This is a genomic window from Actinomycetota bacterium (genome assembly GCA_040754375.1).
Lineage (GTDB): Bacteria > Actinomycetota > Acidimicrobiia > Acidimicrobiales > AC-14 > JBFMCT01.
In genome coordinates, this window is the sequence record JBFMCT010000022.1 from 1 (window position 1) to 52,262 (window position 52,262).

Annotated in this window: 51 protein-coding genes; 39 read left to right on the forward strand and 12 right to left on the reverse strand. The window is 72.6% G+C overall.

The features are described from left to right. The first annotated feature begins 171 nt into the window (after positions 1-171). The 16 genes from AB1673_10510 to AB1673_10585 all read left to right on the forward strand — a co-directional run bounded on the left by AB1673_10510 (position 172) and on the right by AB1673_10585 (position 13,293). Complete coding sequence (locus AB1673_10510; GenBank protein MEW6154403.1) at positions 172-567, forward strand: AtpZ/AtpI family protein; 396 nt, start codon at positions 172-174, stop codon at positions 565-567. Continuing rightward, the gene (locus tag AB1673_10515; GenBank protein ID MEW6154404.1) at positions 564-1,022 is read left to right on the forward strand and encodes an ATP synthase subunit I; all 459 of its coding nucleotides are present in this window, start codon (positions 564-566) and stop codon (positions 1,020-1,022) included. Before AB1673_10510 ends, AB1673_10515 begins: the two co-directional genes overlap by 4 nt. Before the next feature lie 5 nt (positions 1,023-1,027). After that, positions 1,028-1,792 (forward strand): F0F1 ATP synthase subunit A, encoded by a 765-nt coding sequence (gene atpB / locus AB1673_10520; GenBank protein MEW6154405.1) that lies wholly within the window; start codon positions 1,028-1,030, stop codon positions 1,790-1,792. Between the two features lie 112 nt (positions 1,793-1,904). After that, positions 1,905-2,156, forward strand: a complete 252-nt coding sequence (gene atpE / locus AB1673_10525) for an ATP synthase F0 subunit C (protein ID MEW6154406.1) — start codon at positions 1,905-1,907, stop codon at positions 2,154-2,156. 10 nt (positions 2,157-2,166) lie between these two features. After that, positions 2,167-2,703, forward strand: a complete 537-nt coding sequence (gene atpF, locus AB1673_10530) for a F0F1 ATP synthase subunit B (protein ID MEW6154407.1) — start codon at positions 2,167-2,169, stop codon at positions 2,701-2,703. A gap of 2 nt (positions 2,704-2,705) precedes the next feature. Next, entirely contained in the window at positions 2,706-3,245 is a 540-nt protein-coding gene (atpH, locus tag AB1673_10535; protein ID MEW6154408.1) for an ATP synthase F1 subunit delta, read from the forward strand. Between the two features lie 46 nt (positions 3,246-3,291). After that, positions 3,292-4,932 carry a F0F1 ATP synthase subunit alpha gene (atpA, locus tag AB1673_10540; GenBank protein MEW6154409.1) on the forward strand — a complete coding sequence of 547 codons (1,641 nt, stop codon included), beginning with the start codon at positions 3,292-3,294 and terminating at the stop codon, positions 4,930-4,932. A gap of 3 nt (positions 4,933-4,935) precedes the next feature. Beyond that, positions 4,936-5,871 (forward strand): F0F1 ATP synthase subunit gamma, encoded by a 936-nt coding sequence (locus AB1673_10545; GenBank protein MEW6154410.1) that lies wholly within the window; start codon positions 4,936-4,938, stop codon positions 5,869-5,871. Beyond that, positions 5,868-7,313 carry a F0F1 ATP synthase subunit beta gene (atpD, locus tag AB1673_10550; GenBank protein MEW6154411.1) on the forward strand — a complete coding sequence of 482 codons (1,446 nt, stop codon included), beginning with the start codon at positions 5,868-5,870 and terminating at the stop codon, positions 7,311-7,313. Before AB1673_10545 ends, atpD begins: the two co-directional genes overlap by 4 nt. Positions 7,314-7,315: 2 nt before the next feature. Next, positions 7,316-7,708 (forward strand): ATP synthase F1 subunit epsilon, encoded by a 393-nt coding sequence (gene atpC / locus AB1673_10555; protein MEW6154412.1) that lies wholly within the window; start codon positions 7,316-7,318, stop codon positions 7,706-7,708. A gap of 57 nt (positions 7,709-7,765) precedes the next feature. Further along, a complete protein-coding gene (locus AB1673_10560) occupies positions 7,766-8,719 on the forward strand; it encodes an ABC transporter ATP-binding protein (protein MEW6154413.1) in 954 nt (317 codons plus the stop codon). Further along, on the forward strand, positions 8,716-9,618 hold the full coding sequence (locus AB1673_10565) for a hypothetical protein (protein ID MEW6154414.1): 903 nt from the start codon (positions 8,716-8,718) through the stop codon (positions 9,616-9,618). The genes AB1673_10560 and AB1673_10565 overlap by 4 nt, the downstream gene beginning before the upstream one ends. A 3-nt stretch (positions 9,619-9,621) precedes the next feature. Beyond that, positions 9,622-10,596 (forward strand): ABC transporter ATP-binding protein, encoded by a 975-nt coding sequence (locus tag AB1673_10570; GenBank protein ID MEW6154415.1) that lies wholly within the window; start codon positions 9,622-9,624, stop codon positions 10,594-10,596. Further along, positions 10,593-11,414 carry an ABC transporter permease subunit gene (locus AB1673_10575; GenBank protein ID MEW6154416.1) on the forward strand — a complete coding sequence of 274 codons (822 nt, stop codon included), beginning with the start codon at positions 10,593-10,595 and terminating at the stop codon, positions 11,412-11,414. The genes AB1673_10570 and AB1673_10575 overlap by 4 nt, the downstream gene beginning before the upstream one ends. A gap of 212 nt (positions 11,415-11,626) precedes the next feature. After that, positions 11,627-12,610 carry a GNAT family N-acetyltransferase gene (locus AB1673_10580; protein ID MEW6154417.1) on the forward strand — a complete coding sequence of 328 codons (984 nt, stop codon included), beginning with the start codon at positions 11,627-11,629 and terminating at the stop codon, positions 12,608-12,610. A 197-nt stretch (positions 12,611-12,807) separates the two neighbouring features. Continuing rightward, positions 12,808-13,293: a sigma factor-like helix-turn-helix DNA-binding protein gene (locus tag AB1673_10585; GenBank protein ID MEW6154418.1), complete on the forward strand. Its 486-nt coding sequence runs from the start codon at positions 12,808-12,810 to the stop codon at positions 13,291-13,293. Between the two features lie 1,230 nt (positions 13,294-14,523). On the opposite strand, the gene glpX is transcribed toward AB1673_10585, so the two are convergent. After that, on the reverse strand, positions 14,524-15,519 hold the full coding sequence (gene glpX, locus AB1673_10590; protein MEW6154419.1) for a class II fructose-bisphosphatase: 996 nt from the start codon (positions 15,517-15,519) through the stop codon (positions 14,524-14,526). Positions 15,520-15,608: 89 nt separating this feature from the next. Here glpX and AB1673_10595 point away from each other — a divergent pair, with 89 nt between their 5' ends. The 4 genes from AB1673_10595 to AB1673_10610 are packed head-to-tail and all read left to right on the forward strand — an operon-like array spanning position 15,609 to position 19,295. Then, a complete protein-coding gene (locus AB1673_10595) occupies positions 15,609-17,240 on the forward strand; it encodes a methylmalonyl-CoA mutase family protein (GenBank protein ID MEW6154420.1) in 1,632 nt (543 codons plus the stop codon). Further along, on the forward strand, positions 17,240-17,980 hold the full coding sequence (locus tag AB1673_10600) for a hypothetical protein (GenBank protein MEW6154421.1): 741 nt from the start codon (positions 17,240-17,242) through the stop codon (positions 17,978-17,980). The genes AB1673_10595 and AB1673_10600 overlap by 1 nt, the downstream gene beginning before the upstream one ends. Before the next feature lie 47 nt (positions 17,981-18,027). Then, positions 18,028-18,726 (forward strand): hypothetical protein, encoded by a 699-nt coding sequence (locus tag AB1673_10605; GenBank protein MEW6154422.1) that lies wholly within the window; start codon positions 18,028-18,030, stop codon positions 18,724-18,726. Then, on the forward strand, positions 18,723-19,295 hold the full coding sequence (locus AB1673_10610) for an alpha/beta family hydrolase (protein ID MEW6154423.1): 573 nt from the start codon (positions 18,723-18,725) through the stop codon (positions 19,293-19,295). The genes AB1673_10605 and AB1673_10610 overlap by 4 nt, the downstream gene beginning before the upstream one ends. Before the next feature lie 72 nt (positions 19,296-19,367). On the opposite strand, the gene AB1673_10615 is transcribed toward AB1673_10610, so the two are convergent. Then, positions 19,368-20,867 (reverse strand): MFS transporter, encoded by a 1,500-nt coding sequence (locus AB1673_10615; protein MEW6154424.1) that lies wholly within the window; start codon positions 20,865-20,867, stop codon positions 19,368-19,370. Positions 20,868-21,048: 181 nt separating this feature from the next. Between AB1673_10615 and AB1673_10620 the strand changes: the two genes are divergently transcribed. Together AB1673_10620 and meaB are read left to right on the forward strand one after the other, a co-directional pair. After that, entirely contained in the window at positions 21,049-21,297 is a 249-nt protein-coding gene (locus AB1673_10620) for a NifU family protein (GenBank protein MEW6154425.1), read from the forward strand. 1 nt (position 21,298) lies between these two features. Further along, positions 21,299-22,231 carry a methylmalonyl Co-A mutase-associated GTPase MeaB gene (meaB, locus tag AB1673_10625; protein MEW6154426.1) on the forward strand — a complete coding sequence of 311 codons (933 nt, stop codon included), beginning with the start codon at positions 21,299-21,301 and terminating at the stop codon, positions 22,229-22,231. A gap of 6 nt (positions 22,232-22,237) precedes the next feature. On the opposite strand, the gene glgP is transcribed toward meaB, so the two are convergent. After that, positions 22,238-24,763 carry an alpha-glucan family phosphorylase gene (gene glgP / locus AB1673_10630; protein MEW6154427.1) on the reverse strand — a complete coding sequence of 842 codons (2,526 nt, stop codon included), beginning with the start codon at positions 24,761-24,763 and terminating at the stop codon, positions 22,238-22,240. Positions 24,764-24,843: 80 nt separating this feature from the next. After that, positions 24,844-25,512 carry a hypothetical protein gene (locus tag AB1673_10635; protein ID MEW6154428.1) on the reverse strand — a complete coding sequence of 223 codons (669 nt, stop codon included), beginning with the start codon at positions 25,510-25,512 and terminating at the stop codon, positions 24,844-24,846. Between the two features lie 200 nt (positions 25,513-25,712). Between AB1673_10635 and AB1673_10640 the strand changes: the two genes are divergently transcribed. From AB1673_10640 to AB1673_10665, 6 genes are all read left to right on the forward strand, one after another. Beyond that, entirely contained in the window at positions 25,713-27,647 is a 1,935-nt protein-coding gene (locus tag AB1673_10640; protein MEW6154429.1) for an alpha-1,4-glucan--maltose-1-phosphate maltosyltransferase, read from the forward strand. Positions 27,648-27,652: 5 nt separating this feature from the next. Next, positions 27,653-29,335, forward strand: coding sequence for a maltose alpha-D-glucosyltransferase (treS, locus tag AB1673_10645; protein ID MEW6154430.1), 1,683 nt, complete (start codon positions 27,653-27,655; stop codon positions 29,333-29,335). Beyond that, positions 29,332-30,705 (forward strand): aminoglycoside phosphotransferase, encoded by a 1,374-nt coding sequence (locus AB1673_10650; GenBank protein MEW6154431.1) that lies wholly within the window; start codon positions 29,332-29,334, stop codon positions 30,703-30,705. Before treS ends, AB1673_10650 begins: the two co-directional genes overlap by 4 nt. After that, entirely contained in the window at positions 30,705-32,966 is a 2,262-nt protein-coding gene (gene glgB, locus AB1673_10655; GenBank protein MEW6154432.1) for a 1,4-alpha-glucan branching protein GlgB, read from the forward strand. Before AB1673_10650 ends, glgB begins: the two co-directional genes overlap by 1 nt. A gap of 148 nt (positions 32,967-33,114) precedes the next feature. Continuing rightward, a complete protein-coding gene (locus tag AB1673_10660; protein MEW6154433.1) occupies positions 33,115-33,660 on the forward strand; it encodes a hypothetical protein in 546 nt (181 codons plus the stop codon). A gap of 94 nt (positions 33,661-33,754) precedes the next feature. Beyond that, a complete protein-coding gene (locus tag AB1673_10665; GenBank protein ID MEW6154434.1) occupies positions 33,755-34,000 on the forward strand; it encodes a hypothetical protein in 246 nt (81 codons plus the stop codon). A gap of 8 nt (positions 34,001-34,008) precedes the next feature. Here the strand turns inward: AB1673_10665 and AB1673_10670 are convergent, their stop codons facing one another. The 4 genes from AB1673_10670 to AB1673_10685 form a co-directional block, all read right to left on the reverse strand. Next, complete coding sequence (locus AB1673_10670) at positions 34,009-34,497, reverse strand: SRPBCC family protein (protein ID MEW6154435.1); 489 nt, start codon at positions 34,495-34,497, stop codon at positions 34,009-34,011. Further along, entirely contained in the window at positions 34,494-35,228 is a 735-nt protein-coding gene (locus AB1673_10675; protein MEW6154436.1) for a class I SAM-dependent methyltransferase, read from the reverse strand. The genes AB1673_10670 and AB1673_10675 overlap by 4 nt, the downstream gene beginning before the upstream one ends. Before the next feature lie 18 nt (positions 35,229-35,246). Continuing rightward, on the reverse strand, positions 35,247-35,966 hold the full coding sequence (locus tag AB1673_10680) for a hypothetical protein (protein ID MEW6154437.1): 720 nt from the start codon (positions 35,964-35,966) through the stop codon (positions 35,247-35,249). A gap of 85 nt (positions 35,967-36,051) precedes the next feature. Continuing rightward, positions 36,052-37,515: an aminotransferase class V-fold PLP-dependent enzyme gene (locus tag AB1673_10685; protein MEW6154438.1), complete on the reverse strand. Its 1,464-nt coding sequence runs from the start codon at positions 37,513-37,515 to the stop codon at positions 36,052-36,054. A gap of 117 nt (positions 37,516-37,632) precedes the next feature. Between AB1673_10685 and AB1673_10690 the strand changes: the two genes are divergently transcribed. Both AB1673_10690 and mnmA read left to right on the forward strand, forming a co-directional pair. After that, a complete protein-coding gene (locus tag AB1673_10690; protein MEW6154439.1) occupies positions 37,633-38,766 on the forward strand; it encodes a cysteine desulfurase family protein in 1,134 nt (377 codons plus the stop codon). A gap of 7 nt (positions 38,767-38,773) precedes the next feature. Beyond that, a complete protein-coding gene (gene mnmA, locus AB1673_10695; protein MEW6154440.1) occupies positions 38,774-39,823 on the forward strand; it encodes a tRNA 2-thiouridine(34) synthase MnmA in 1,050 nt (349 codons plus the stop codon). Positions 39,824-39,878: 55 nt separating this feature from the next. On the opposite strand, the gene AB1673_10700 is transcribed toward mnmA, so the two are convergent. Beyond that, a complete protein-coding gene (locus tag AB1673_10700; protein ID MEW6154441.1) occupies positions 39,879-40,793 on the reverse strand; it encodes a hypothetical protein in 915 nt (304 codons plus the stop codon). A 204-nt stretch (positions 40,794-40,997) separates the two neighbouring features. Here AB1673_10700 and ligA point away from each other — a divergent pair, with 204 nt between their 5' ends. Beyond that, a complete protein-coding gene (gene ligA / locus AB1673_10705; GenBank protein MEW6154442.1) occupies positions 40,998-43,058 on the forward strand; it encodes an NAD-dependent DNA ligase LigA in 2,061 nt (686 codons plus the stop codon). Next, positions 43,055-43,750, forward strand: coding sequence for an MOSC domain-containing protein (locus AB1673_10710; GenBank protein ID MEW6154443.1), 696 nt, complete (start codon positions 43,055-43,057; stop codon positions 43,748-43,750). The genes ligA and AB1673_10710 overlap by 4 nt, the downstream gene beginning before the upstream one ends. On the opposite strand, the gene AB1673_10715 is transcribed toward AB1673_10710, so the two are convergent. Both AB1673_10715 and AB1673_10720 read right to left on the reverse strand, forming a co-directional pair. After that, positions 43,737-44,144, reverse strand: coding sequence for an HIT family protein (locus tag AB1673_10715; GenBank protein ID MEW6154444.1), 408 nt, complete (start codon positions 44,142-44,144; stop codon positions 43,737-43,739). The genes AB1673_10710 and AB1673_10715 overlap by 14 nt on opposite strands. Before the next feature lie 72 nt (positions 44,145-44,216). Further along, positions 44,217-44,624, reverse strand: a complete 408-nt coding sequence (locus AB1673_10720) for a hypothetical protein (GenBank protein MEW6154445.1) — start codon at positions 44,622-44,624, stop codon at positions 44,217-44,219. Positions 44,625-44,710: 86 nt separating this feature from the next. Between AB1673_10720 and AB1673_10725 the strand changes: the two genes are divergently transcribed. Continuing rightward, positions 44,711-46,678, forward strand: coding sequence for a PASTA domain-containing protein (locus AB1673_10725; protein MEW6154446.1), 1,968 nt, complete (start codon positions 44,711-44,713; stop codon positions 46,676-46,678). On the opposite strand, the gene AB1673_10730 is transcribed toward AB1673_10725, so the two are convergent. Next, positions 46,666-47,193: an SCP2 sterol-binding domain-containing protein gene (locus AB1673_10730; GenBank protein MEW6154447.1), complete on the reverse strand. Its 528-nt coding sequence runs from the start codon at positions 47,191-47,193 to the stop codon at positions 46,666-46,668. The genes AB1673_10725 and AB1673_10730 overlap by 13 nt on opposite strands. Positions 47,194-47,275: 82 nt before the next feature. Between AB1673_10730 and AB1673_10735 the strand changes: the two genes are divergently transcribed. Genes AB1673_10735 through gatB form a run of 6 tightly spaced genes read left to right on the forward strand, consistent with a single transcriptional unit; the run spans position 47,276 to position 52,050 of the window. After that, complete coding sequence (locus tag AB1673_10735; protein ID MEW6154448.1) at positions 47,276-47,605, forward strand: hypothetical protein; 330 nt, start codon at positions 47,276-47,278, stop codon at positions 47,603-47,605. A gap of 25 nt (positions 47,606-47,630) precedes the next feature. Continuing rightward, a complete protein-coding gene (locus tag AB1673_10740; protein MEW6154449.1) occupies positions 47,631-48,107 on the forward strand; it encodes a hypothetical protein in 477 nt (158 codons plus the stop codon). Continuing rightward, a complete protein-coding gene (locus AB1673_10745) occupies positions 48,100-48,813 on the forward strand; it encodes an alpha/beta fold hydrolase (protein ID MEW6154450.1) in 714 nt (237 codons plus the stop codon). The genes AB1673_10740 and AB1673_10745 overlap by 8 nt, the downstream gene beginning before the upstream one ends. Before the next feature lie 38 nt (positions 48,814-48,851). Beyond that, positions 48,852-49,154, forward strand: a complete 303-nt coding sequence (gene gatC / locus AB1673_10750) for an Asp-tRNA(Asn)/Glu-tRNA(Gln) amidotransferase subunit GatC (protein MEW6154451.1) — start codon at positions 48,852-48,854, stop codon at positions 49,152-49,154. Positions 49,155-49,207: 53 nt separating this feature from the next. Continuing rightward, on the forward strand, positions 49,208-50,575 hold the full coding sequence (gatA, locus tag AB1673_10755) for an Asp-tRNA(Asn)/Glu-tRNA(Gln) amidotransferase subunit GatA (protein MEW6154452.1): 1,368 nt from the start codon (positions 49,208-49,210) through the stop codon (positions 50,573-50,575). Next, the gene (gatB, locus tag AB1673_10760; GenBank protein ID MEW6154453.1) at positions 50,572-52,050 is read left to right on the forward strand and encodes an Asp-tRNA(Asn)/Glu-tRNA(Gln) amidotransferase subunit GatB; all 1,479 of its coding nucleotides are present in this window, start codon (positions 50,572-50,574) and stop codon (positions 52,048-52,050) included. The genes gatA and gatB overlap by 4 nt, the downstream gene beginning before the upstream one ends. Positions 52,051-52,262: the final 212 nt, after the last annotated feature.

The window sequence follows — 52,262 nt, forward strand, 5'->3', positions numbered from 1 at the left end:
GCCCCGCCAACCGGCCCCCGCCCCGTGCGCGCCGTGCCCCCACCCGACGAGGACGACCACCGGCGAACGGCCAACTGAGGAGGCATTTGCCGGCCAGGGAGGGTTTCGCGTAGATTGCGCGAGATTTCACAATCTGTCTTGGGACGGCTTTCGGGGCCAGGGGAAGGGCCAGTGGAGCAGCGGGATGACGGCGCCGGGAGCGGCATGCGACGCGACGCCGAGGAGCAGGCCGTCCCCGCGGGGCCCGGCAAGCTGCGCTCGGTGATCGCCCGCCAGGTGGCCGTCGCCAACCTCCAGGCCAACGGCCCCCAGAGCGACGTCTACCGCAACTTCAGCGACGGTTTCACCCGGGCGGTGGAGCTGGCCGTGACCCCGGTGATCTTCGGCGGCCTGGGCCACCTGGTCGACCGCTGGCTGGGAACGGGCCCCCTCTTCCTCGCACTTTTCTTCCTGGTGGCAGTGGTCGGTATGCTCCTGCGCACCTGGTACGGCTACGCCTACCGGATGGCGGCCATGGAGCGGTCCGCCCCGTGGTCGTCGGCTGCGACAGAAGAGGTCCATCAGTGAGCAACCTGCGGCCCGCCCAACTGCCCATGCCTCCCAGCGCGGGGCCGGCGGTCGAGCGCGAGGTGGCCCTCGACATGGCCAAGCGGGCCGTGCCCCTGTTGCCCGTGCTGGCCCTGGCCGCCGGGATCTTCTGGGGGGTCAACGGGGCGCTCTCGGCCGCCTTCGCCATCGGGCTGGTGCTCGTCAACTTCCTGATCGCGGCCAGCCTCATGGCCTGGTCGGCCCGCATCTCGCTGGTCATGGTGGCGGTCGCGGCCATGGGCGGTTTCGTCGTCCGGCTGGCCCTCATCACGGCCGCCGTCCTGGCCGTCAAGGGCCAGTCCTGGGTCGAGATCGTGCCCCTGGGCCTCACGCTGGTCGTGACCCACCTCGGCCTGCTGTTCTGGGAGACCCGGCACCTGTCCATCTCCCTGGCCTTTCCCACCTTCAAGCCACCTGTGACGGAGAGGGCTTAACACCCATGCATTTCCCTCCCATCGAGCACCTGCTCGAGTGGCCCGGCATCTTCCTCAAGGGCACCCCCTTCGAGGTCAACAAGATCGTGCTGCTCATGTGGGCCAGCGTGCTGGTCGTCTTTCTGTTGTTCCGGGCGGCCGGCAAGCGGTCCGAGGCCGGCCAGCTCGTGCCCAGTGGGGTGCAGACGATCGTCGAGTCGGGTGTCGAGTTCGTGCGGCGGGACATCATCCTCCAGACGATGGGCCCGGCCGGCATGCCGTGGGCGCCCTTTCTGGTCACGATGTTCTTCTTCATCTTCATCACCAACATCTGGGAGGTCGTGCCCGGCATCCAGATGCCCGTGAACGCCCGGATGGCCCTGCCCGCGTTCCTGGCCCTGCTGGTGTGGGCCATCTTCAACTACGTGGGCGTCAAGACCCAGGGCTTCGGCGGTTACTTCAAGTCGATCCTGTTCCCGCCGGGTGTGCCCAAGGCCCTGATGCCCCTGGTCGCGCTGATCGAGTTCATCTCCACGATCTTCGTGCGGCCCTTCTCGCTGGCCGTGCGGCTCTTCGCCAACATGCTGGCCGGCCACCTGCTCCTCGTCACCTTCGCCGTGCTGTGCGCCGCCGTGTGGTCGAAGAGCCTGCTCGTCGTCATCCTCCCGCTGCCGTTCGCCATGCTCATCCTGCTGACCGCCTTCGAGATCCTGGTGGCCATCCTGCAGGCCTTCATCTTCACCATCCTGACCGCCGTCTACATCGGCGGCGCCATGCACCCCGAGCACTGATGTCAGCCGCTCGATCGGTCCCGATCTCGTACTACCGGTTCATGTCAACAGTTGTCGTTCGCCCGTCCGGGGCCGCCCGGGCGAGCACCTAAGGAGGGCATCCTTGCTCGAAATCCTGGCTCAGACCCCCCCCGGCGAGTTCCTCGACGGGCTCAGCGCCATCGGCGCCGGTATCGGTTACGGCGCCGCCGCCATCGGCCCCGGCATCGGCATCGGCCTGGTGGTGGGCAACGCCATCACCGCCATGGCCCGCCAGCCCGAGGCGGCCGGCATGGTGCGCACGACGATGTTCCTGGGCATCGCCTTCACCGAGGCCCTGGCCCTCATCGGTTTCGTCGTGTTCATCCTCATCAAGTTCGCGTAGGGAGGCCGACATGGTCGGACTGTTCCTGGCCGCCGCCGAGGGCGAAGGTGGTTCCAACCCCATCCTTCCGGAGGTCAACGAGATCATCTGGGGCGGTCTCTCGTTCCTGATCCTGCTCGTCCTGATCATCAAGAAGGGCTTCCCGGCCATCAAGAAGGGCATCGACGCCCGGGCCGAGAGGATCGCCGCCTCGCTGGCCGAGGCCGACAAGGCGCGCGACGAGGCCCAAGCCGTGCTGGCCGACTACAAGCGCCAGGTGGCCGACGCCAAGAACGAGGCGGCCCGCATCATCGAGGAAGCCCGCCAGTCGGCCGACAAGCTCCGCCAGGACATGCGGGCCAAGGCCGAGGCCGAGGTGGCCGAGATCAAGCAACGGGCCGTCGAGGACAACACGGCCCAGGTGACCCGCACCATGGCCGAGCTCCAGGCCCGGGTCTCGCTGCTGGCCATCGAGCTGGCCGAGAAGGTCGTGCAGGAGAACCTCGACCGCGAGGCCAACATGCGGCTGGTCGAGCGGTTCATCAGGGAGATGGAGTCCACCTCTTGAGCATGCAGGCGGGCGCCCCCGACGAACGGGTCGACGGCTATGCCGCCGCCCTGGTCGAGGTGGCCCGGGCCGAGGGCCAACTGGCGCGCGTGGCCGACGAGCTGTTCGGGTTCGCCCGGGAGTTCGAGCGCAACGACGCCCTGCGCCTGGCCCTGACCGACCAGCAGCTCCCCCCCGACCGCCGCCAGGCCATCGCCGAGGAGGTGCTCGGCCAGAAGGCTTCGCACCTGAGCGCCAGCCTCGTGTCGTTCGTCATCGGCGCCGGCCGGGCCCGCCACATGGTGGCCATCGCCGACCGGTTGGTGGAGCGAGCCGCCCAGGAGCGCCAGCGGGAGGTGGCCGAGGTCCGTTCGGCCATCCCCCTCGACGCCGAGGTCCAGGCCCGCCTGGAGCGCGCCCTGTCCAAGGCCCTCGACCGCAACGTCGACGTAAAGGTGGTCGTCGACCCGGCCGTGCTCGGCGGGGTCGTGGCCCGGGTGGGGGACACCGTCATCGACGGCTCGGTCCGTCACCGTCTCGAGAAGCTGCGCGAGGTCCTGTGAGGGGCTTCGCCGCGCAGGGAGAGCTGAGGAGCGCCCGTCCATGACCATGGCTGACTTCACCTACGACCCCGACGAGATCGCCGCCGTCCTGCGGCGCCACTTGGCCGACTTCGAGCCCGGGCTGGCCCGCCAGCAGGTGGGCCGCATCACCGAGGTGGGCGACGGCATCGCCCGTGTCTCGGGCCTGCCCAACACGGCCGTCAACGAGTTGCTGGAGTTCGAGGGGGGCACCCTGGGCCTGGCCCTGAACCTCGACGAGGAGACCATCGGGGCCGTCGTTCTGGGTCTCACCGAGCACATCGAGGAGGGCCAGGCGGTCACGGCCACCGGCCGCATCCTGTCGGTCCCCGTGGGCGACGGCCTCCTGGGCCGGGTAGTCAACCCCCTGGGCGAGCCCATCGACGGGCGGGGCCCGATCAATGCCCGCGAGACCCGCCGCCTGGAGATCCAGGCCCCCGGAGTGGTCGACCGCCAGCCCGTGAAGGAGCCCCTCCAGACGGGGATCAAGTCGATCGACGCCATGACCCCGGTGGGCCGGGGCCAGCGCGAGCTGATCATCGGCGACCGCAAGACGGGCAAGACCTCGGTCGCCATCGACACGATCATCAACCAGCGGGGCCAGGGCGTTAAGTGCATCTACGTGGCCATCGGCCAGAAGGGCTCCAGCGTGGCCGAGGTGGTGGCCACCCTCGAGCAGTACGGCGCCATGAGCTACACGGTGGTCGTCACCGCCCCGGCGTCGGACCCGGCCCCCTTCAAGTACCTGGCTCCTTACGCGGGTGCGGCCATGGGCATGCACTGGATGGAGAGCGGTGACGCCGCCCTCATCGTCTACGACGACCTGTCCAAGCAGGCCGAGGCCTACCGCCAGCTCTCGCTCCTGCTGCGCCGGCCCCCGGGCCGCGAGGCCTACCCGGGTGACGTCTTCTACCTTCACAGCCGCCTGCTGGAACGGGCGGCCAAGCTGTCCGACGCCCGCGGCGCCGGTTCGATGACGGCCCTGCCCATCATCGAGACCAAAGAGGGCGACGTCTCGGCCTACATCCCCACCAACGTGATCTCCATCACCGACGGCCAGATCTACCTGCAGACCGACCTGTTCCGCTCGGGCGTGCGGCCCGCCGTCGACGTGGGCATCTCGGTCTCCAGGGTGGGTGGCAGCGCCCAGATCAAGGCCATGAAGGCGGTGGCCGGCACCCTCAAGCTCGACCTGGCCCAGTTCCGCGAGCTGGAGGCGTTCGCCAGCTTCGGGTCCGAGCTCGACAAGATCTCCCAGGCCCAGCTCAACCGCGGCTACCGGCTGACCGAGCTGCTCAAGCAGGGCCTGCGGTCCCCGATGCCCGTCGAGGAGCAGGTCGTGTCGCTCTACGTTGGCACCAAGGGCCACCTCGACGAAATCCCCCTCGAGGACGTGGCCCGCTTCGAGGCCGAGGTGCTCGACTGGTTCCGCAGCCGCCACAGCGACCTGCTCGACCAGATCCGGTCCCAGGGCACGCTGCCGGCGGCCGACGTCATGGAGAAGGCGGTCAAGGCCTTCGCCGACCAGTTCGTGCCCACGGCCACCGAAGGTGCGGCGCCCGAGGCCCACGAGCAGGGCGAGGAGCAGCGCCGCCGGGCCGGAGGCCGCCGCGAGGGCATCCTCCCCGAAGAGGAGATCACCCGCGAAGACACTGCTGCCGGGGGCTGACAGATGGCGAGTGGCCAGGAACGGATCCTCCGCCGGCGGATCCGCAGCGTTCAGTCGACGAAGAAGATCACCCGGGCCATGGAGCTCATCGCGGCCACGCGCGTCGTCAAGGCCCAGCACCGGGCCAGCGCGGCCCGCCCCTACAGCGAGCAGATCACGGCCGTCATCGAGCACCTGGCCGACCGGGGGGCAGGGGGCAGCTACGCCCTGCTGCGCCAGCCCGAGGCCGTGCGCAAGGTGGCCCTGGTGGTCATCACCTCCGACCGGGGTCTGGCCGGGGCCTACAACGCGTCGGTGATCCGGGCGGCCGAGCGCGAGCTCATGGCCCTGCAGACCGAGGGCAAGGACTACTCCCTCGTCCTCGTCGGCAAGAAGGCCCTGGGTTACTTCACGTTCCGCAACTACCGGATCGACGCCTCGTTCCTGGGCATGAGCGACACCCCCACGTACAACGACGCCGTCAAGGTGGCCTCGGTCGTGCGGGAGGCCTTCGAGGAGGGCGACGTCGACCAGGTCAACCTCGTCTACACCCGCTTCATCTCCCTCGGGTCCCAGCGGGTGGTCGTGCGGCGCTTCATGCCCCTGCAGACCCGGGAGGGCAACGGCGACGCCGGCGGGCTGACGGCCGACTACGAGTACGAGCCCGGCACCGGCGAGATCCTCGACCACCTGCTGCCCCGGTACGTCGAGGCCCGCATCCTCGCCGCCCTACTGGACGCCTCGGCCAGTGAGCACGCGGCCCGCCAGCGGGCCATGAAGGCGGCCACCGACAACGCCGAGGAGCTCATCAAGAACCTGTCGATCGTGGCCAACAAGGTCCGCCAGGCCGGGATCACCACCGAGATCATGGAGATCGTCGGTGGGGCCGAGGCCCTGCGCCAGGCCGGGGCCACCCAGTCCAACTCCGAACCCCTCGAGAGCTCAGGAGCTCGCTCATGACCGCCACCAATGGCCACCTGAAGGACGGGCGTGTCGTCGCCATCGCCGGACCGGTCGTCGACGTCGAGTTCCCACCCGCGTCGCTGCCCGAGATCAACACCGCGGTCGTCATGACCGTCGAGCTCGAAGGCGCCTCGGTCGACATCACCGCCGAGGTGGCCCAGCACATCGGCGGGAGCCGCATCCGGGCCGTCTGCATGAAGCCCACCGACGGCCTCAAGCGGGGCATGCCGGTGCGCAACACGGGCAAGGCCATCAGCGTGCCCGTCGGCCCCGGCGTGCTGGGCCACGTGTGGAACGTGATCGGCGAGCCCCTCGACACCGGCGGCCAGCCCGTCACCGAGGGCATCTTGGACTACTGGAACATCCACCGCCCGGCCCCCCCGTTCGCCGACCTCGAACCCAAGTCGGAGATGTTCGAGACGGGCATCAAGGTCATCGACCTGCTGGCCCCCTACGTGCGAGGCGGCAAGATCGGCCTGTTCGGCGGGGCGGGCGTGGGCAAGACGGTCGTCATCTTGGAGATGATCCGCCGGGTGGCCGAGCAGCACGGTGGCACGTCGGTGTTCGCGGGCGTGGGCGAGCGCACCCGTGAGGGCAACGACCTGTGGCTGGAGATGCAGGAGTCGGGCGTCATCGAGAAGGCCGCCCTGGTCTACGGCCAGATGGACGAGCCCCCGGGCGTGCGCCTGCGGGTCGCCCTGTCGGCCCTCACGATGGCCGAGTACTTCCGCGACGAGCAGGGCCAGGACGTGCTGCTGTTCATCGACAACATCTTCCGCTTCGTCCAGGCCGGGTCCGAGGTCTCGACCCTGCTGGGCCGCATGCCCTCGGCCGTGGGTTACCAGCCCACGCTGGCCGACGAGATGGGCGAGCTCCAGGAGCGCATCACCTCGACCAAGGGGCGTTCGATCACCTCGCTCCAGGCCGTGTACGTGCCCGCCGACGACTACACCGACCCGGCGCCGTTCACCACCTTCACCCACCTCGACGCCACCACCGAGCTGAGCCGCCAGATCGCCTCGCTGGGCATCTACCCGGCCGTCGACCCGCTGGCCTCGACGTCGCGGATCCTGAGCCCCGAGGTGGTGGGGGAGCGCCACTACAACTGCGCCCGCCGGGTGCAGGAAACGCTCCAGCGCTACAAGGAGCTCCAGGACATCATCGCCATCTTGGGCCTCGACGAGCTGTCCGAGGAGGACAAGGTCATCGTCCAGCGGGCCCGCAAGGTGCAGAAGTTCCTGTCCCAGCCCTTCTTCGTGGGCGAGCAGTTCACCGGTGTGCCCGGGGTGAACGTGCCCGTGGCCGAGACGGTGGAGTCGTTCGAGCGCCTGGTCGACGGCGAGCTCGACGACGTGCCCGAGCAGGCCTTCTTCAACGTGGGGGGCGTGGACAGCGTCTTGGCCAAGGCCAAGGAGATGGGCAAGGCGGAGGCGGCCTGACCATGGCCCTCCAGGTCGAGCTCGTCTCGCCCGAACGCATCCTGTTCCAGGGCGATGCCGAGATGGTCATATGCCGGACGCTGGGCGGCGGCGAGATCGCCTTCCTGACCGGTCACGCTCCTTTCCTGGGGGCACTGGCCATCGCCCCCGTGAAGATCCTGACCGTCGACGGCAAGACCGAGGTGGCCGCCGTCCACGGCGGGTTCGTCGAGGTGCAGGACAACCTGGTCACCATCCTCTCGGACGTGGCCGAACTGGCCAGCCAGGTCGACGTCGAGCGCGCCCGCAAGGCCAAGGACGCGGCCGAGCGCCACGGCCACACCCTCGAGGACACCGAAGGCGAGGCCGCCCTGCGCCGCGCCCACGTCCGCCTCGAGGTCGCGGGCCACGCCTAACCGCGACGCCGGCCCGGGACGCGTGGAGCGCCAGCCGGGCCGGTAGGTTGGCGGGCCATGGCCGAGACCCTCCTGCGCGCTGTCGGGCTGACCAAGCGCTACGGCGGGGTGACGGCCGTGGACAGGCTGTCGGTCGAGGTGCCGCCCGGTCGCACCGGCCTGGTGGGGGCCAACGGGGCGGGCAAGACCACGTTCTTCCGGCTGCTGCTGGGCCTGACCCGGCCCACGGCCGGGAGCGTGGAGGTGGCGGGGGTGGACGCCTCCGTCGACCCCGCGGGCGCTCGCGCCCGGCTCGGTTACATGCCCGAGCACGACTGCCTGCCTACCGACCAGAGCGCGGCCGAGGTGGTGGCCACCCTGGGCGAGATGTCGGGCCTGCCCCGGGCCGCGGCCCGCCAGCGCACGTCCGAGGTGCTCGACCTGGTGGGCATGGACGAGGCCCGCTTCCGGCCCATCGACGGGTACTCGACGGGGATGCGCCAGCGCACCAAGCTGGCCCAGGCCCTGGTGGCCGACCCCGAACTGCTCCTGCTCGACGAGCCCACGGCCGGGCTCGACCCCATCGGGCGCGACGCCATGCTCGACCTGGTGGCCCGCCTGGGCGGTTTCGGCATCTCCGTGCTGATGGCCACACACCTGCTCGACGACGTCCAGCAGGTGTGCGACCACGTGGTCATGCTCGACGGCGGGCGCCTGGTGGTGGCCGGCCCCACCCAGGACCTGCTGGAGCGCTCCGGGGTGGTGGTCGTCGACGTGGACGACCACGGGCCCCGGCTGGCCAAGGCCCTGGCCGCTCGCAAGCTGGCGGCCCACGTGAACGAGACGGGGGTCGTCGAGGTGGCCGTCGGCGGCGACGACGACCTCGACGTGGTGCGGGACGTGATCGCCGACCTGGGCCTGCCCCTGCACAAGCTGTCGACCCGGGTGGGGACCCTCGACGACGTGTTCCTGCACCGGGCGTCGGGGCCGGCCTCGGGGCCCGGGCCGGGGCCGGCCTCGGGGCCCGGGTGAGCGCCCCCGCGGCCCCGGCCGCGGCCGGGGCCGTGTACGACCGCGGCTACCGCCCCTACGACGGGCCCCGGGGCGGCCGGCGGGCGGCCGTGGTGGCCGTCTACTGGTCGACGGTCCGCCGGGCGCTGGGGCTGCGGCGGTCGTGGCGCCACAAGTTCCTGCCGTGGATGCTGCTGGGCATCGTGACCGTGCCTGCGGCCGTCAACGTGGGGATCGCCTACATCACCCGCGACTCCTCGGTGCCCCAGATCGAGATCATCACCTACCGGGGATATGTGGGGGTGTCCAGCTCCCTTCTCCTGTTCGTGGCCCTGGTGGCCCCCGACGTGCTGTGCCCCGACCGGCGCCAACGGGTCCTGTCGCTGATCTTCGCCCGGCCCCTCACGGGCACCGACTATGCGCTGGCCAAGCTGGCCGCCATCGCCAGCATCCTGTTCGCCTTCTCGTTCCTCCCCCAGGTCGTGCTGTTCGTGGGCCAGATGCTGGTCAGCCGCGACGGCGCCTTGGACTACTTGACGGGCCACGCCTCGGTGCTGTGGCAGGTGCCCGTGGCCGTGGTGCTGCTGGCGATCTACTACGCCGTGCTGGGCCTGGCCTTCGCCTCGCTCACGACCCGGCGGATCGTGGCCGGGGCCAGCCTGCTGGGCGTGCTGTTCGTGAGCTCGTCGGTGTCGGCCATCCTGCGGGCCAGCTCGGGCCGCACCGAGGCGGCCGAACTGCTCAACCTGCTGGCCCTGCCCCTGCACGTGCGCGACCTGGTCTTCCTGGGCAACATCGACCCGTTCGTGGACCTTTCCCGAGTCGACGGCGGTGGGGCCATGGCCGCGGCCGTCTACGTGCTGGTGGTGGCGGCCGCCCTGGCCACCCTGGTGTGGCGCTACCGCTGGTCGGAGGCCTGATCGGTGGCCAACCGCCCCAACCGCCCCAACCGTCCCAAGGAGCCCGACCGGCGAGACGCGGCGTTCGCCCCCCGGCCCACCGTCGAGGTCGAGGAGGTCTCGGCCTGGTTCGGCCAGAAGGTGGCCCTGTCCGAGCTGTCGTGCTCGTTCGGCGCCGGGGTCACCGGGCTGTTGGGGCCCAACGGGGCCGGCAAGACGACCCTGCTGCGGGTCGTGACCGGGCTGCTGCCGGCCAGCACGGGCCGTGTCCGGGTCGCGGGGGGTGACCCCCGGGCCGACGCCCGCGTGCGGGCCGCGCTGGCCCTCGTGCCCGAGGACGAGGCCGTCCCCGGCCCCCTCACGCCCCGCCAGCTCGTCGAGTACCGCGCCCGGCTGTTCGGCGTGGGCCAGCGCGACGCCCCCGAGCAGGCGCTGGCCGAGGTCGGCCTCACCGACGTGGCCGACCGCCGCCTGGAGGGGTTCAGCAAGGGCATGCGCCAGCGGGCCAAGGTGGCGGCCGCCCTGGTCACGAGCCCGAGCGTCCTGGTGCTCGACGAACCCCTCAACGGGGCCGACCCGGTCCAGCGGGTCAGCCTCATCAACCTGTTCAGGAGCCTGGGCGACCAGGGCCGGACGGTCATCGTCAGCAGCCACGTCCTGCACGAGGTCGAGCGGCTGGGCGAGCGCATCGTGGTGCTCGTCAACGGACGCCTGGCTGCGGCCGGCGACCGCCGGGCGATCCGCGAGGCCATGGTCGACCGGCCCCGCCGGGTGCTGGTGCGGGCCTCGGCCGCGCGCTCGCTGGGCGCCGCCCTGGTGGGCCACGAGGCGGTGACCGGCGTGAGCTTGGAGGGCGACGTGCTGACGGTCGCCACCAGCCGGGCCGGCGAGTTGGCCGTGGCCCTGCCCCCGATGGCCCGGGCCGCGGGGTCGCGCCTGCGCGAGGTCCGCCCCCTCGACGAGTCGCTCGAAGCCATCTTCCGGGACCTGGTCCGGTGAGCCCGCCCGATCGCCGCCCCCGCCCCTCCGGGCCCGCCCGGCCCGCCCGGCCCGCCCGGGGAGCGGCTGCCTACTCGCCCCCGGCCGCCGCCGGGGCGGTGGCCGCCTCGTTCACCTACGCCCTGCGGGCCTGCCTGCCCCGGCGCCGCCGGTTGGGCCTGTTGCTGCCCGCGCTGGGCGCGTTGATGTTCGGCCTGCTGGCCCGGGCGGTGGTGGCCGACACCGCCGAGGAGGCGTTCGCCACGGTGGCCGCGGCCGGGCTGTTCTCGATCATCCTGCCCATCGGCTGCCTGGTCATCGGCGACGCCGTGCTCGGGGCCGAGGTGCGCAGCGGGACGCTCCACTTCAGTTGGCTGTCGCCCGTGGCCCGGTGGACGATCGTGGCCGGTCGGTGGCTGGCGGGCACGGTGGCCGCGGCCGCCGTGCTGGGGACGGCGTGCGCCCTGGCCGCCGTCCTGGCCGGGGCGTCGTCGATGGCCGGGCCCATGTTCGTGGCCGCGGTGACCGCCAGCGGGGCCTACGTGGCCCTGTTCGTCATGTTCGGGGCGTTGGCCCGGCGGGCCGTCGTGTGGTCGCTGGCGGCCGTCGTGCTGGGGGAGCGCCTGCTGGGGGCAGCCCTCGACGGCATCGCCCAGCTCTCGCCCGGGTGGCTGGGCCGGGCCGCGTTCGCGGGCCTGGCCGGGGCCGAGGACCTGGTGCGGGCGGGCGTGCCCGAAGGGGGCGCGGCCGTGTGGCGGCTGGTGGTGCTCACGGCCGTCTGGCTGGGGGTGGCGGCCTGGCGCCTGGGGACGCTGCGCCTGGCCGGCCGCTCCGACTGATGAATGGGGACGGCCGGTAGCGTGGGCCGCGTGCCCCTACTTGGAGGCTGGTGTGACCGAGCCTCGGCGGGGCGGGCCTTGCCAGCCGTCCGGTCCCCGACGAGCCCCTGTGCTGGGCTTGCCCGCCGACCGGGCCGCCAGCCGGGGGGCCGGCTGCCGGGGACGGGCTGGGACCACCGCCACGTCGTCCCGTGCGCCCGGCCTGGGGCTTGATGGCCACGGCCACCGCCAGGGCCCGCCTGGGTGTGGTGCTGCTCATCCCCCGGCCGCTGCGGCGAGAGATCGACGCCCTGCGCCGGGCGGTGGGCGACGGCACCTACGGCCGGGTCCCGGCCCACCTCACGCTCGTGCCCCCCGTCAACGTGGCCGGTGACCACCTGGTCGACGCCCTGCGGGTGCTGCGGGAGGCGGCCGCCGCCACCCGCCCGTTCTCGGTCCACCTGGGCCCGCCCTCCACCTTCCTGCCCGCCAACCCGGTGCTCTACCTGCCCCTGGTCGGGGAAGGGCGGGCGTCGGTGTTCGCGCTGCGCGAGCGGGTGTTCCGGGAGCCGTTGGCCCGCACGTTGACGTGGCCCTTCGTGCCCCACGTGACCATCGCCGACGAGGCCTCTCCCGAGCGGGTGCGGGCCGCCGAACTGGCCCTGTGCGACTTCGCGGCCGAGGTCTTCTTCGACCGCCTGCACCTGCTCCAGGAGCGGGAGGGCCGGGTGTGGGAGCCCGTCGCCGACGCCCCCTTCCGGGCCCCGGCGGTGGTGGGGCGGGGCGGTCTGCCAGTGGAGATGACGGTGTCCGAACAGCTCGACCCCGAGGCCCGGGCCTTCTCCGACGCCGAGTGGGAGCGCCTGTGGGAGGCCCAGGGCGTGGCCGGGGGCGACCCCGAGCGCGCCAACCTGGCCGTGGTGGCCCGCCGCCACGGCCGCCTGGTGGCGACGGCCGAGGGGTGGGCCTACGCGGGAGTGGCCTTCCTCGACAACCTGCTGGTGGCCGAGGACCTGCGGGGCCAGGGGATCGGCTCCCACGTGCTGGCCGCCTTCGAGTCCGTGGCCGTGGAGCGCGGCTGCCCCCGTCTGGCCACCGACGTGTGGGCCGGCAGCGGGGCCGAGGCGTTCTACCTGAGCCGGGGCTGGATCGAGGAGGGCCGCCGAACAGACTGGTGGGGCGGCCGCCAACGCATTCACCTCCGCCGCGACCGCTAGTCGATGACTGCCCCCCTGTTACTGGGTGGGCCAGTCGATGCGGGCTACGAGCCGGCGGACTTCCAACGGCGGAGGCTCCCAGGACGACGGTCCGCATGCCCCCACGGACTGGCCCGAGTGCGATGGGCGCGAGCTTGTGGACACATCGGTGGTCTTGTTGTTCTGTATGCGTGGATGGTCCGGCACCGCGTTCCGTCATGGTTAGGGCGCTGACCAGGGCGTCCGGCGACGGCGCCCGGCGGGAGTTCGAGGCCTTCTTCGTCGACGTCGAGCCCCGTCTTCGTCGCGCCCTCGTGGCTCGCTACGGGCCAGAGGATGCGGCGGACGCCGTTGCCGAGGCGTTGACGTGGGCGTGGGCGCATTGGCACCGAATGAGGGTGATGGAGAACGCCGTGGGATACCTGTACCGCGTGGCCCAGAGCGCGCATCGCGAGAGGCGCCAGGGGTTCCTTGCCCTGCTGGCGGCCGAGGACGGCCCCCATGTGGAACCAGGTCTGCTGCCTGCCTTGATTGCGCTGCCGGACCGGCAACGCACGGCCGTCTGGCTAGTCGTCGCGTCGCACTTCACGCAGAAGGAGGCTGCCGAAGCAATGGGAGTGTCTCGGTCTGCTGTCGCAACACACGTGGAGCGCGGGCTGAACGCACTTCGGTCCGGGCTGCACGCTGCCGCGGCCGAGGGGTGATGATGAACGAGGAACGCATCCGCAGGGCGTTGGTCCGGCTCGGCGACGAGGCGGCTGCCATGGTGGGCGAAACGGAGGTCGAGGACGTGGTCGCGTCTCTCCGCGCCCAACCCGCAAGGAACAGGTCAGGGCGTTGGTTGACGCCTATCGCCAGCGTGGCGGTGGGCGCCATGGCCCTCCTCTTCATCGTGGTCCTGCGCCCCGGACAGGGCCCAGGGCTCTCACTGTCCCTGAGCGACCCGCCCGGCGAGACAGGGGCGACGGGAACAGCCGGCGGTCCGAACGAGGACGGCTGGACGATCCTCGATGACGGCCCGCTGTCGGCCCGATCGGGGGCATCGCTGACTTGGACCGGGACCGAGGTCGTCGTCTTGGGCGGCGAGCACCACTCGGATGGGGCCGCGTTCAACCCTGCGAAGCGATCCTGGCGGCCGATCGCCCAGTCGCCATTGCCCCCAGGGGTTCCGCAGACGGTGTGGACCGGCAACCTGCTTCTGGCCGTGGGCGGGTCGGCCGGCAGCCGCTCAGCAGCGGCCTACGATCCCGTCGGTGACAACTGGCGAGAGGTTGCCGTCCCACCGGCGCTGAGGTTCTCCCACCTCGGTGGAGTAGGACGACCGTCCTTCCACTGGGCCGACAGCGAGGCCGTGCTAGTCGACTCCTGGGCCGCGTACGACCCAGCCTCGGGCCGCTGGAGGGAACTACCGGCACCGCCGGAAGGTTTCGGGCCGGTAGGTGAGGCCCAGGCCGTCGCCGTCTGGGGTCGTGACCTTTGGCTGATCGGCCCCCGGGCTGTGGTTCGCCTCGACCTCGGCACGGGGGCATCGGCCCAGTTCCCTGCGCCCCGCAACGGAGCGCGGGACCAGTTCGCGGACGGCGCCGTAGTCGGGGACGACCTGTACTTCGCAGGTGAATCCGGTGTCGTCTCGCGCTTGGAGAACGGGCGGTGGACGACTGAGCACCTGGCGCCGGGAGGGGCCATGTGCGTGCCGGAGATCGTCGAGCTCGCGGGCCAACCCGTGGTGAGGACGTGCGCAGGGATCGTGTCGAGAGGCTCCGGCGGCTGGGAGCAGATTTCGTCCGACAGCGCATGCTGCTACCGAACGCTCGTGTCGTCAGGCCGCGAACTGTTCCTTTGGGACAGCAACGACGATGTCAGGAACGATCCCTCGGCGCCTCGGAAATCATTCCGGTCCTGGCGGCCCTCGTAGCGCCGCTTACGTTCGGTCGTTAGCCGTAGGCTTCGGTGAAGTCCCGCAGCTTGGCGATCTGGTGGCGGGCCTCGACGCGCCGGACGGTGCCCGACTTGGAGCGCATGACCAGCGACGAGGTGGTGGCCGACCCGCCCCGGGTGTAGTGGACGCCCCGGAGCAGCTCACCGTCGGTGACCCCGGTGGCCGCGAAGAAGCAGTTGTCACCGGCCACGAGGTCGTCGGTGCCCAGGACTTGGTCGAGGGAGCGGCCGGCGGCTAGCACGGCGTCGCGCTCGGCGTCGCTCTGGGGGCACAGGCGGCCCTGGATCTCCCCGCCCAGGCACTTGAGGGCGGCTGCGCTGATCACGCCTTCGGGGGTGCCGCCGATGCCGAAGAGGATGTCGGCCCCCGTCTCGGGCCAGCCCGTGGAGATGGCGCCGGCCACGTCGCCATCCTGGATCAGCCGGATGCGGGCGCCCGCCTGGCGGATCTCGGCGATGAGGGCGGCGTGGCGGGGCCGGTCGAGCACGACGGCCGTAACCTCGGACACCTCGCGGCCCAGCGCCTTGGCCACCGCGTGGAGGTTGTCGGTGGGGGTGGCGGTGATGTCGATCGAGCCCGCGGCCTCGGCCCCGACGGCGATCTTGTCCATGTAGAAGCAGGGCCCGGGGTCGAACATGCTGCCCCGCTCGCTCAGGGCGATCACGGCCAGGGCGTTGCCCCGGCCCAGCGAGGTCAGCGTGGTGCCCTCCAGGGGGTCGACGGCGATGTCGACCTGGGGCGGCGACCCGTCACCGAGCTGCTCGCCGTTGAAGAGCATGGGGGCGTCGTCCTTCTCGCCCTCGCCGATGACGACGATGCCGTCCATGGCGATGTTGCCGAGGACGGCCCGCATGGCGTTGGTGGCGGCGCCGTCGGCCTTGTTCTTGTCGCCCCGGCCCATCCAGCGGGCGGCGGCCATGGCGGCCGCCTCGGTGACCCGCACCAGTTCGAGGGCCAGGTTGCGGTCGGGGGCCTGCTTGCTCGCTGTCATAGGGCCGAACCCTAGTGCGTCCCCTCGGGGCCGAGCCTGCCCGGCAGGCCCCCGGGCTGCGATACTCACTCTGTGCGTGCGAGGACTGCGTGACGGCCAGGCAACAGTGGCGCCAGGCCTACGAACAGGCGGCCGCTGACCAGCAGCCGTCCCACGTCACGCCCTCGGGTATCACTTTGGAGCCCTGCTACGGCACCGACGAGGGGGAGTGGCCCGGCCTCTACCCCTACACCCGGGGCCTGCACCCGGGCATGTACCTGACCAAGCCCTGGACTGTGCGCATGTTCGCCGGCTACGGAAGCCCCGAGGACACCAACACCCGGTTCCGCGACATCCTCGACCACGGTGGCCACGGGCTGTCGGTGGCCTTCGACCTGCCGACGCTCATGGGCCGCGACTCGGACGACCCCCTGGCCCTGGGGGAGGTCGGGCGGTGCGGGGTGGCCGTCGACACGCTGGCCGATGTCGAGGACCTCTTCGCGGGCATCGACCTGGGCGACGTCACCACCTCGATGACCATCAACGGGCCGGCCGCCATCCTGCTGGCCATGTACGTGGCCGTGGCCGACCGGGCGGGGGTGGCCAGGGCCCGGCTGGGGGGCACGACCCAGGCCGACATCCTCAAGGAGTACCAGGCCCAGAAGGAGTTCATCTTCCCGCCCCGGCCCTCCATGCGGCTGGTGACCGACATGATCGCCTTCTGCTCGGCCGAGATGCCCCGCTGGCACCCGCTGTCGGTGTCGGGCTACCACATACGCGAGGCGGGGGCCACGGCCGCCCAGGAGCTGGCTTTCACACTGGCCAACGGCTTCGCCTACGTGGAGGCGGGGGTGGCCAGCGGCCTCGACGTCGACCGGTTCGCCCCCCGGCTCAGCTTCTTCTTCAACGCCCAGATCGACTTCTTCGAAGAGATCGCCAAGTTCCGCGCCGCCCGCCGCCTCTGGGCCCGGTGGATGCGGGAGCGCTACGGCGCCGAGGACCCGCGGTCGTGGCATTGCCGGTTCCACGTGCAGACCTCGGGGGCGTCGCTTACCGCCCAGCAGCCCGAGGTCAACGTCGTGCGCACGGCCATCGAGGCCCTGGCGGGCGTGCTGGGCGGCACCCAGAGCCTGCACACCAACGCCATGGACGAGGTGCTTGCCCTGCCCAGCGAGCTCAGTGCCCGCCTGGCCGTGCGCACCCAGCAGGTGATCGCCCACGAGACGGGCGTGGCCGCCGTGGCCGACCCCCTGGGCGGGTCGTGGTACGTCGAGTCGCTCACCGACGACATGGAGCGGCGGGCCGAGGAGGTGCTGGCCGGCCTGGACGACATGGGCGGCGGCTCGATGCTCGAGGGGGTGTACGCCGGTATCGAGCGGGGCTGGTTCCAGCGCCGGATCAGCGAGTCGGCCTACGAGCTGTCCCGCCGCCTGGAGTCGGGCGAGCGGGCATGGGTGGGGGTCAACTGCTTCGTCGACGACCGCGGCCCCGTCCCCGACCTGCACGAGGTCGACGCGGCCGTCGAGGACCGCCAGCACAAGCGGGTGTCCGAGGTGCGGGCCAGCCGGTCACCGGCGGCCGTGGCCGCCGCCCTCGCCCAGGTGGCGGCCGACGCCCGGGTGGGCGACCGCAACCTCATGCCCGCCGTCCTGGCGGCAGTCAACGCCTACGCCACCGTGGGTGAGATCGTCGGCGCCCTCGCGGGCGTGTTCGGGCGCTGGACCGAGGACCCGGTGCTGTAATGCTCTGTTCGCACTGCGGGGCCACCTACACGGTGGGGGTCAACGCCGCCTGCCGCGACTGCCGGCTGGCCCTGGGCGACGTCAAGCCCCCGACCCTGCCCGAGACCGAGGACGGCGGCCTCTACGAGGTGGCCTTCGACATGTCGGAGTGGCTGCCCGAGGAGCGCATCGAGGCCGGCCTCACCCTGACCTCCGAGCGGGTGCCGTGGCGCTGGGAGGAGGGCCCGGTGCTGGTCGTGCGCGAGGACGACGAGGTCCTCGTCGACGACCTGCTGGGCAAGGAGGAGGGCGAGGGCGATGTCTGGGAGGAGGAGGCGGCTGACCTCGAGGACGGGGGCGAGGAGGCCCAGGTGGCCATGAGCGACCTGTTCGACGTGGCCGACCGGCTCATGAGGGCCCCCTGGAACGACGAGCTGGTGGCCGAGGTCGGTGCCCTGGCCGAGCTGGTGGCCTCCCTGCCGCCCCCCTTTGGGGTCAGCCGGCCCGTGTGGGACACGATCGCCTCCCGGGCCGCAGCCGTGACCGCGGCGGCGGCCCTGACCGACGGCGACGACACCGGCGACGGCACCGGCGAAGACGGCACCGGCGAGGGCGACGGCGACGGCACCGGCGACGACGAAGACGGCACCGGCGAGGGCACCGGCGACGACACCGAGGGCGACGGCGACGACGATGACGTGGAGCTGCCGGTGGAGGGGGCCGCCCGTGAGCTGCGGGCCTACCTCCGAGACCTGATCTGACATCGGCGCCGGGCCCCACGACCGGCGACTCCGTATACCTTTCCGAGATGCTCCTGGCCGAGTTGGAGGTCCGCCACTCGCGGGCGGTGGCCCCGACTCGGCGGGTCGCGCTCGGGCCCCTGTGGCTGCCCACCGACCCGGCCCCCGGTTACGGGGGGATCCTGCTGGGGGGCATCGTGGCCGCCCACATGGCCGACGTGCCCGACGAGGTACGCGACGGCCTGCTGGCCCTCGTCGACGACCTCGAGAAGGGCAAGAGCATCGCCCAGCCCCGCCTCCGCCACCGGTTCCAGAACGACGTGGTGGGCCTCGAACGCAGCCGCCACGCCCTGGTGGGCGACGCCCAGGACATGCGCTTCGAGATCGACGGCCACGGCAAGCCCGTCCCCCAGCTCCTGGGCGCGGTCTACGCCGCCGGCCGGGCGCACGCCGACGCCCGGCCCGCGGTCTTCGCGGCCATCCGCAAGGGAGCCCGGTGGGAGGGAGAGCTGGGCCCGAGCCTGGTGGCCCACCTGGCCGACCCCACCAGTGCCCCGCCCACCTCGTGGCGGAGGTTCCCCACCGACGAGCGCTGGGCCCTGAAGGTGCTGGGCTTCGGGCCCGACCTGCGGCCCGACCGCGACGAGGTGCAGAAGCGGTTCCGCTCGCTGATCAGGGCGGCCCACCCCGACCACGGGGCCGAGAACCTGGGGGCGGGCCAGCGCATCTTGGAGCTCACCGAAGCCCGCCGCATCCTGATGGCGTGAGCGCCGCCGCCCCCGACCGGGCGGTGCTGCTGGCCCCCGGGGCCAGCGCGGGCCGCGACCAGCCCGCCCTGGTGGCCATGGAGGCCGCCCTCGACGGGGCCCCCGTCGAGCGCATGGACTTCCCCTACCGCCGGGAGGGCCGCAAGGCCCCGGACCGGTCGCCCGTCCTGGTGGCCGCCGTGCGGGCCGAGGCCGCCGCCCTGGCCGCCCGGACGGGCCTGGCCCCCGACCGGCTGGTCCTGGGGGGCCGCTCGATGGGCGGGCGCATGTGCTCCATGGCGGTGGCCGAGGGCCTCGACGCCATGGCCCTGGTCCTCGTCAGCTACCCCCTGCACCCCCCGGGCCGGCCCGACAAGCTGCGCACCGAGCACTTCGGGGCCCTGGCCGTCCCCTGCCTGTTCGTCTCGGGCACCAGGGACGCCTTCGGTTCGCCGGCCGAGCTGGAGGCGGCCACGGCCGCCATCGCCGGCCCCGTGACCCATGTGTGGGTCGAAGGCGGCGACCACGGCCTGCGCCGCCGCGACGCCGAGGTGGCGGCCGTCGTGGCCGGTTTCGTGCGCTCGCTCTGAGCCTCAGCCCGCGGTCTTTGTAGATTTGTTGCCGATCAGCGGACGAAGATCGACCCAGACTTCCGGGCGGCGTCAGGCCGGGAAGGCGGGCGGGGGGACGTCCTCGGGGTTGAGGTCCTCGAGCTCGCGCCCGGCGGTCTCGGGGTAAGCGAGGGCGATGAGGGCGGCCACCAGCACCGGCCCGGTGGCCAGGATGGCCATAGCTGGGCCCAGCCGCCCGAAGTAGTCCCCCAGGAACCCGGCCAGGGCCAGGCCGGCGGCGCTGCCCACGAGGGCGCACATGCCGATCAGGCCGTTGGCCCGGCCCCGCAGCGAGGTGGGGAACAGCTCGGGCCCGTAGACGCCCAGGGCGGGCACGGTGGCCGCGTTGAGCATGGTGCCCACCAGCGGGAAGGCCCAGATGGCCCAGCCGTTGGCGAAGAAGAAACCCACCGTGCAGGCGCTGCCCCCCAGCAAGGCGACGGTGGCCACCTGGCGGCGGCCCCGCAGGTCGGCCAGGCGACCGCCCACCACGATGCCGATGGCCCCGGGGGCGCCGGTGACCAGGGCCAGGAGCGAGATGCGCCCTGCGCTGAAGTTGTGCTCGGTGCGCAGGTAACGGCCCAGGAACTGTGACTGGGGGGCCACGAAGATGTTGCTGAGGAACCCCGAGACGGCCAGCAGGGCCAGCCGCCCGCCGTGGCCGGCGATCTTGACGTTGCGGTGCGGGGCCAGGAAGCGGCGGCTCTCCCGCAGCCGCTTGCGCACCGTGGCCACGATGGGGATCCCGAGCACGGGAACGAGGTAGATGAGCCTCCAGCCCCGTTCGCCCAGGTCAGCGAGGTTGAGGGCCACCAGGGCCATCCCTGCCCCCAGGCCGCCGGCCATGGCCAGCAGGCTCACCGCATAGGCCCGGCACCGGGCCGGCACCTCCTCGGCGGCTAGGATGCCGACCAGCAGCAGCAGGGCGGTGGCGCACCCCCGGGCGGCCGTCTGGCTGGCCGTCAGCCAGGCCAGGGAGGGGGCCAGCGCGCCCGAGACGGCCAGCGTGCAGCCCAGCAGGCTGACCGTGAGCAGGATGCGGCGCCGCCCCCGGCGGTCGGCCACGGCCACGATCATCAGCGCCAGCAGGCCGCCTAGGCGCACGATGCTGCCGGCCACCCCCTGGGCGCTGGACCCGGCCCCGAACTCCTCGCCCGCAAAGGCGATGGTCTGGGTGAACAGCGTGTTGAGGTAACCGAGCACCACGGCGATGGCGGCCAGGCTGTCGAGGGCCCCAGCGGCCCGGGCGTCGAGCGGTTCGGGGGGTGCCCACCACGGCACGTCCTTGCGGGGGGCGCCTGCCACCCTGCGGCGGAAGGCGGCCGAGAACAGCCACCAGAAGTACGGGAGGTTCAGCGTGTACTCGACGGTCTGGGTGGCCGAACCGTCCTCGGCCACCTCCACCCGCCGCTCGTAGCCCTGCACCGGCCCCCGGCAGGCCGTGAACCGCCCGTTCCCGGCGTCCTCCTCGAAGACCACGTCGGCTCGGGGCTGGAGCAGGGCCGCGCCCTGCCCCGGGGGGAACGACGAGGTCACGACCGTGCGCGGCACCGGCGGACCCTAACCGGGTGGCTGGGGAAGCGATTGTCAGCGGCTAGCGTTGAGCACAGACGTGGACGAGCCCGTGACCTTCATCGACAAGCCCGGCCCGGCGGCGACCGCTCCCGGTACCGACCCCGCGGCCGGTGCTCCGGCGTCCGACGGCGCGCCGGCCAGCGCGAGCGGCGACGGTATGCGGGCCGAGCTGGAGGCGGCCATCGAGGCCATCCGCCCCGCCCTGCAGATGGACGGCGGCGACGTCAGCCTGGTCGGGGTCGACGAGGCCACTGGCGTCGTCGAGATCGAGCTGGTGGGGGCGTGCGTGGGCTGCCCGGCCTCGACCATGACCCTCAAGGCGGGCATCGAGCGCATCCTCAAGGACCGGGTCGAGGGCGTCACCGAGGTCAACGCCGTGGGCCTGGAGCCCGCCTTCGACTACTGAGCTGCCCGCCGCCGCCCTCCTCGACGCCGCGTCGAGGGGTGAGGCGCGGGCCGCGGGCCGCTTGATCTCGCTGGTCGAGCGGGGCGGCCCGGCCGAGACGGCCGTGGCCGCGGCCACCTTCGGGCCCTCGGGCCGGGCCTGGGTGGTGGGGGTGACCGGGCCGCCGGGCGCCGGCAAGTCGAGCCTGGTCGACAGGGTCGTGGCCCTCGTGCGGGCCTCGGGCCAGACGGTAGCCGTGGTGGCCGTCGACCCGTCGTCCCCGCTCTCGGGCGGCGCCATCTTGGGCGACCGGCTGCGCATGCAAGCCCACGCCACCGACCCCGGCGTGTTCATCCGGTCGATGGCCACCCGGGGGCAGTCGGGCGGGCTGGCCCGGGCCACCCTGGGGGCCGTCCGGGTGCTCGACGCCGCCGGCTGGCCCTGGGTGGTCGTCGAGACCGTCGGGGCCGGCCAGGTGGAGGTCGATGTCGCCCAGGCGGCCGATACCACCGTGGTCGTGGTCAACCCTGGCTGGGGCGACGCCGTGCAGGCCGTCAAGGCGGGCCTGTTGGAGGTCGCCGACGTGCTGGTGGTGAACAAGGCGGACCGCCCCGGGGCCGACGAGACGGTGCGCGACCTCGAGCTGGCCCTCGACCTGGCCCCTGAGCCGCCGCCGTGGCGCCCCCCGGTGGTGCGCACCGTGGCCACCACCGGCCAAGGCACCGACGAGCTGTGGGACGCTCTGGCCCGCCACCGGGCCTACCTGGCGGCCGACGGCCGGTTGGCCGCTCGCCGGCGGTCGCGGCTGGAGGCCGAGGTCCGCCGCCTCGTCGAACAGGACGGTGCCCGGGCTGCCTGGGAGCGGTGCGAGGGCCGGCCGTTCACGGAGGTCATGGACGAGGTCGCGGCCCGCCGGCTCGACCCGCTGTCGGCCGCCGCCCGCCTGTTCCCGTGAACGGGGTCAGGCCCAGGTGACGCGGCCCACTTCGGCGGGGTTGGCCAGGTCGGGGTGGGAAGGGACGACCCGGACGGTGAACCCGTAGCGGCCGGCCCGCTCGCACACGAACGTGCCCGTGTACGTCGATGTCCCTTCGCCGATGCCGTTCGAGCCCGCGACCATGGTGACGACCCCGGCGGGCGCCAGCTCGTCGTTGAGGCCCACGGGGCCGTGCACCAGCTCGACGGTCACGTCGAACGGTGACAGGGGCCCCAGTTCGAGAGAGGCCGTTACCGTGCGCTCCCGGCCGAGGTCGGTCACACCGTCGTCGGGTTCGCCGACAGTCAGCTTGACCTCGTCCCAGCCGGCCGTCACCCGCTGCTTCCAGGCGGCCAGGGCCTTGGCCCGGTCGTGGTTGCCGTCGTTGAGGGCCGCGGCCCGCGCCCCGGCCGGCTCGTAGAGCTGTTCGACGTAGTCCTTGACCATGCGGCTGGCAGGCACGAAGGGTCCCAGGGCCTTGAGCGAGGTCCGCACCCGCTGGAGCCAGCCACTGGGCGGGCGGCCCGGTGGGCGGTCGTAGAACAGGGGGACGATCTGGCGTTCGAGCAGGTCGAACAGGCTGTTGGCCTCGATCTGGTCTCGCAGGTGGAGGTCGGGCTGGTGCTCGGCCGACCCGATGGCCCAGCCGATCTCGGGGTTGTAGCACTCGTCCCACCAGCCGTCGAGGACCGAGCAGTTGAGGGCGCCGTTGAGGGCTGCCTTCTCGCCCGAGGTCCCGCATGCCTCCAGCGGCCGGCGGGGCGTGTTCAGCCACACGTCGCTGCCCTGGTAGAGGGTGCGGGCCACGTCGATGTCGTAGTCCTCCAAGAAGGCCACCCGGTGGCGCAGGTGGGGTTGGCGGGCGAACTGCACTATCTGGCGGATGATCTCCTTGCCCAGGTCGTCGGCCGGGTGGGCCTTGCCCGCGAAGACGATCTGGATGGGCCGGTCGGCCGACAGCAGGAGCTCGGTGAGCCGCTCGGGCTGCGACAGCAGGAGAGTGGCCCGCTTGTAGGAGGCGAACCTTCGCGAGAACCCGATGGTGAGGTGCTCGGGGTCGAACACCTCGTCGGTCCAGGCCAGGTCGCCTTCGGTGAGCCCCTTGCCCAGCCCCGACTCCCTCAGGCGGCGCCGCACGAACTCCACCAGGCGTTCCCGTCCCCGAGCGCGGGCCTGCCACAGCTCCACGTCGCTGACCCGCTCGATGCGCGCCCAGCGGTCGACTCCGGCCTCGTACCACTCGGGCAGGACGTTGCGGTTGAACAGGTCCTGCATCTCGGCCGAGACCCAGGTGCGAGGGTGGACGCCGTTGGTGATCGAGGTGATCGGCACCTCCCCCTCGGGCACCCCGGGCCACAGGCTGGAGAAGATGCGCCGGCTGACCTGCCCGTGCAGCTTGGACACACCGTTGGACCAGGCGGCCAGGCGGAAGCCCATCATGGCCATGTTGAACGACGCGTCGCTCGGCTCGTGGGGGGCCTGGCCCAGCGCCATCAGGTCGTCGAAGGCGATGCCGTGCTCGGCCGCCCACCCGCCGAAGTAGCGCTCCATGAGGTGGCGGGGGAAGCGGTCGATGCCAGCCGACACCGGGGTGTGGGTGGTGAACACCGTCCCCGCCCGGACGGCCTCGATGGCCTCGGGGAACGTGAGCCCGTCGTCGCGCATGGCCTGGCCGATGCGCTCGAGCCCGAGGAAGCCGGCGTGGCCCTCGTTGGTGTGAAAGACGTGGGGGTCGTGGCCCAGTGCCCGCAGGGCGCGCACCCCCCCCATGCCCAGGAGGACCTCCTGGCGCAGGCGGTGCTCGGCGTCGCCGCCGTAGAGGCGGTCGGTGACCCGCCGCCCGCCATCGTCGTTGTGCTCGACGTCGGTGTCGAGCAGGTAGAGGGGCACGCGCCCGATGGTGGCCCGCCACACCCGGGCGGCCAGCGGAGTGCCGGCCAGGTCGACCACCACCTCGACGGGCTCGGGCGCCAGCGCCATGGCGTGAGGGTCGAGGCCGACGTAGCGCTCCTGCTGCCAGCCGTCGGTGGTCAGCTCCTGGCGGAAGTAGCCCTCGCGGTAGAACAGGCCCACGCCGAGGATGGGCACCCCGAGGCCGCTGGCTGCCTTGAGATGGTCACCGGCCAGGACGCCCAGGCCCCCGGAGTACTGGGGCAGGGCCCGGGCGATCCCGAACTCGGGCGAGAAGTAGGCCACCGACCGCAGGTCGCTGTTGCGGCGGTGGAACCACATGTCGCTGCCGAGCTGGCGAGCGAGGTCGTCCTCGACCTCCCGCAGGAACGTCAAGAAGGGCGGGTCGGCGGCCAGTTGCTCCAGCCGCGCCCGCGAGGCGGTGTTGAGCACGGCCACCGGGTCGTGGCCCGTGGCTTCCCAGGCGTCGGGGTCGACCCAGCGGAACAAGTCACGCGTGGGCTCGTCCCACGACCAGCGCAGGTTGAGGGCCAGATGGGCGAGCGCGGCGATGGCCTCCGGCAGCCGGGGGCGGACGGTGAACGTCTTGAGGGCACGCATGGCGGCACGCACCGTACCCCCACCACCGGCCCGGCACCCAGGCCGGGCCCCACCGCCGTTCAGCGATGGTTAAGGCCGGGTCAGCGCAGCCGCAGGGTGTCGGCGATCGTCTGGGCCAGCTCGGCCGAGCCGTTGATGACAGTGATGACCACCGAGTTGCCCTTGTGCAGCACGTAGTACTGCACCTCGTCGGCGATCTCCACCGTGTCCCCCCGGGCCGGGAGGGGATAGTTGAAGGTCAGCTTGAGAGCGGGCCCGGCCCCCGTCGTCCCCGGTTCCTGGCGGACGTTGGTTGCCCCGCCCTCCTCGAGCAGGGGTACGGCCAGCCGGGCGATCTCCTCCAGGTCCTTCTCCTGGGCCTTGTCGATGGTGAGGTTGACCCGAGACCGGCCGTCGGCGCTGACGGCCATGAGCTTGCCGCCGTACTGGAGGACCTGGCGGGCCTGGTTGATGGCCGGGAGCAGGTCGGTGTTGACGGCCAGCAGCTTGCGGGACTCCTCGTTGAAGACATCGAGGTTGCGGGGGAGCGGGATCTGGAGCCACTCGGCGGGCACGCCCATGGCGAACCCGGCATCGGCATCGCGGACGGCCACGAAGCCGGCGGGCACGACGGTGTCGGGGGCCGACTTGTCGCGGCAGCCGGTGAGGACGAGCGCCGCGACTGCGAGCGCTAGGGCGACGCGGAGGGTGGCCGAGGGGTTGGTGCCGGGCAGCGACGAAGGGTTCGGCGCTTCAGGGCGGGCGGACATCGCGCGGAGCCTCCTAGTCAAAGATGGCCGTAACACTGGCACAGGCCGGCCGGTTGTGCCCGGTCGGGCCCCCGACGGTTGGGGAGGCGAGCGGCGCGGGTAGGGTGTTCTGTCGTGTCCGGCTGCCTCCGACGGCGAACCGGTGTACGAAGCGCCCCGGTCCTGGCGCGTTTGGTACACGAGTTGGGTGGTGCGTACCGATGATCGGGCGCATCGTGATCGACGACTTCAGGCCCCGCACGCCCGAGGCCGCCCATCCGGCCAAGGCTGTGATCGGCGAGGCCGTGCGGGTCTCGGCCGACATCTTTCGCGACGGCCATGACCGCCTAGCCGGCCGTTGCCGGTGGAGGCCGGCCGGCGACCCCAAGTGGCGAGACGTGGCAATGGAGGAATCGGTCAACGATCGCTGGGAGGCGGTGATCGAACCGTCCCAGCTCGGCGCCCACGAGATGGTGGTCGAGGCGTGGACCGACCGGGTCGCCACTTGGCAGCACGACGTCGAGGTCAAGCACGAGGCCGGCCAAGCTGTCGAGCTCGAGCTCGAGGAGGGCCGGCTGCTGCTCCTCGAGCGGGCCGGCCACCTGCCCGAGCCCGACCGGGCCGCCTTCGAGGAGGCGGCCGCCGCCGTGGGCGACGAGGCACGGTCCCTCGACGAGCGGCTGGTCGCGGCCCTCGACCCCGCCCTGACCGCGGCCCTGTCCCTCGTCCCCGACCCCCTCGACTTCACGGCCAGCCGTGTGTACGGCCTGTGGGTGGACCGGGAGCGCGCCCTGTTCGGCGCGTGGTACGAGATGTTCCCCCGTTCCGAGGGCGGCCTGCGGGCGGCCGCCGACCAGCGCCTCCCGGCCATCGCCGAGATGGGCTTCGACGTCGTCTACCTGCCACCCGTCCACCCCATCGGGCGCAGCTTCCGCAAGGGCCCCAACAACACCCTGGAGGCCGGCCCCGACGACCCCGGCAGCCCTTGGGCCATCGGCGGCCCCGAGGGGGGCCACACCGCCCTGCACCCCGACCTGGGGACCTTCGAGGACTTCGACGCCTTCGTGGCCGCCGCTCGCGACCTGGGTATGGAGGTGGCCCTCGACTACGCCCTTCAGTGCTCGCCCGACCACCCGTGGGTGGCCGCGCACCCCGAGTGGTTCCACCGCCGGCCCGACGGCTCCGTGCGCTACGCCGAGAACCCGCCCAAGAAGTACCAGGACATCTACCCGATCAACTTCTGGCCGGCTGCCGAGGCCGACCGGGCCGCCCTGTGGCAGGCGTGCAAGGAGGTCGTCGAGTTCTGGGTGGGCCACGGGGTCAGGATCTTCCGGGTCGACAACCCCCACACCAAACCGCTCGCCTTCTGGGAGTGGATGATCCCCGCCCTCCAGGCCGACCACCCCGACCTGGTGTTCCTGGCCGAGGCGTTCACCCGGCCCAAGATGATGGCCAAGCTGGCCGAGGTGGGCTTCAGCCAGAGCTACACCTACTTCACGTGGCGCACCGACAAGTGGGAGCTCCAGGAGTACCTGGAGGAGATCTGCACCGGCCCCAAGGCGGACTACATGCGGCCCAACTTCTGGCCCAACACCCCCGACATCCTCTCGGGGCCGCTGCGCAACGGGCCACCGTCGGCCTTCGCCCTGCGCCTCGTGCTGGCGGCCACGATGGTCCCGTCCTACGGGATCTACGGCGGCTACGAGCTCTACGAGAACGAGCCCGCGTCGGAGGCGAACGAGGAGTACCTCAACTCCGAGAAGTACCAGCTCCGCTCCCGCGACTGGGGCCAGCCAGGCTCGCTCGCCCCCCTGGTGGGCCGGCTCAACGACATCCGCCGTCGCCACCCGGCGTTCGCCCAGCTACGCACCATCTGGTTCCACCACTCGTCCAACGACCAGGTGCTGGCCTACTCCAAGCGCACCTCCGACCGCAGCGACGTCGTGCTGGTGGTGGTGAACCTCGACCCTTACAACCCGCAGTCCGACACGCTGTGGCTCGACTTGGACGAGCTGGGCATGCCGGCCGACAAGCCGTTCTTCGCCTACGACGAGCTGACAGGCGCGACCTACACGTGGCAGGGCCGCTCGCCCTACGTGTTCCTGCACCCGACCCGCCAGCCGGCCCATGTCCTGCACCTGCGCTCCGCCCCGTGAGCACGATGGAGGTGCCGACCGGAGGTACCACCGGCCACCCGATCCTCGACCAGTCGCCCGAGGCCCACTGGTACAAGAAGGCCGTCTTCTACGAGGTACTGGTACGGGGGTTCTACGACGCCAACAACGACGGCACCGGCGACCTGCGGGGCATCACCGAGAAGCTCGACTACCTGAGCTGGCTGGGCATCGACTGCATCTGGCTGCTGCCCTTCTACCGCTCGCCGCTGCGCGACGGCGGCTACGACATCAGCGACTTCTACTCGGTGCTGCCCGAGTACGGCGACTTGGCCGACGCCGTGGAGCTGGTCGAGCAGGCCCACCGCCGGGGCATCCGGGTCATCTCCGACCTCGTGATGAACCACACCAGCGACCAGCACCCCTGGTTCTTGGAGTCCCGCCAGGACCGCACCAACCCCAAGGCCGACTGGTACGTGTGGGACGACGACGACCAGCGCTACTCCGACGCCCGGATCATCTTCGTGGACACCGAGAGGTCGAACTGGGCCTGGGACCCCCAGCGCCAGCAGTACTACTGGCACCGGTTCTTCAGCCACCAGCCCGACCTCAACTACGACAACCCCGACGTGCGCCAGGCCATGCTCGACGTGGTGCGGTTCTGGCTCGACATCGGGCTCGACGGCTTCCGCCTCGACGCCGTCCCCTACCTGATCGAGCGCGACGGCACCAATGGCGAGAACCTGCCCGAGACCCACGATTACCTCAAGCGCCTGCGCAAGGAGGTCGACGCCACCCACCCCGGCAAGGTGCTACTGGCCGAAGCCAACCAGTGGCCGGCGGACGTCGTCGACTACTTCGGCGACGACGACGAGTGCCACATGGCGTTCCACTTCCCGCTCATGCCCCGCATGTACATGGCGGTGCGGCGGGAGCAGCGCTACCCGATCACCGAGATCCTGGCCCGCACGCCCGAGATCCCCCCCGGGTGCCAGTGGGGCATCTTCCTGCGCAACCACGACGAGCTGACCCTGGAGATGGTCACCGACGAGGAGCGCGACTACATGTACGCCGAGTACGCCAAGGACCCGCTGATGAAGCGCAACATAGGCATCAGCCGGCGCTTGGCCCCCCTCGTAGACGGCAACCGCAACCTGGCCGAACTGCTCCACGGGCTGCTGTTCAGCCTGCCCGGCAGCCCGATCCTCTACTACGGGGACGAGATCGGCATGGGCGACAACATCTACCTTCACGACCGCGACGGCGTGCGTACGCCGATGCAATGGACTCCCGACCGCAATGCCGGGTTCAGCAAGGCCGACTTCGCCCGGCTCTACCTGCCGCCCCTCATGGACCCGGTCTACGGGTTCCAGGCCGTCAACGTGGAGGCCCAGATGCGAAACCCCAGTTCGTTCCTGCAATGGATACAACGGGCCATGCAGGTGCGAAAACGCCACAACGACACCTTCGGGTTGGGCAGCTTCGAGATGCTCGAAGCCGAGAACCCGTCGATCCTTGCATTCATTCGCCAGCACGGGGAAGAAACCATCCTGTGCGTCAACAACCTGAGCCGCTTCGCGCAGCCGGTCGAGCTGTTCCTGAGCCGGTTCGAGGGCCGGACGCCGGTGGAGCTGGTGGGCCGGGTCCCCTTTCCCCGGATCGGGGAGCTGCCTTACCTGCTCACCCTGGGCGGCCACGACTTCTACTGGTTCCAGTTGGTGGACCAGTGAGCGCCGACCGGGCCGAGCTCGGCGGCCTGGAACAGGCACTACGGGGGTTCCTGCCCCGCCAGCGGTGGTACGCCGGGTCGTCGCAGCCGTCGGCCGTGGCGGTGGTGCACACCGAGGTCCTCGACCATGGGCCCCCCACGCTGGTCGACACGCTGGTGGCGGCGGACGGGGCCGTCTACCAGGTCCCGGTGGGGCTGCGGTCGCCGGGCGAGCAGCCCGACTTCCTGCGGGGCCGCGACGAGGCCGTCATCGGCGACGTGGGCACCCGGGACGGGGCCCGGCTGGCCTACGACGCCGTGCTCGACTCCGAACTGGGCCTGGCCCTGCTGGCCGTGGTCGACCCCGGGGGCGAGGGGGCGGACCGGGTGAGGCCCGTCGGGGCCGAGCAGTCCAACAGCTCGCTGATCTACGACGAGCGGGTGATCCTCAAGCTCTTCCGGCGCCTGCACCCCGGGCCGAACCTCGACATCGAGATGACCGAGGCCCTGGCCACCGCCGGCTTCGAGCACGTGGCCGCCCCCCAGGCCACCCTTACCCGTACGGCCGCCGGGGACCGCTACGACCTGGCCGTGCTCCAGCCGTTCCTGGGTGGGGGCGTCGACGGCTGGGCGCTGGCCCTGACCTCGCTGAGGGACCTGTTCGGGGTAGGCGACACCCAGCCCGTGCCCATCATCACCGACGACATGGCACCGCCCTTCGCCCCCGTCGACCCGGCCGAGGCGGGCGGGGACTTCGCGGCCGAGGCCCGCCGCCTGGGCACCATAACGGCCGACATGCACGTGGCGCTGGCCGAGGCCTTCGGGCCCGAGCAGGGCGACGGCCGGGCGTGGGCCGAGGCCATCGCCGCCCAGGTCGACGCCGTCGATCACCCCGAGTTCGACCGGGCGGCGGCCATGCGGGTGCTGATCTCGCTCAGCCACGTGGGCGACGTGGGGCCGGCTCTGCGGGTCCACGGCGACTACCACCTCAGCCAGGTCTTGCGCACCGACGCCGGGTGGTTCGTGCTCGACTTCGAGGGCGAGCCCGACCGCCCGCCCCAGGAGCGCCGCCGCCGCTGGTCGCCCCTGCGGGACGTGGCCGGCATGCTGCGGTCGCTCCACTACGCCTCCTCGGTGGCCACCCTCGACCGCGAGGACGACCAGACCGAGCTGGCGGCCGCCTGGGAGGCCCGCAATCGCAAGGCCTTCCTCGACGGCTACGTGAGGTCGGCGGCCGGTGGTGGCCTGCTCCCCGACCCGGCGGCCACCGAGACGGTGCTGGCCGCCTTTGAGCTGGAGAAGGCCGTCTACGAGCTGGCCTACGAGGAAGGCCACCGGCCCGAGTGGTCACCCATCCCGCTGGCCGCCCTGGCCCGCCTGGGGGCCGGCTGATGGCCCCGCCCGCGGGCCACCAGAGCAGGGCCGCCCGCGACTCGGCGGCCGGGCCCGGGCCGGCGACCGGAGGTACCGCCGCCGGGGGGGCCGTGGCCTCTCCGGACCGGGCCGAGCTCGACCGGTTGCTGGCCGGGCTGCACACCGACCCCCACCGGCTGCTGGGGCCCCACGGTGGGACTGTCCGGGTGTGGCGGCCCGACGCCGTGGCCGCCGAGCTGGTCCTGGCCGACGGGGGCCGGGTGGCCATGGACCTGGTGGACGAGGCCGGCCTCTTCGAGGCCCCGGTGGCCCCGGGGACGGTCGACTACCAGGTCGAGGCCCGCTACCCCGACGGGGCCCGGTGGCTCGACGACGACTGCTACCGGTTCTGGCCGACGCTGGGCGACCTCGACCTCCACCTCTTCGGCGAGGGCCGCCACGAGCACCTGTGGTCGGTCATAGGCGCCCACGTGCGCCGCCACCAGGGGGTCGACGGCACGTCGTTCGCCGTCTGGGCACCGGGGGCGCGCAGCGTGCGGGTAGTGGGCGACTGGAACCGGTGGGACGGCCGCCTCCAGCCCATGCGGTCCATGGGTTCCTCGGGCGTGTGGGAGCTCTTCGTCCCCGGGGTAGGGCGGGGCGCCCGCTACAAGTACGAGGTCGTGGGGGCCGACGGCTCGCTGGGGCTGCGGGCCGACCCGTTCGCCTTCGCCACCGAAGAGCCCCCGGCCACGGCCTCGGTCGTGTGGACGCCCGAGTACGCCTGGGGCGACGACGGCTGGCTGGCCGAGCGGGAGGCCACGGCCGCGATCGACAAGCGCCTGTCGGTCTACGAGGTCCACCTGGCCTCGTGGCGACGGGTGCCCGAGGACGGCGACCGGCCCCTGACCTACCGCGAGCTGGCCCAGCAGCTTCCCGGCTACGTGGCCGACATGGGGTTCACCCACGTCGAGCTCATGCCCGTGGCCGAGCACCCGTTCTCGGGTTCGTGGGGCTACCAGGTCACGTCGTATTACGCGCCGACGTCACGGTTCGGCACGCCCGACGACTTCCGGGCGCTGGTCGACGCCTTCCACGCCCGGGGCATCGGGGTGATCGTCGACTGGGTGCCGGCCCACTTCCCCAAGGACCGGTTCGCCCTGGCCCGCTTCGACGGGACCGCCCTCTACGAGCACGAGGACCCCCGCCAGGGCGAGCAGAAGGACTGGGGGACCCTGGTGTTCAACTTCGGGCGCCACGAGGTGCGCAACTTCCTGCTGGCCAACGCCCTCTACTGGGTCGAGGAGTACCACATCGACGGCCTGCGGGTCGACGCCGTGGCGTCCATGCTCTACCTCGACTACTCCCGGGAGGCCGGTGAGTGGGTGCCCAACCGCTTCGGCGGGCGGGAGAACCTGGAGGCCGTCGACTTCCTGCGGGAGGTCAACGAGGTGCTCTACGGGCGCTACCCGGGCGTGCTCACGGCCGCCGAGGAGTCGACGGCGTGGCCGGCCGTGTCCCGCCCGACCTACCTCGGCGGGCTGGGCTTCGGTTTCAAGTGGAACATGGGCTGGATGCACGACACCCTCGACTACTTCTCCAAGCAGCCCGTCCACCGGCGCTACCACCACGACCGGCTCACGTTCGGGCTTCTCTACGCGTTCACCGAGAACTTCGTGCTGCCCCTGTCCCACGACGAGGTCGTCCACGGCAAGGGCTCACTGCTGGGCAAGATGCCCGGCGAGCGGGGCGAGAAGTTCGCCAACCTGCGGGCCCTGCTGGCCTGGATGTGGGCCCACCCCGGCCGCCAGCTCCTCTTCATGGGGGGGGAGCTGGCCCAGAGCGCGGAGTGGGACCACGACCGCAGCCTCGACTGGCACCTGCTCGACTACCCCGAGCACGCCGGGGTGCAGGCCCTGGTGCGGCGCCTCAACGAGCTCCAGCGCGACGAGCCCGCCCTGTGGCAAGTCGACTTCGACGGCGCCGGCTTCAGCTGGGTCGACGCCAGCGACGCCGACCAGAACGTGCTCTCGTTCGTCCGCCGTGACGCCGCCGGCGCAGGCGAGGTGGCCTGCATCGCCAACCTGTCGGGCACCCGCCAGGGCAGCTACCGGGTGGGCGTGCCCCGGGACGGCCGCTGGCGCGAGCTGCTCGACACCAGCCGGACGGAGTTCGGCGGCTGGTCCCACCGGCCGTCGGGCGGCGAGGTCTGGGCCGAGCCCATCCCCTGGCACGGCTTCGACCACTCCGTCGCCCTCGACCTCGAACCCCTAAGCGTCCTCTGGCTGGGGGCGGGCTGATCGGCTGTCGCCACGCGTGAAAGGGTATGACATCATCTAGCCCGTGCAGTGGCGGAGGCGGCACCGTACGGTTCGCGGCGTAGGCGGGATCCTCGTCGTAGCCTTGGTCGGCGCCACCCTCGCGGGCTGCGACCGACAGGGCGCCACGTTGGCCAACCCGTCCCCGACCGTGCGCACCGAGCCTCCTCAGTCCACGACCACCACCACCGACCCCTACGCAATCCCCGACCTGATCGACGAGGCCTACGTCTCGCGCATCCTCACTGGTCTCGACGCCGTGATGAGCGATGTCACCCGACTGGTGGTCGAGACCCGCTCCCTTCCCCGTGAAGCCGCGGACCGTCTCAAGGCTATATACGGGACTGAGCTACTGCTGAATAATCGCCTCGACTCCATCTCGCGCGGCTTGGCCCGTGGGCTTCCGGGGCACTTGCCAATTACTGGTCAGCAGCTGACCGTGTTGGAGGCCGTGCTCTCTGCAGCGCCAGACTGTATCTATGCTCGGATCAATCGTGATTATTCCCAGATGATTACCTCCACTGAGCTGAACGGAAAGCCACAATGGGTGGCCATTCGGCCTCTTGACCTGTTGCGGGACCCTCATCGGTATAACCGCGTCGGATGGGCGTATCACTACGAAGGCTACCAGCTTGGGTTCGAGCCACCACGAACAGATCCGTGTTCCGGAAGCTAAGTATTGTGGCAGCTGTAGCTGCGCTGATCGTGTGTAGCCCGCAAACCCCTCTTCCTACCCATGCCCTCGAGCCGGTGATTCGATTCGGATCTACGTGGACTGGGGCGACGGCGAGTCGTCGGGGCCTCATTCGGTTGAGGGAAGGCCGTGGCCCGACGGGGAGATCACCCACGACTACATCTGGTCGGGGACCTACGACATCGTGGTCACCCAGCGCTGGGTAGCCCGCTGGTCGTTTGGCCCGAACAGTGGGGTGCTGACTGACCGTAGGACCGAGGGGCGCATCGAAGGGTTCCCGGCTCGGGAGGTACAAGCCGTGGTGAGCCCCGTGCCGAGGTGAGCGCCGGCCTATCCGGGTGACCACGGGTGGGGTGCGGCCGGCGGTGGGGGAGGGTCGCCCGGGCCTTCGACCACCGCCTTGAGGTTGGCCAGGTTCTTGCGCCAGACCCGTCTGAAGATGGGGGCGGCGACGGCCGCGCCCACCGCCCCGCCCATCCTGGGCGGGAACATGAGCCGCTCCTCCCATGTGAACTGGGTGACGTCGCCCCGCTTGCGCTTGAGCGTGAACCGCCCCACCCCGGTGACGATGCCCTCGTGGCGGACGGCTATCGACTCGCCGTCCTTCCACTCGGTCACGACCATCTTGTCGGTGACCCGCAGCGGCCCCAGTTTGGTCACGCAGTCGAAGGTCGTGCCCACGCCCTCGCGCACGGCCGAGGTGAACGTGATGGCTTCGGCGTCGGCCATCCAGTTGACGTGGGCCGCGATGTCGCGCAGTTCCTCCCACACGTGGGCCGGGGGACGGTCGATGACGACCGAGACCTTGACGGTGGTCACGGGCGGCCGTAGACCGAGACATGGACCGCGCTGGCGGCCGTGAACGGCTGGCGGTGCCAGCCGCCCCACCGCTCGACCAGGCGCAGGCCGGCCAGCCGGGCCATGAGGTCGAGCTCGGCCACCGACGCGTAGCGGATCGACCACGGCGACACCGAGACGGCCCCGTCGGGGGCGAAGGACACGTCGGCCCCGGTGACCTGCTGGGTGGCCGGGTCGTGGCGGGTGGCCTGCAGGACGGTCCGGTCCGCCCCGGCGGCCACGGCTGTCACCGTCTGGTCCAGCCGGGTCAGGTCGGGGGCCACGGCCTCGACCACGAACACCCCCCCGGGGCCCAGGCGCTCGGCCACCCCGGCGAAGCAGGCGACCTGGGCCTGCTGGTCGGCCAGTTCGAACAGGGTATTGAAGGCCACGAAGACCAGGTCGAACTGGCCGTGGACGAGCTTGGCCACGTCGCCGAAGTCCCCGATCACCAGCCCCAGCCGGTCACCACCGGGTTTGGCCAGCAGGCGGGCGACCATGGCCTCGGAGCTGTCGATGCCGGTGACCTCGAACCCCCGCTCGGCCAGGGGCAGGGCCAGGCGGCCCGTCCCCACGCCTAGTTCGAGCACCCGCCGGCCTGCGCCGGGCACCAGGGCGGCCAGCGCCGAGGCTACGGCCGGGGCCTCGGCGAACCGTTCGGCATGGGCCCGGTCATAGGCGGCGGCACGGCCCTCGTCGTAGTCGTAGGCCATCGCCCCCGAGGCTAGGCGCTACTCGCGGGAGTAGAGGATGGCAGCCGAGGGGGAGCGCAGGTCGGCGGTGGCCGCCGTGGCGTAGGCGAAGTTCATGGCCGTGCGCCGGCCGGGGCCGGTGAGAGGGGTGACCCGGTGGGCGGTGGTGTCGCTGCGCAGGACGTAGGCGTCGCCCACGTAGTGCTCGGCCCAGCGCGTCCCCTCGGACCCGAGGTCGGACAGGCGGGCGGCGTTGGGCAGGTACTCCAGCAGGCCGCCGCGGCCCGGCGGGGGGGTCTCCAGGAACAGGATGATGGCCACCGCGTGGTCGTCGAAGTGGGCTCCGTGGGTGTCGCCCGACTCGTGGAGGAAGTTGAGCACGTGGCGCTCGACGGGGTCGGCCACCGGGAACAGGGGCTCGCCCAGCACGGCCGACAGGAAGCCGAACATGTGCTCGCTCCCGTACAGACCGGCGATCATGGCCGACTCCTCGGCCAGGACCTCGCCCCCGATGGTGCTCATGCGCCTTGGCGAACCTTCCATCTCGGCCATGGCGAACTCCCGGCGGACCGACAGCTTGCGCAGCCGGTCGACTTCCTCCACCAGCATCTTCACGCCGGCCGGGCTCAGGAAACCGTCGAGGCGCACATAGCCGTCGGCCGTGAACCGGTCGTGGAACCGGCTGCCGGCCTCACCCAGGGGGTAGCGGTCGGTGTCGACCAGCTCGTCGATGCGCGGGACAGTTCCAAGGTCGGACATTCGGGCCTCCGGTTACGCCAGGTGCGCAAAGCATGGCGGTCGGCGGGCCGCGACGGAAGCGAACGAACTACTACCGAACCCGCAATTACTCGCAGACCACCCGGATCGTCTCCAGCCTGGGGTCCTGGGGGCCGACGATCCGGCACCCGGCGGCCACCTGGGTGGCCAGGTAGTCGACCAGGGCCTCGGTGAGCTGCTCGCCGGGGACGACCACGGGGATGCCCGGCGGGTAGGTGGCGGCCAGCTCGGCCGAGACCCGGCCCGCGGCCTGGAGCAGGGGGACCCGTTCCTGGCGGGCGTGGAAGGCCTCGGCCGGGCTCAGGACCTGCTCGGGGATGTGCCCGAGGGCGAAGTCGACGAAACCCCGAGGGTCGAGGCCGGCCGGGGGCAGGCGGTCGGCGATGGCGGTGATGGAGGTGACGAACCGTTCGAGGTCCTCCCAGCGGTGGCCGATGGTGATGTTGGCCAGCACGTTGGCGAAGTCCGACAGCTCCATGGTCACGTTCTCGGCGGCCAGCAGGCGCTCGACCTCGTAGCCCGTGTGGCCCGTGGCCGAGACGTTCACGCACAGCCGGGTGGGGTCGAACCCGGTCACCCCGTGCTGGCCGATGAGCCCCTTGTCGAGGCACGACAGCCGCTCGTGGGCGCCGATGGCCAGGCGGGCCTCGTTGGCCAGCTCGATGACCCGGCTCAGCAGGCGCTGGCCGTCGGTGGCCATCTGCATGCGGGCGATGTCGAGCGAGGCCCGCAGCATCGACGACGGGCTGGTGCTCAGCACCATCTTGCTGACCACGTCGAAGCGGTCGTGGTCGACGAGGTCGCCCCGCACGTGGAGGACCGACGCCTGCAGGAACGCCCCCAGCAGCTTGTGGACGCCGGTGACGGCCGCGTCGGCGCCCGCCGCCAGCGAGCCCGTGGGCAGGTCGGGATGGAAGGGGAAGTGGGGCCCCCAGGCCTCGTCGACCAGGAGGGGGGCCCCGTGGGCGTGGGCCACCTCGGCGATGCCGGCCACGTCGGAGCACGCCCCGTAGTAGGTGGGGGAGACGATCAGCACGGCCCGGGCCTCGGGGTGGCGGTCGAGGCCGGCGGCCACCGTGGCCGGGGTCACCCCGTGGGCGATGTGGCTCTCGGGGTCGAGCTCGGGGGCCAGGTAGACGGGCCGGGCCCCGGCGAACACCAGGGCGGCGATGATCGACTTGTGGGTGTTGCGGGACGTGAGGATCACGTCGCCGGGGTGGCACACGGCGGTGACCATGATCTGGTTGCCGGCCGACGAACCGTTGACCAGGAACCACGAACGGTCGGCGCCGTAGGCGTCGGCGGCCAGGGCCTCGGCGTGTTCGAGGGCCGACCCGGCCATGCCGTCGAGGTTGCCCAGCCCGGGGCTGACGTCCAGGGCCAGGGCGGCGGCCCCGAAGGCCTCCACGAAGTCGGGGTGGGCGCCCCGGCCGTGGATGTGACCCGGCGTGTGGAAGGCGGCCCGGGGTACGGCGACGTAGCGCCGGAGGGCCTCGAAGTAGGGCGCCTGGGACTGGTCGAGCCGGCTCATCGCCCCCGGATCGTACCGGGGCCCCCGGCATCACCGGTCGTTCTTGCCTCTCGCCCCAGCGCGCGGTCGTGGCCTGTCGCGACAACGGCGCCCGGGGCCCTAGCCTGGACAGGCACCATGCCGGCCTATCTCGACCACGCCGCCACCACGCCGATGCGCCCCGAGGCCGTCGAGGCCATGCTGGCGTTGCTGACCGAGAACTACGGCAACCCCTCGGGCTCCCACGCCGTGTCCCGCCAGGCCAAGAAGGCCCTGGAGGAGGCCCGCGAGGTGGTGGCCGAGGCCCTGGGGGCTCGGCCCGGCGAGGTCGTGTTCACCGCCGGGGGGACCGAAGCGGACAACCTGGCCATCACCGGGGCGGTGGCCGCCCGGCCGGGACCGGTCCTGTGGAGCGCAGTGGAGCACCATGCCGTCCTGCATTCCGCCGAGAATGCCGCCAAGGCCCTGGGCGGCCAGGTCGTCCCCGTGGGCCCCGACGGGGTCGTCGACCTCGACGCCCTGCCCAGACTGGTGGGCCCGTCCACCTCGGTGGTGGCCGTCATGCTGGCCAACAACGAGGTAGGGACGGTCCAGCCCCTGGTCGAGGTGGCCGCCGTCGTGGCCGAGCAGGCACCCGGCGCGCTGGTCATGACCGACGCCGTCCAGGCCTTCCAGTGGCTCGACGTGGCCGCCCTGGCGGCGGCCGCCGACCTGGTGGCCGTGAGCGCCCACAAGTTCGGCGGGCCCAAGGGGGTGGGGGCCCTGGTCGTGCGGGGCCGGGCCCGGCTGGAGCCGCTCATCGTCGGTGGCGGGCAGGAGCGGGGCCTGCGGAGCGGCACCCACAACGTGGCCGGGATCGTGGCCATGGCCGCAGCCATGGCCGCGGTGGTGGCCGAGCGCGAGCGCACGGTGGCCCGGGTGGCGGCCCTGCGCGACCGGCTGGCCGACGGGCTCCTGGCCGCCGTGGAGGGGGCGCAGGAGACAGGTGACCGGTCCCGCAAGGTGGCCGGCAACTGCCACCTCACCTTCGAGGGGGTCGAGTCCGAGGCGTTGCTGATGCTGCTCGACGGGGCCGGGGTGTGCGCCTCGGCCGGTTCGGCGTGCACCAGCGGGGCGGTCGAGCCGTCCCATGTCCTGTCGGCCATGGGCGTGCCCCGGGAGCGGGGGCTGGGCGCCCTGCGCCTCTCGCTGGGCCCGGGTACCACCGAGGCCGAGATCGCCCTGGCCCTGGAGGCCGTCCCCGCGGCCGTGGCCCGCCTGCGGGAGGCCTGAGCCGGCCGTGGCCCGGGTGCTGGCCGCCATGTCGGGCGGGGTGGACTCGTCGGTGGCGGCCGCCCTGCTGGTGGAGGGCGGCCACGAGGTGGTCGGGGTCACCCTCAAGCTGTGGGACAACCCGGGCGACAGCGGGTGCTGCTCGGTCAACGAGATCGAGGACGCCCGCCGGGTGGCGCAGCAGTTGGGGATCGACCACTGGGTGTTCGGCTTCACCGACGAGTTCGAGGCCCGGGTCGTGGGCCCCTACACCCAGGCCCACGCCGCCGGCCTCACTCCTAACCCGTGCATCGAGTGCAACCGCCACCTCAAGTTCGGCAAGCTCTTGGCCCGGGCCCGTCAACTGGGCTTCGACGCGGTGGCCACCGGTCACCACGCCCGGCGGCGCACGGACCGGTCCGGCGACCACCACCTGCTGCGGGGGGCCGACGGGGCCAAGGACCAGTCCTACGTTCTCTACGTGCTGGGCCAGGAGGAACTGGCGCGGTGTCGCTTCCCCGTAGGTGAGCTGACCAAGGACGAGGTCCGCGCCCGTGCCCGGGCCTTGGGGCTGCGCACGGCCGACAAGCCCGACAGCCAGGACGTGTGCTTCGTCACGACCTCGGGTGGCCGGGCCTCGTTGCTGGCCGGCCGCATCCCCCTGACGCCGGGCCGGGTGGTCGACGCCGCCGGCCGCCAGGTGGGCCGGGTCGACGCCGTCGAACTGGTCACCGTCGGCCAGCGCCGGGGCTTGGGCACCGGCGGGGGAGAGCGGCGGTTCGCCCTGTCCGTCGACCCGGGGGCGGGGACGGTCACCGCCGGTGGCCTGGCCGACCTGATGGTCGACCGGGTGGCGGTGGCCGCCCCGGTGTGGGTCGCCGGCCGGCCGCCGGCCCCCGACCAGCCCCTGGAGGTGCAGTGCAGCGCCCACGGCCGTCCCGTGCCGGCCCGCACCGACGGGCCGACGGTCGTGTTCGACCAGCCCCAGCGGCGGGTCGCCCCCGGCCAGAGCGTCGTCTTCTACTCCGGCGACGAGGTCTTGGGCGGTGCTGTGGCCGTACGAGATAAGCGGATGTGAGTAAGAATGTACCGGAGAGGTTCAGTTTTACTCAATTGCAGCAGCGGGCACGGGGCTAGCGCACGGGGAGGCGGCGGGCGCGGGCGGCTTCCAGGAAAGCGCCGGGCCGGGTGGGGGTGACGAGCATATGGCGGACCTTGACGGCCTCGCCCAGGCGGCGGGCGGGGCGGACCAGGGCCAGCTCGACGTCCTCCTGCAGGTCGATCTGCAGGGCCAGGCCGGGGGCCTTCTGGGTGAGGTCGCGGGCGTCGGTGCCGGCCAGGGCCGGGCCGATGCGGGCCAGCAGGCGGCGGGGCAGCAGGATGGGGTCGACGATGGTCAGCGGGTCGTGGACCACCAGGCCGGCAGGCACCAGCACCAGCCACCGCCGGGACAGGTCGTGGGTGGCCCTCAACAGCACATAGGCCAGGGGCAGGCCCACAGCCGTGAGCACCGCCCCCAGCACCCACTGGCGGGCAGCCAGCAGCAGGGGGCCGGCGGCCACACCCGCGAGGGCCAGCGACCAGGCCAGCACCAGGGGCCCGGCCAGTAGGGCGCCGGGCGGGCGCAGGGGGAAGCGGCGCTCGTTGGGGTAGGCCGGCCCGTTGACGCACAGCGCCCCCATGGCCGGGGCGAAGGCCCAGCCCAAGGTGACCACAGACCAGCCCACGGCCAGCGCCGAGGGGTGGCCCCCGGCCGCGGCCGCCAGGGTCAGCACCGTCGCCGCCGGGGCCAGGGTGCGCAGGACGGTCAGCGAGACGGGCAGGGCCACGGCCGTGGCCACCATGGCCGCCGACCACCCCAGCCAGAGGCCGGACGAGGCCACGAGCTGCACCGGGCGGCTGGCCCCGGCCAGGGCGTCACCCAGCACGGGACCGGCCGTGAACGGCATGGCCACCCACAGCAGCCGTACCACCCACGGCACGACCAGGTCGGCCCGCACCGCCAACCGGCGGGCGGGCACGGGGGCGGCGGCGGCCTGTTCGCTCACCTCCCCAGCGTAGAAGTGAACGAGTTGGCTCGGGGGCTGCGCCCCCGCCGCACGGCTGCGCCGTGCTCCCCCATCCCCGCCGGGCTCGCTGGCGCTCGCGCCGTCGGGCAGGCGCTGGCCAAGCGCCTGGTTGGCTCGGGGGCTGCGCCCCCGCCGCACGGCTGCGCCGGCCGGCGCCGGGGCTCCCCGGTAACGTCGCCTACGGTGCCCGACCCCCCCGACCAGTCCAGCCACACCGACGACCCTGCGGCCGCCAGCCGGGTCGAGGAGTTGCGGGCGCTGATCGAGTACCACAACGACCGTTATTACCGGCTCGACGACCCCGAGGTGTCCGACACCGAGTACGACGAGCTGGTGCGGGAGCTGGCCGCCCTGGAGGCGGCCCACCCCGAGGTGGCGTCCCCGACCTCGCCGACCCAGCGGGTGGGGGAGGCGCCCACCGGGGCGTTCGCCCCCGTGCGCCACCGGCGCCCGATGATGTCGCTCGACAACGTGGTCGATTTCGCCGAGCTGTCGGCCTGGGGCAAGCGCATGGAGCGGTTCATCTCCGGCGAGGTCGACTACGTGTGCGAACTGAAGATCGACGGCATCGCCCTGTCCCTGCTCTACGAGGACGGGCGGTTCGTGCGCGCCGCGACCAGGGGCAACGGGGTGGTGGGCGACGACGTGACGGCCAACGTGCGCACCATCGCCGGTGTCCCCGAGCGGCTGGTGCCCCCGGCCGGGGGCCGCCGGCTCCCCGCCGTGATGGAGGTGCGGGGCGAGGTCTACCTGCCGGTGTCCGCCTTCGAGGAGCTCAACCGCCGCCAGATGGAGGCTGGGGGCCGGCTGTTCGCCAACCCCCGCAACGCGGCCGGGGGTTCGCTGCGCCAGAAGGACCCCCGGGTGACGGCTAGCCGTGACCTGCGCTTTTTCACCTACCAGTTGGGGCACGCCGACGGCGGGCCCGCCTTCCGGCGCCACTCCGAGACCCTGGAGTTCCTGGCCGCGGCCGGCCTGCCCGTGAACCCCGAGGTCCGCACGGTGGGTTCGCTGGAGGCGGTGGACGAGTTCTGCCACGGTTGGCTGGCCCGGCGCCACGACATCGACTACGAGATCGACGGTGTGGTCGTCAAGGTCGACGACCTGGCCCAGCGCGACGAGCTGGGGGCCACGTCGAAGTCGCCCCGGTGGGCCATCGCTTACAAGTTCCCGCCCGAGGAGGCCACCACCGTGTTGCGGGCCATCTCGGTCTCGATCGGGCCCAGCGGCAAGGCCACGCCCTTCGCCGAGCTCGACCCCGTGCGGGTGAGCGGGTCGACGGTGAGGGTGGCCAGCCTGCACAACCAGGACCAGGTCCGCCTCAAAGACGTGCGCCCCGGCGACACCGTGTTCGTCCGCAAGGCGGGCGACGTGATCCCCGAGGTGGTGGGGCCGGTGCTGTCCAAGAGGCCCGAGGGCCTCCCCGAGTGGACGTTCCCCAGCCACTGCCCGGCGTGCGGGGGACCGCTCGTGCGCCGCGAGGGCGAGGCCGCCACCTTCTGCATCAACGCCGAGTGCCCGGCCCAGCGGGCCCGGCGCATCGAGCACTTCGCCTCCCGGGGCGCCATGGACATCGAGGGCCTGGGCGAGCAGCGGGTACAGCAGCTCATCGACGCCGGCCTGCTGGGAGACCCGGCCGACGTCTACTCCCTCAGGGCCGAGGACCTGTCCGGGCTCGAAGGCTTCGCCGAGGTGTCGGTGCGCAACCTCCTGGGGGCCGTCGAGGCGTCAAGAGCGCGCCCGCTGGCCAACCTGCTGTTCGCCCTCCAGGTGCCCATGCTGGGCTCGACGGGGGCGGAGCGGCTGTCGGACGCCTTCGGGCACCTCGACGCCGTGCTGGCCGCGTCCGAGCAGGAGCTGGCCGCGGTGGACGGGATCGGGCCCAAGATCGCGGCCAGCCTGCGGGCCTTCTTCGACCTCGACCGCAACCGCCAGGTGGTCGAGAAGCTGCGGGCCGCGGGGGTGAACTTCACAGGCGGGCGGGCCGAGCCCACCGAGGCCCAGACGCTGGCCGGCAAGGTCGTGGTCGTCACCGGCACGCTGGCCGGGTGGTCGCGCGACGGGGCGGTGGAAGCCGTCAAGGCCCGGGGCGGGGCCTCGCCCGGCAGCGTGTCCAAGAAGACCGACTACGTGGTGGTGGGGGCGGAGCCGGGGGCGGCCAAGCTACGCAAGGCCGAGGAGCTGGGCGTGGCGGTGATCGACGAGGAGGCCTTCGCCCGCCTTCTGGAGACGGGCTCCCCGTGAGCCCCGGGGTGCCCCGCCCCGTTGCTCCGGGCCCGGCTGTCCCCGGCATCGTCGGGCTGGTGTCGGTCAACGTGGCCCGGCCCGCCTTCTTGGGCCTGCACCGAGGCCAGCCGGTCACCAGCGGCATCGCCAAGGAGCCGGTGGCGGCCGAGTGGCTCGAGCTCGACTGGGTGAACCTCGAAGGCGACGGCCAAGCCGACCTCGAGGTCCACGGCGGGGAGGACAAGGCCGTCTACGCCTACCCGTCCGAGCACCTGGCCCACTGGTCGGCCGACCTGGGCCAGGACCTGGGACCGGCCGCCTTCGGGGAGAACCTCACCACCGCAGGCTGGACCGAGGTCGACGTGGGCATAGGCGACCTGTGGGGCTGGGGGGACGCCGTGCTTGAGGTGTGCCAGCCCCGCTGGCCGTGTTACAAGCTGGGCATGCACCGGGGCGACCCGGGCCTGCCGGCCCGGTTCCGGGCCAGCGGCCGCACGGGCTGGTACCTGCGGGTACTGGCCCCCGGGCGGGTGCCGGTGGCCGGCCCTCTGGTGGCGGCCGAACGCCACCCCGAGGGCCTGACCGTGCTCGACGCCCACGAGGCCCGCCTGGCCGGCCCGTCCGATCCTCGCTTCGCCCGCCTGCTGGCCCTCGCCCCCCTGTCCGAGGAGTGGAAGCACAGCCTGCGCCGCTTGGTCACCGACCGGTGAGCGCGGCCCGGATGGCGGCCGCCGTGGCCTGGCGGTCGGCGTCGGACGGGTAACGCTGGCGGGGCCAGAAGAAGCCCCGCAGCCCGTCCTTGCGGCGCCTGGGCACCACGTGGACGTGGAGGTGGGGCACGCTCTGGCTGACCCGGTTGTTCATGGCCACGAACGTGCCGTCGGCCCCCAGCCCCGCCTCCACGGCCCGGGCCAGCCGCTGGGCCGTCGTGAACAGCGGCCCGACCAGTTCGCCTGGCAGGTCGGCCAGCGTCTCGTGATGGCCGCGGGGCACCAGCAGCACGTGGCCCCAGAACACCGGCCGGTGGTCGAGGAAGGCCACCGCCTCCGGTTCGTCGAGCACCACGTCGGCGACCTCGCTCCCGTCCACCACCCGGCAGAACAGGCAAGCTGCCCGAGGCCCGGTTACCGGGCCGTCACCCACCGGCCCGCCGATCTAGTGCCTCATCAGGAGGCACTAGTGGAGGCGGAAGCACCAGCGGTAGTTCTGGGACGTGGTGGAGGGTTGGCCGATCAACCAGTAGACGACGCCCGCGCAGTGGGAACCGGGCTGGAGCTGGCGGTAGTCGCTGTCGGGGCCGGGTACGAGGGTGATTGAGTTGAGGGCCAGCTCGAAGCGCAGGTCGTCGGCCGGGATCTCCACGCCGTTGAGGGTCAGGTAGCCGGTGTAGCCGGGGGCCAGGTCGGCCGAGATCGTCACCTGGCGGAGATCGAGGTTGCCGCCCTGGGGTGTGACCCCCTCTACGGCCACGGGCCGGCCCACGTTGTCGGTGCGGGTCGGGGCCGAGAAGGCGAACACGATGCCCCCGACGGCCAGGGAGGCGAGGGCCCCCATGATCAGCCGGCGGCGCATGTCGCGGTTCATGGCGCCGCCATCATGGCCCAACCCACCGGCGTAGTGACCAGCGGGGATGCTCGCTGGCGCCGTCCGTGGCACGGTACCCTCCTGGCGTGGCATCCACGCGCATCGCGGACCACATCGGCCGCGTGCTCAGTGGCCGGTACCGCATCTCGGCCGCCATCGGCACCGGAGCGTCGGCGCACGTGTTCCTGGCCGACGACGTCCGCCTGGGCCGGCGCGTGGCCGTCAAGGTGCTGCACCCGGCCCTGGCCGGCGACGCCGCCTTCCTGCGCCGGTTCCGGGCCGAGGCCCGGGCCGCGGCCGCCCTCAGCCACCCCCACATCCTGGCCGTCTTCGACTGGGGCGAGGAGGAGGACGGGCCGTTCATCGTCACCGAGTTCCTCGGCGGCGGGAGCCTGCGGGCCATGCTCGACCGAGGCCACCGGCTGAGCCCGTCCCAGGCCCTGCTCGTCGGTCTGGAGGCCGCCCGGGGCCTCGACTACGCCCACCGCCGGGGGCTGGTCCACCGCGACATCAAGCCTGCCAACTTGCTCTTCGACGACGAGGGACGGCTGCGCATCGCCGACTTCGGACTGGCCCGGGCCCTGGCCGAGGCGGCCTGGACCGAGCCCACCGGGGCCCTTCTGGGCACGGCCCGCTACGCCGCCCCCGAGCAGGTGCGGGGCACGCCCCTCGACGGCAAGGCCGACATCTACGCGCTGGCTGTCCTGCTGGTGGAGTCGGTCACCGGGCGGGTGCCGTTCGCAGCCGACACCACGGTGGGCACCATCCTGGGCCGGCTGGAGCGCCCCCTCGACGTGCCCGAGGGGCTGGGCCCGCTGGTCCCCGTCCTGGCCAAGGCGGGCCAGCCCGACCCGGCCGCCCGTCCCGACGCCATGGCCTTCGGGGCCGCCTTGCACGCCCTGGCCTCGAAGCTGCCCACCCCCGCCGCCCTGCCGTTGGCCGGGCCGGCGGTGTTCGACGACATCGAACCCGTCCACGACCCCGACCCGACAGACATGGGCCCGTCGGCGCCCCCTGCGCTTCCCGCCCCCGTCCCCTCGGCCACGGCCCCGACGGTGCCCGACCTGGTCGTTCCCCCCGAGGTCCGGGCCGCGGCCGCCACCAGCAACCCGGCTCCGGCCCCAGCCCCGGCCCCGGCCCCGGCGGCGACCCCGGCGGTGAAACCGTCCAAGGCGGGCAGGCGCAGACGCCGCGGGCTACGGGTGACCCTCACGGTCGTGCTGGCCCTGGTGTGCTCGGCCGTAGGGGCCTTCGCCTTCGTCCAGGCCCAGACTCCGACCCACGAGGTCCCGGCCCTGGCCCAGTGGGGTGCCGAGGACGCCCGGGGCGAGCTGGAGCGGCTCAACTTCCAGGTCATCGTCAACCCCCAGTACTTCGACGACGAGGCCGAAGGCCGGGTCGTCTCCCAGAACCCCGTCGCCGGCACCAGGATGAAGGAGGGCCAGCCCGTCACCCTGGTGGTGTCCCTGGGCCGCCAGCCGGCCGACGTGCCCGACCTGGCCGGTATGAGCAGGGCCGAGGCAGTGGCCGCCCTGGGCCAGCGGGGCCTGGTCGAGGGCGAGGTCGCGACCCGCTTCAGCGAGACGGTGGCCAAGGGCAACGTGATCGACTGGGAGCCCAAGGGGGCCGGCACCCGCCGGGGTGACTCGGTCGACCTCCTGGTCTCGGACGGCCCCGAGCCCCGGGAGATCCCCGACGTGGCCGGCCGCACCTACGAGCAGGCGGCCAAGATCATCACCGACTCAGGCCTGGTGGCGGCCCGCGACGAGCGCTACGACAACGAGGTGGCCCGAGACCGGGTCATCGGCACCCGCCCGGCTGTCGGCCACAAGGCCGAGAGGGGCGCCACCATCGTGATCGTCGTCTCTCTGGGCCAGCCCACCGTGCCCAACCTGAGCGGCAAGACGGCGGCCGAGGCCCGGGCCGCTCTCGAAGCCGTCGACCTCAAGCTGGGCCAGACCTACGGGCCCGGCGGGGGCCGGGTGCTGCTCACCGTCCCGGCCTCGGGCGCCCGCGTCAACCGCGACACGGCCGTGAACATCTACCTGGCCTGACGGTCCTCGGGCTCGCCCCCATCGCCACCCACATCCTCGCCGGCCCCGCCCTGGTCGTCGACGGCCGTGGGCTCCTCGCCCGCCGGTGGCTCGGCCTCCACGAGGGTTATCTGCTTGATGCGGCGCTGGACGTGCGAGGCCTCGAAGGCGGTGGGGTTGATCTGCTGGAAGGCGGCGATGAGCTTGGCCAGGTCGCCCTCGACCTTGATCTTGCCGGCCATGAAGGCCGCCATCCCGGCTTGGGCGGTGCCGTCGACGAAGATGGCCTTGGCCGTCTCGTACTCCAAGGTGATGGTCACGTCGGCCGCCTCGACGTGGTCGAGCTCCATGACCAGCTCCCCCGAGCTGGTGTCGAGGTGGGCCTTCACTGGCTCCTCGCCGAAGGGCGAGTCGGTGATGAGCTGGTTCACCTTGACCGGGGCGGGCACGGGGATGCCCTCCCCGACGTGTTCGTCGCGGATGCGCCGGGCTTCGGTGATCCACTCGTCGGACAGGAAATGGAAGGCGTCGGGCACGGCCTCGAACGGTAGCGCCGGCCACGCCCGCAGGGGCGCGGGGGTACAATGGGCAGGTCGTCCGGACCAGCGGAGGTGGCCCATGAGCACCGAGACATCTGCGGGGACATCGGCGGGGACATCGGCGGGCACGTCCCAGCCGGCTCCCGCGGGGTCGGGGGGGTTCGGGTTCCACACCATCTGCGACGTCTGCGCCCAGCCGGTGAGCGAAGACGACTGCTACACGACCGAGCTGACGGCCCAGGGGGCGACGTGCCCGACGATGATGTCGTTCCACCTGGCCTGCTACGAGGCGGCGTCGGACCTGTGGGTGCCCGAGGGCCCCGACTCGACCTGCCGGGTCGACCCGCTCTTCCCCGAGACCGCCCAGTGGAACCGGATGCAGGGCATGGCGGAGGACCTCGACGGCTGACGCCCCCCTGACCGAGGCCGCGCCCGTGCGGGCGTGGCGCTACTGGCAGATGTCCCCCCGGCGCCGGCTGCGGTCGGTGGCCCAGCGCCATGTCGAGTGGCTGCCGGCCCGCACGATGAACGCCGTGTGCCTGGGCGGTGGCCACCCCGCCCCCGACCCTGGGTGCTGGTGCGGGTTCTCGGGGGCCCGCGACCTGGCCACCCTCAAAGAGCACGGCCTGTGCGTGCAGCCCGGCCCCGTGGTGGTGGGCGAGGTGTTCCTGTGGGGACGGGTGCTCGACGAGCCTTACGGCTACCGCGCCCAGCACGCCCGGCCCGCGGCCCTGGCGCTGGTCGAGGGCACGGCCGGCGGCCCTGCCGAGCAGGCCGCGGTGCTGGCCGTGCTCCAGGCCTACGAGGTGGACGTGACCGTCGTCCCCCTCGACTACGCGCTGGCCGGGACGACGGCCGCCATGCTGTCGTTCCAGCTCATGTCCAGCCGGGCCAGCCGCGGCCTTGGCTGAGGGCGGGGGCGCGGCCCTCGCCCTGCACGGCTTCACCGGCTCCACCCATTCGCTGGGTGGGGTGCCCGCGGCACTGGCCCGTGCCGGGCTCGCGGTGGGCGCGCCCATGCTGGCGGGCCACGGCACGGTCGTGGACGACCTCGACGACAAGCGGTGGCCCGACTGGCTGGTCACCGCCGAGCGGGCCTACGACGAGCTGGCCGCCGAGCACGACCGCGTGGTCGTGTTCGGGCTGTCGATGGGCGGCGCCCTCGCCTGCCGGCTGGCGTGCGAACGGCCGGTGGCTGGCCTGGCCCTGCTCAACCCGCTGATAGACCCGCCCGCCGAGTCGTTCCGCCAGGCCCTGCGGGGGGTCATCGACGCCGGCTTCCCCCGGGCCCCGGGCATAGCCGGGGACATAGCCGACCCCGAAGCCGAGGAGGTGGGATACCCCGAGCTCCCGCTGGCCGCCCTGCTGTCGGTGTGCGAGGGCCTCGACGAGCTCCTGCCCCGCCTGGGGTCCGTAACCTGCCCGGTGCTCGTAATGACCAGCCGGGAGGACCACGTGGTCCCCACCGTGTCGAGCGACATCGTGGCCGCACGGGTGGGCGGGCCGGTCGAGCGGGTGTGGCTGGAGCGCAGCTACCACGTGGCCACCTTGGACCACGACCGCCACGAGGTCGAGCGGCTCACCGTCGCCTTCGCCCTGCGGGTGGCTGCCGGCTGACCCTGGGCCAGCCACCGGGCGCCTACGATCGCTCACCGATGAGCGGCCACATCTCCCGTGACGACGTGCTGCACGTGGCCCGCCTGGCCCGCCTGCCGCTCACCGACGACGAGGCCGACCTGTTCACGGGCCAGCTCGAAGCCGTACTGGAGCACGTCGCAGGCGTGGCCGCCCTCGACACCGCCGGGGTCGAGCCCACGGCCCACCCCCTGCCCCTGGAGAACGTGCTGCGGGCCGACGAAGTGGTGGCCGGTGTCGACCGCGACGAGGTGCTGGCCCAGGCCCCGTCGGCCGAGAGCGGCCGCTTCCGGGTGCCGCCGGTCCTGGGTGTGGAGCCCTGACCGCCGCCGAAATCGCGGCCGATGTCCGCCGCGGCCGCCGCCGTGCCCGGGACGTGGTCGAGGAGCACCTGGCGGCCGTCGAAGCCCGCGAGGGGGACGTGCACGCCTTCAACCTCGTCCTGGCCGAGCGGGCCCGGGCCGAGGCCGACACCCTCGACGGGCGGGTGGCCGCCGGGGAGGACGTGGGGCCGCTGGCGGGCGTGCCCGTGGCCGTCAAGGACAACATCTGCACCCGGGGGGTGGCCACCACCTGCTCGTCGCACGTGCTGGCCGGTTGGGAGCCGCCTTACGACGCCACCGTGGTCGCCCGCCTGCGCCGGGCCGGGGCCGTGGTGGTGGGCAAGACCAACCTCGACGAGTTCGCCATGGGCTCGTCGACCGAGAACTCGGCCTTCGGGCCCACCCGCAACCCTCACGACCTGGCCCGGGTCCCCGGCGGGTCCAGCGGGGGCAGCGCGGCAGCCGTGGCCGCCGGGTTCGCCAGCGTGGCCCTGGGGTCGGACACCGGCGGCTCCATCCGCCAGCCCGCCTCGCTGTGCGGGGTCGTGGGCGTGAAGCCCACCTACGGCCTCGTCTCCCGCTACGGGCTGGTGGCCTACGCCTCCTCGCTCGACCAGATCGGGCCCATGGCCGCCACCGTGGCCGACGCCGCCCTCGTCCTCGATGTGATCGCCGGCCACGACCCGGCCGACTCCACATCGGTGGCCCGGCCCTTCGCTGGCGTGGGCCACGCCGCCCGGTCAGACGGGGCCGCAGTCGAGGGCCTGCGGGTGGGCATCGTCGACGAGCTCACGGCCGAGGCCAACCCAGACGTGGTGGCCCGGGTGGAGGCCGCAGCCCGGGCCCTGGAGGCGGCCGGGGCGAGCGTGGGCCGGGCGTCGGTCCCGGCCGTCGCCTACAGCCTGCCCGCCTACTACCTGATCGCCCCGGCCGAGGCGTCGTCCAACCTGGCCCGCTACGACGGCGTCCGCTACGGCCTGCGGGCGGGCGGGCCCGACGTCGACGAGATGTTCTGCGCCACCCGGGCCGCGGGCTTCGGGCCCGAGGTCAAGCGCCGCATCATGCTGGGCACCTACGTGCTGTCGGCCGGCTACTACGACGCTTACTACGCCCAAGCCCAGCGGGTGCGAACCCTCGTCCTGCGGGCCTTCGAAGCTGCCTACGAGGACTTCGACGTGCTGCTGTCGCCCACGTCGCCCACGACCGCCTTCCCCCTGGGGGCCAAGGTGTCCGACCCGCTGGCCATGTACATGATGGACGTGGCCACCATCGCCTCCAACCTGGCCGGGCACCCAGCCATGTCGGTGCCCTACGGCACCGGCGACGACGGGTTGCCCGTCGGCGTCCAGGTCCTGGCCCCGGCCCTGGGCGAAACGGTGATGTTCCGGGTGGCGGCTGCCCTCGAAGCGAGCCTGGCGTGAGCGGCCCGGCGGGGCCCGCTGGCCCGCCCCCGGGCTGGGAGACGGTGGTGGGCCTCGAGGTCCACTGCGAGCTGGCCACCGCCACCAAGCTGTTCTGCGGCTGCCGCAACGGCTTCGGGGAGGAGCCCAACACGCTGGTGTGCCCGGTGTGCCTGGGCCTGCCCGGTTCGCTGCCGGTGCTCAACCGCCAGGCCGTGGAGCTGGCCATGCGCATCGGGCTGGCCCTGGACTGCGAGGTGCGGCCCTCGGTCTTCCACCGCAAGAACTACTTCTATCCCGACATCCCCAAGAACTACCAGGTCAGCCAGTACGACAAGCCCATCAACACCGGCGGCTCCCTCGACCTGCCCGACGGGTCGCGGGTGGGGATCGAGCGGGCCCACCTGGAGGAGGACACGGGCAAGACCACCCACGCGGGCGAGAGCGGGCGCATCCACGGCGCCACCTACGCCCTCGTCGACTACAACCGGGCAGGCGTGCCCCTGGTGGAGATCGTGAGCGCCCCCGACATCCGCTCGTCCGAGCAAGCCCGGGCCTACGTGAGCGAGCTGCGGGCCATCCTCGTGGCCGTGGGGGCGTCCGACGCCCGCATGGAGGAGGGGTCGATGCGGGTGGACGCCAACGTGTCGGTCCGCCCGGTGGGCAGCGACCGGTTGGGCACCCGGGCCGAGATCAAGAACCTCAACTCGGTGCGCTCGGTCGGTCGCGCCATCGACTACGAGGCTCGCCGCCAGGTGGCCCTGCTGGAAGCGGGCGGGACGGTCGTGCAAGAGACCCGCCACTGGGACGAGGACGAGGGCCGTACGTCCACGCTGCGCTCCAAGGAGGAGGCCGAGGATTACCGCTACTTCCCCGAGCCCGACCTCGTGCCCCTGGCACCCGGGGCCGGTTGGGTGGCCGACGTACGCGCCGCCTTGCCCGCCCTGCCGGCCGCCCGCCGGGCGGCGCTGGCCCACGCCGCCGGGGTCGGGCCCGCCGAGGCCGCCGGGCCGGCAGCCGGCTTGGTCGCTGGGGTGGTGGCCGCCGACCTCGACGAGCTCGTCCTCTACGCCCTCGACAACGGCGTGGAGGCCCGGCTGGCACTCGTGCGGGCGACCAACGAGGTGGCGGGCCGGGGCCTGGGCCGGGCCGACATCGTGGCCGAGGCCTTCGTGGCCACCCTGCGGCTGGAACAGGACGGGCGCCTAACGGCCACCCAGGCCAAGCAGGTGCTGGCCCAGGTCGTCACCGCCGGGGGCGACCCGGGGGCGGTCGCCCGCGAGCTGGGCTTCGAGGCCCTGGCCGAGGACACGCTGGCGGGGGCGGTCGACGCGGCCGTGGCCGCCCATCCCCAGGAGTGGGCCCGCTATGTGAACGGTGACGACAAGCTCACGGGGTTCTTCGTCGGCAAGGTGATGGCCGCCACCGCGGGGAAGGCCGACGGCAAGGCGGCCACCGCCCTGCTCCGCCAGCGCCGTTCGGGCTGGCACGCCTGAGAGCGGCCCGAGCCGCGCCGGAGCCGCCGAGGGCGGCCGTGGCGCGGGGGGGGAGCCCCCCCCGGGGGGTGGGGGGTGCTGGGGGGGGGGGGGGGGGGGGGGGCGGGGGCTCAACCCAGCCGCCAGACCAGCACTTGGCCGCTGGTCGCGGCGACCAGCACCTGACGGGTTTGCGCATCGAAGCCGATATCGAGCACGCCCGGGCGCTCGGT

Excerpts from the sequence above, each read along its gene's own strand:
- atpB (MEW6154405.1), top strand. The coding sequence starts at position 1,028 with ATGCATTTCCCTCCCATCGAGCACCTGCTCGAGTGGCCCGGCATCTTC.
- atpF (MEW6154407.1), top strand. The coding sequence starts at position 2,167 with ATGGTCGGACTGTTCCTGGCCGCCGCCGAGGGCGAAGGTGGTTCCAAC.
- atpH (MEW6154408.1), top strand. The coding sequence starts at position 2,706 with ATGCAGGCGGGCGCCCCCGACGAACGGGTCGACGGCTATGCCGCCGCC.
- atpA (MEW6154409.1), top strand. The coding sequence starts at position 3,292 with ATGGCTGACTTCACCTACGACCCCGACGAGATCGCCGCCGTCCTGCGG.
- AB1673_10545 (MEW6154410.1), top strand. The coding sequence starts at position 4,936 with ATGGCGAGTGGCCAGGAACGGATCCTCCGCCGGCGGATCCGCAGCGTT.
- atpD (MEW6154411.1), top strand. The coding sequence starts at position 5,868 with ATGACCGCCACCAATGGCCACCTGAAGGACGGGCGTGTCGTCGCCATC.
- atpC (MEW6154412.1), top strand. The coding sequence starts at position 7,316 with ATGGCCCTCCAGGTCGAGCTCGTCTCGCCCGAACGCATCCTGTTCCAG.
- AB1673_10560 (MEW6154413.1), top strand. The coding sequence starts at position 7,766 with ATGGCCGAGACCCTCCTGCGCGCTGTCGGGCTGACCAAGCGCTACGGC.
- AB1673_10580 (MEW6154417.1), top strand. The coding sequence starts at position 11,627 with ATGGCCACGGCCACCGCCAGGGCCCGCCTGGGTGTGGTGCTGCTCATC.
- AB1673_10585 (MEW6154418.1), top strand. The coding sequence starts at position 12,808 with ATGGTTAGGGCGCTGACCAGGGCGTCCGGCGACGGCGCCCGGCGGGAG.
- glpX (MEW6154419.1), bottom strand. The coding sequence starts at position 15,519 with ATGACAGCGAGCAAGCAGGCCCCCGACCGCAACCTGGCCCTCGAACTG.
- AB1673_10600 (MEW6154421.1), top strand. The coding sequence starts at position 17,240 with ATGCTCTGTTCGCACTGCGGGGCCACCTACACGGTGGGGGTCAACGCC.
- AB1673_10605 (MEW6154422.1), top strand. The coding sequence starts at position 18,028 with ATGCTCCTGGCCGAGTTGGAGGTCCGCCACTCGCGGGCGGTGGCCCCG.
- AB1673_10620 (MEW6154425.1), top strand. The coding sequence starts at position 21,049 with ATGCGGGCCGAGCTGGAGGCGGCCATCGAGGCCATCCGCCCCGCCCTG.
- glgP (MEW6154427.1), bottom strand. The coding sequence starts at position 24,763 with ATGCGTGCCCTCAAGACGTTCACCGTCCGCCCCCGGCTGCCGGAGGCC.
- AB1673_10635 (MEW6154428.1), bottom strand. The coding sequence starts at position 25,512 with ATGTCCGCCCGCCCTGAAGCGCCGAACCCTTCGTCGCTGCCCGGCACC.
- AB1673_10640 (MEW6154429.1), top strand. The coding sequence starts at position 25,713 with ATGATCGGGCGCATCGTGATCGACGACTTCAGGCCCCGCACGCCCGAG.
- treS (MEW6154430.1), top strand. The coding sequence starts at position 27,653 with ATGGAGGTGCCGACCGGAGGTACCACCGGCCACCCGATCCTCGACCAG.
- glgB (MEW6154432.1), top strand. The coding sequence starts at position 30,705 with ATGGCCCCGCCCGCGGGCCACCAGAGCAGGGCCGCCCGCGACTCGGCG.
- AB1673_10675 (MEW6154436.1), bottom strand. The coding sequence starts at position 35,228 with ATGGCCTACGACTACGACGAGGGCCGTGCCGCCGCCTATGACCGGGCC.
- AB1673_10680 (MEW6154437.1), bottom strand. The coding sequence starts at position 35,966 with ATGTCCGACCTTGGAACTGTCCCGCGCATCGACGAGCTGGTCGACACC.
- AB1673_10685 (MEW6154438.1), bottom strand. The coding sequence starts at position 37,515 with ATGAGCCGGCTCGACCAGTCCCAGGCGCCCTACTTCGAGGCCCTCCGG.
- AB1673_10690 (MEW6154439.1), top strand. The coding sequence starts at position 37,633 with ATGCCGGCCTATCTCGACCACGCCGCCACCACGCCGATGCGCCCCGAG.
- AB1673_10720 (MEW6154445.1), bottom strand. The coding sequence starts at position 44,624 with ATGAACCGCGACATGCGCCGCCGGCTGATCATGGGGGCCCTCGCCTCC.
- AB1673_10735 (MEW6154448.1), top strand. The coding sequence starts at position 47,276 with ATGAGCACCGAGACATCTGCGGGGACATCGGCGGGGACATCGGCGGGC.
- gatC (MEW6154451.1), top strand. The coding sequence starts at position 48,852 with ATGAGCGGCCACATCTCCCGTGACGACGTGCTGCACGTGGCCCGCCTG.